Source organism: Patescibacteria group bacterium, from assembly GCA_041664365.1.
GTDB lineage: Bacteria > Patescibacteriota > Patescibacteriia > UM-FILTER-42-10 > UM-FILTER-42-10 > JAHJEX01.
The window spans coordinates 287,125-344,795 of sequence record JBAYKW010000001.1; the positions used below are offsets into that span (position 1 = coordinate 287,125).

The window sequence follows — 57,671 nt, forward strand, 5'->3', positions numbered from 1 at the left end:
CGCCAAACAGTTTTCCTAGGATCGCCATTTCAATATTTTTTTAATAATTATCAAAACCCACCAGTTGTATTTCCTCCTGCAACTGAATTCCGTATTTTACCCTAACTTTTTGTTTAATAACACCAATCAGCATAATAATCTGTTCCGCTGTGGCGTTCCCTTTATTGATGATAAAATTTGCATGAACATTTGATATCATTGCATCACCGATCGTAAATCCTTTCAATCCCAATTGATCAATCAGGTAGCCAGATGAAAGCAGGTCGTTATTCACCGCTGTTTTTTCAATCCCTTTTTTCTCTAATTCTTCAACAGAAAAATCAATCTTTGTATTTTTAAACACACAGCCGGCGCTTGGTGATTCAAATTCCTGCTGACTTTTTTTATTATTTACTATTTCCATAGTTTTTTTCTGTACAGTTTCTTTGTCAGATTGTACTAGATGGAAATATGCCGTTATAATAATTTCTGAATTTGTTTTAAAAACACTTTCTCGATAGCCGAAATTACATTCCAAGTTTGTTTTTTCCTCACTAACACCTTTTTCATTTACGATGAGGACTTTTGTTAGTACATCCTTAATTTCTGTTCCCCATGCTCCGGCATTCCCACGCACCGCACCGCCAACGCTGCCCGGTATGCCGGCCGCGAATTCAACCCCTGACAAACCGTGCTCTTTTGCAACATTGGCAAGCATACTCAGATTAACACCTGCATCAGCAATTATTTCCGTATTAACTACTGAAATATTTCTAGACTTATTATGGATCACCAAACCCCTGAAACCTTTATCCGAGATCAATACATTACTGCCTCGAGCTAATATAAATATCTGCAAGCCTAGTTCATGCGCTACTTTTACCGCATTCATTACATCCTGAGCTGACTCCGCCAAAAAATAAAACTCTGCCGGCCCACCGATTTTGTAGCCGGTAAGCGGAGCAAGGGGAAAATCGCTTTTCACGCGATCGCCCAGTTTAATATTTAACTCATTTACAATTTGCATCAGATTTTTTTTATCAATTCAAGCGCAATTTTATTAAAATCACCAACTGCCATTATTAACACAACATCCCCAGCTTTACAGTTTGAAACAAGGTGTGACAATACGTTTTCCCTGCCCGGAATATATGAGACATTTTGGTGGTTTTTACTGATTTCGTCAACTAATACTCTGCTGTTTATTTTAAAATCCCCCTCTTTTTCCCGCGCAGGATAGATATCAGGGATAATCACTGCATCGGCATCTACAAAGGCATCTGCCAACTCGCCGACAGTTGCCTTGGTTCTGCTGAATGTATGTGGTTCAAATACGGCCCAAATCTTTTGATTTGGATACTTTGACCTCGCAGCCTGCAGCGTAACCTTAACTGCCGTCGGATGATGAGCATAGTCATCAATGACCGTCACACCTCTAGCTACCCCCTTTAGTTCAAAACGCCTACTTGGCCCTTTGAATTCTGAAAGCATTTTTATCGGATTTGAAAGATCACATTTCAAATAATCCATTGCTGCAATGCTGGCAAGTACATTCAATACATTATGATCCCCGGCCAGGGAAGAATTAACATCATATTTTTCCGCGGTTCCGACCTTACGCACAATATAATTTGACATGCCGTTTTTTTGTATAATTTTTTCAGCCTTCCAATCAAGACTGTTTCCTTTAATTCCATACCAGATAATTTTCCGATCAACATCTTTCAGCAGTTTTTTTACATTCAGATTATCATGACAGGCAATGATGATACCTTCGGGTGGGACTGTTTTGATCAATTTTTTAAACTTATCCATCAGATCATTGATATTTTTGTAATAATCAAAATGGTCCATATCAATATTTGTCAGTATCAGTATGTCCGGATGATAATGAAGAAATTTCGGTCGCTTATCAGAAAATGAGGAATAATATTCATCCCCCTCAAATAAAACTGTATCTGAATTATTCAGTTGGAAATTAGTTTTAAAATCCTGCACATAACCGCCAATTATGAAATTAATTGGTTTGGACGCCGCCCTTAAACCATATGCTATTAGTGAACTCGTAGTTGTTTTACCGTGCGTTCCGGAAACAATTATCCTTTGGTGGTTAATAAACAAATTGTAGATTAGTTCCGCAAAGGAGGCATAATTGATTCCTTTTTTCAGAACTTCTGCCACTTCAGGATTTTTTTCCGGAGTCTCCCCCGCACTTATTATTACCAAATCAGGATCTCCGACATTTTTTTTATCATAACCGGAAAAATATTCTATTCTATTTTGCTTCAACACAATTGATGCGGGCGGATAAATATTTTCCGCGTCACTTCCCGTGACAGTAAAACCGCGCTGTTTTACCACTGCAGCCACTGCGCTCATTGCAACACCGCCAATGCCGACAAAATGTATTGTTTTTATTTTATTTAGATCCATGATTGTTGATTACCGAAATAATTTCATCAGCAATTTTCTTATTGCCGTTATGCTCCATAATTTTTTTTATATTTTTACTGAGTTCTGCGCGTTTTGAATTGCTATGAAGCAAGTCTCTAATAAAGTTTGTAAACAGTTCCGTATTTAAAATTCCCTGATTCAGAGAAAGTGCAGCATTTTTTGATGCAAAATAATTAGCGTTTTTTTCCTGATGCGATCCGGATAGGGGGACAATAATCACCGGCTTCCCTAATATTGCCAGCTCTGACAAGGTGGATATTCCTGCGCGTGTAATGACTATATCAGCAACAAATAATGCGTGTCTTAATTCATCCATATTAAGGAACTCGTGCGTATGATACCGGCTGAGATTATTACTGCTGTAATTCACTTTACCCTTTTGGCCGAGCATCTCCTCTACAGACCCGGGGCGGTATTGATCCTTCAAATTTTCATCCTGAAATATATTTTTACCTTTACCGGCAACATGAATTATCTGGCAAAATTCCAGCATTTTTGGCAGAGCATCTGTGACAATTTTATTCAATGTTAATGCGCCTGTCCCGCCACCAAGGATCAGAACAATTGGAACATCATCTGTAAGTGAAAATAAATGCTTTGCTTCATCACGATTCCCATTTAAAATATCCCCCCTTACAGCATTGCCTGTTATTATCGTTTTCTTGCGCGGAAAATGACCGATTGATTCGGGAAATGTAACAGTAATTCTGTCTGCAAATGGTGCCATCAGTTTATTTGCCAGTCCAATCTGAATATCCTGCTGGTGGACGATAATCGGCTTTCGTAATAACCAGGCGGCCCAGACAACAGGCACAGCGACAAAACTACCGGCGGTCACAATGACATCAGGCTTCCACTTCCTCAGAATGTTGAATGCTTGAAAAAACCCTGCGATAACTGCAAACGGTGTTACTAAATTTCTCGGATCAAAATACCTTCTTAGTTTACCCGACCTAATCGCCCTAAATTCAATATTGCCTTCTTCAGCAAAGTCTTTTTCAATTGAATTTTTTCCGCCAATAAATAAAAAATCTGCCTGATGCGATTTTAATATTTCCTCAAATATGGCTAATAACGGCGCAACCGATCCGCCGGTTCCGCCGCCTGATAACACAATTTTCATATCAAAATTATACCCCAAAACGGGGTTTTAGTAAAGAAATATCGCGTTGGTTTTATCTGTGAGACCGCGTTGTTTGTCTGCTAGTTTGTGTAGAATATTTGGATATATTTATTAAAATTCCAATTGCAGCCATCGAAATAACAATGGCGGAACTTCCGTAACTGACAAAAGGCAGTGGAATACCGGTCAGTGGCAACAGTGATACCATCGCGCCGATATTGATCACGGCCTGAATAGTAAACCAGCATGTTATCCCTGCGGCAAGTAGTTTACCAAACTGGTCGGGTGCATTTCTGGCTATCTTAAAACCACGGATCATTAAAATAGCAAATAATGCAATCAGTAAAACTGAAATGATTAAACCCAGTTCTTCCGCAATTATTGCAAAAATTGAATCGGTTGTTGCTTCTGGAAGATAATTATATTTTTGTCTTGACCTACCTAATCCCAGACCCAATAGACCGCCGGAGCCGATCGCGAGTAACGCCTGGTTGATATGATATCCAATCCCCTGCGGATCCAGCTCCGGATTAAGAAATACCGATAATCTGGCCGCTCGATACGGAGCTATTTTTATCAGAATTGCAAAAAGTGAAATACCACCGGTGACAATCAGCAAAATGTTTTTAATGCTACCCCCGGCAATAAAGAATACCGCAACGGATACCAGTGCTATCACAGTCATCGTCCCCAAATCCGGCTGCATCATGATTAATATTGTAATAATTCCTAATAACACAAGAAATGGAACGAATCCATAGGCAAAATCATTCATCAATTTGCCTTTTTTCGAGAACCAGGTAGCCAAATATATTATAAATGTCAGTTTAGCCAATTCTGACGGCTGGAAGGAAAAAAATCCAAGGTTGATCCAACGGGTCGCGCCTCCGCTGGAGATGCCGGCACCTGATGCCAGAACCAGAAACAGCGCCAATATTGTTATTGCTAACATCGGTATAGCAAATTTCTGCCATTTTAAATAATGGATTTTAGATGCTATAAACATAAACAAAAGCCCCAGCAATACACCGTTAAACAGCTGGTGTTTCCATAGATAGTTACTGTCCTGATAGTTCTGATATGCAATAACGGAGCTTGCTGAGGAAAGCATAATCAAACCAAAAAAAATGATAATAAATACAATCGCAATTAATACGTAATCCGTTTGACTATGCTGTTCTAATTTCATTTTAATCCTTTTACAATAATTCTGAATTTTTCACCTCGGTCAAATTCATTCTTAAACATATTAAAACTCGCGGCGCCTGGTGAAAATAAGATTGTTGCATCATTTAAATCATATTTATAAGCGATATCTACAGCCCGTTTTAAGCTTTCTGATTCAATAAATTTAACTTTTTTCTTAATCAATAAAGGCTTCAGCTTTTCGGTTGCGCTACCTGGTAGTAGCGATAAAAACGTTACACGCTTTTTTATTTCAATTGCCATTTGATTATAGTTCAGCTGTTTATCAACACCTCCCGCAATCAGAATCAAATTCCCATTAAATGATTTTATTGCTGCGACAGTTGCATCGGGAATTGTTGCCGCTGAATCATTACAAAATTCTTTTCCTTTTAATTTCCTTAAAAACTCCAATCTGTCCTGAACGCCTTTAAAATTTTCAGCACCCAGTTTAATGAATTTATCCGGGATTCCGATTATTTTTAACGTGGCTACTGCTGCCAATATATTTTCCAGGTTATGGTCACCTTTAACTCTCAATAAATCAAGTGGCATTATTGCTCTTTCAGTTCCCATATTTCTAAAGACAATCTTTCCATTTTTTACAAAAATTCCATTTTCCTCAGTAAAATATTTTTTCGAAAACCAGTACCTTTTTGACACAACTGACTCACCAAATTTTCTGGTATAACTGTTTTCTTTATTCAATATTACGAAATCATTATTTTTTTGATATTTAAATATATTACTTTTTGCTTCTGCATATTCTTTCATGCCGTGATAAGTATTCAAATGATCCTGCTTAACATTTGTTACAACAGCGACATGCGGACTAATCCTATGATCTTTTAATATTTCTAAACGCCAGCTAGATAATTCAAAAATAACAATCGAATCTTTCTTAATCAAACTCAAACGGTCAAGAACGGAAGTCTGATTATGACCAACTATGACAAAATGCCTGCCGGATTTTTTTAGAACACTTTCAACAATAGAAACAGTCGTTGTCTTTCCTTTTGTGCCGGTAACCCCGATGATCGGCACACGGCATAACTGAAAAAACAAAGATGCATCGCTTTCAACCGGAATTTTGTTTTTTCTAGCAATTTTCAGATATTTTGATCCGCTCGGAACCGCCGGATTTTTTATCACAAGATCCACATTTTTGAAATCCTGCTCGCGATGTTTCCCTAACACATAATTAATATTTTTTGATCCCAGTTTCTTTATAACCAGAAATAATTCTTTTTTTGTCCTTAAATCTGTCACGGTCAGTTTTGCACCGGTTTTTAACAAATACTTAACAACCCCGGCACCCCCTCCAAGCGTACCGAGACCCATGATTGTAATTCTTTTACCTTTAAAATCTGTCGGTTTCATATCAATAGCAGTATATCATTTCAGATTAAATCATTCCAATTATTGCCGCCTGGGCGATATATTTTTCTTTGTCTCTTCGATATGAGGAAAAAAACCTGTCATCGCAATAAGTGCAATACGGGGAGATTTCAATATTATTCTCATTTATCCCGGCTTGAATCAGCTGTTTCTTAATTGTGAGCGGTAAATTAACCGCGTTATTTCCGTTTTTAGACTGCAAAACATCAGGTCCGAGCGAATTTAAGAATTGATCCGCTAAATCTTTACTGACATTAAAATGACATTGGTGAATACCAGGTCCGATATAAACAACCATCTTTTCAGTTTCACTTTGTGCCTTATTTTTCATAGTATCAATTGCATTTGTAACTATATTATTGATAACACCCCTCCATCCGGCATGTAGCAGTGCAATACATTTTGACGTCGGATCAAAAATAAATACAGGAAAACAATCTGCGATTGTCACCATCAAAAAAAGTCCCCTTTCAACTGTTGCCAGACCGTCAAAATTCTGAATTAGAGAATTACTTTCAGTGTTATCAATATTTTTATTCGCATTAGTTGTCCATAAAATTTCTCTGCCGTGGACTAATCCTGCGTTTACAACATTTTTTGAATTTATATTTAAACTATCAAAAAAACGCTTCCTATTTAGAAACGTTTCATTTTTTGAGACAATAGGATGTTGCAAGGATTGATTGCCGAAATCTTTTGTTGATACAGCCAGTCTAATTTCTGAAATTTTACTGAATTTCTCTGATGTAATTATTTCCAACATATATTATGAATGATCAACAAGCACCAGTATTAACCCCAGGACAGATGTGACACCGGAAATAATCCAAAATCGCATTACAATTTTTGGCTCCGGCCAACCAATCGCTTCCAGATGATGATGAATTGGGGCAGAAATAAAAACCTTTTTTCCTTTACGTAATTTCTTGGATGTTAACTGGATGATTACTGATACTGATTCCAATACTAACACTGAGCCGATTATTGGCAATACAATGACTGAATTTGTCAGCATAGCAACGATGCCCAACGTTGTCCCCAGTGCCATAGACCCGGTGTCGCCCATAATGAACCGGGCCGGCGGAATATTAAACCACAAAAATGCTAAAAGACATCCGACAATTACAACACAGAACGTAGCAAGGTTGAACCGACCCTGGATAAATGCAATGACCGCAAACGAAGCAAAAGCTGATAACAAAGCCCCGCCGGCCAGTCCGTCCAATCCGTCTGTTTCATTGACCGAAAAGGACGTCGCAACAATCACAAAAATTGCAAACGGTATGTACCAAAGCCCGATTTCAAAATTTCCCATGAAAGGAATATGAATTACATCCCAATCCAGTTTTGCGTAAAACCAATATGATACAAATATTGCGATTGCCGTATACAATAATAACTTATGCTTAACTGTGAATCCTCCGCCATGCGGTCCAATTTTACGAATATTAAAAACATCGTCAAACAAACCAATAATCGCTGATGCAACTAGTGCTCCTAAAGGCAGCAGGGTTTCCGGCCGAGTAAGAAAGTTCAGCTTTTCAATAAACGGCACATTGGTAATTTTTCCCAAGTAAAAGAAAAAAAGTGCCAGTATCAATGTGGTAAACCAGATTAAAATACCACCCATTGTGGGCGTACCCGATTTTTTCGCATGCAGTTTTGAATAGATTGGAGCGCTTTCGCTGGATCTTATCTGTTTCCCCAGTTTATATTTATATAAAAAATGCGTCAAAATTGGTGTTAACGCTATTGTCATAATAAAAGCGATCGTCCCCAGAAGAAGTATCTTGATAATATCGAAATTTGCAGAGAAATCCATATGATTATCTATTAATAAATGCAAGCAGTACTGACGCTAGTGTTAAAAATATATTTACCGGTACAGCAAATAATACCACTAATTTGCTCAAAACCCTATTTGATGGATAAAGTATAACACCTGCCAAATAGTTTACCAAAATGATCAGCAATCCGCTGAGCGGAATAATATATATTTCATACCAGTCTCCAATTAGATCGATACCGAAGTAAATGTTATAATGAAGATATATTGGATCAAGGGAAGGCTTGATGTACAGGTATAAAACTACCCACGCACCAAGATTTATAATCATTGCAACCAACAACCCGATTCCAATAGTCCTATTGTGAAACGGATCTTTAAGTTTTTTTAATAGTCCATCCCGATTATTCATATTAAACCAGTTTTAATTTCATTCAATATATTTGTATTCAACTATGAAGGCGACTTCATTTAATTCAAACAGGGTTTACCTGCCGCTTGTTGTACTATTGCTTGCTGTAATGTTTTTTATGGAATTCACTTCGGCACTTAAGGAGAGTCAGACGATAGATGAAGGTTCGCACTTAGCCAGCGGATATAGCTATATTACGACCGGTAATTTCAAATTAAATCCAGAACATCCTCCGCTGATAAAGGAAATCAGCGCGATTCCTTTATTATTCCTTCCTATTGAGGCACCGCTTAACCATCCATCCTGGGAGGAACAGAACCAATGGGAATTCGGACGGCAATTTCTTTATAATAATACAGCAGATGCGGATTTAATTCTACTCCTGGGCAGAATTCCGACAATGTTGCTTAGTTTACTGCTTGGTGTATTAATCTACAAATGGGCCACACGCATTTGGGGAAGAAATACTGGATTAATCGCATTAATTCTTTATGTTTTTGAACCGAATATTTTAGCCCATTCCAGATATGTAACCACTGACCTTGGAGCAACATTGCTTTTCTTTCTAACAATATACTGCCTCGATAGATATTTCATAAGTTTTTCGCGAAAAAGCTTGTTTTTATTTGTTTTTGTATTTGCCGTAGCCCAATTTGTAAAATTTTCCGCCATTATTCTGTATATATTTTTTATAATATTTACGATCCTGAAAACTATCCATAAAAAAACATCTCAGTTTACATTTTCACATTTTAGTAAAATAATACTCTTATTACTATTAATGACGTTTATTCTAGGTTCTTTTGTATATGGTTTTTCCCGAACAATTCCGTTTACCGATCCGGACGTTCAGTATTTTTATAATAATAAAATATCCGCGGAGGAATTAGCAGAGTTACAGAATAATGATCCATTAATAGCAAAACTTCGATCACTTGCGGATCCTTCCACAAAAACCGGCAGTATGCTATATCGTATTGCAGAAAATACAGCAGTTCCCGGTTATTATTATATTAAAGGGTTATTTACGCTTTTTTCGCACAATTACTGGGGACATATGTCGTATTTGAACGGCAATTTTTCCAATGTCGGATTCTGGAATTATTTTCCTGTCACCTTTTTGATCAAAACACCTCTTGCTATGATTATCATTCTTTCACTCGGAATATATTTATTTTTTTTCCGTCATTACAAAAAAAATACTATTTCTAAAATTAAAAATGACTTAATAAATTTAATTCCTTCAAAGAATATCAAACATAAACTTCATTTCAGGGAACTTCTAGCAAATATTGCAAAATTTTACAGAAACATACCATTTACATACTGGCTATTAATTCTTACACCAATATTGTATTTTCTATGGTCCATGACCAGTAAAATAAATATCGGACATCGCCACGTTTTAATAATTTACCCATTCTTAATTCTGCTATCAGCCAGAGTAATCACATATTTATTTCAAAATAGAAATCGTTACATAAAAATTTTATCATTCATTCTTCTTTCATGGTATATAGTATCAACCATACTGATCTACCCAAATTTTCTTGCCTATTTTAACGAGTCGATCGGAGGACCTAAAAACGGATCAAAATATGTCACCGATTCAAATATTGATTGGGGGCAGGATGTTATCAAGCTTAAGAGGTATCTTGATGCAAATAATATTAATGAATACTATTTTACTTACTTCGGATCGCTGTGGACATCTTACTACGGAATACCTTTCCAGCCAGTTCCTAGACTTACAAATCAGGAAGAACTGGATAAACTCGATCGAATTGTTGCAATTAGCATATCTGCCCTTTATTCAAATGACGGAACATACAAAGCACTTCGGAGTATTGAACCTGATGATAGAATCGGATATTCAATAAATATTTACGATTTCAGAAAAAAGTAATAATCCTGTTTGATTGACTTTACGGCATTTCTGTGATATAATTTTATCGAGTTTTATTCTAAAAGCAGGATATGCTACTGGAAAAACAAATACAAGAATTATTAGTCAACAATAAAGTACTTTCTAGCAAAGAAGTCTTAGCTTCGCTTGATGAGGCAAAAAAGCAAAATCGAGAATGGACAGACCACCTTTATAAGGAGAAAATCGTCAGTGAAGCGTCTTTATATGAGCTTTACGCAAAATCCCTAAAAGTTCCCTTTATTAATCTTGAAACTCTGACAATCCGCAAAGATATTCTCAACCTTTTGCCTGAATCTATTGCCCAGACACACAATATAATAGCATTTGATCAGACAGATGATCAGATTAAAATTGCTTCTCTTGATCCTATGGATTTGGAGATTTTTGATTTTATAAAGAAAAAAACCGGGAAAAATCCGGTCGTATATGTTGCAACACCACAAATGATTTCAGAGGCTTTAAAATCATATCATAAAGGCCTGAAAGCAACTGTTGATGCTATGACGAAAGAAAAAGATGAAACGACTGATGAATCTACCAAAGGTTCACTGAAAGAGTTGGCAAAAGATCTTCCCGTAATTAGAATCGTAGATACTATCCTCGAATATGCAATATTTGAGGACGCATCTGACATCCATATAGAACCGGCGGAAAAAGAAGTAATTGTCAGGTATCGCATTGACGGCGTACTACGGGATGCAATGACACTTCCTAAACAAATCCATTCAGGGATTGTTGCGCGCATTAAGATTTTATCGGACCTCAAACTTGATGAACATCGTATGCCACAAGACGGCCGATTTAAAATTACAGCCAAAGAATATAAAGTGTCTTTCCGTGTTTCAATTATTCCGATATTTGACGGTGAAAAAATAGTACTGCGTCTTTTAGATCAATCTTCACAGATATTAACACTGGAACAGCTTGGTTTTCAGCCAAATCCATTAAAAATTATTAAACGGGCAATTACGAAACCGCACGGGATGATCTTAGTTACCGGGCCGACCGGTTCCGGAAAAACCACAACCCTGTATACAGTCCTGAATATTCTGAATAGTCCAAAAGTTAATATTTCAACCATTGAAGATCCGATAGAATACCGGATGCCGAGAATAAACCAAACACAGGTTAATCCGCGAATTGGATTGACTTTTGCTCAAGGATTAAGAGCACTCCTCAGGCAAGATCCAAACATCATTATGGTAGGAGAAATTCGAGATCAAGAGACTGCTGAAATCGCAGTTAACTCAGCAATGACCGGCCATTTAGTATTATCAACTTTACATACAAATGACGCAGTAGGCGCACTGCCCAGAATCCAGGAAATGGGTATTCCGCCGTTTCTGGTAGCGTCCACAACAAATGTCATTGTCGCACAACGTTTAGTGAGGAAAGTATGTATTCATTGCATTGAAAGTTACGAATTAACCAAAAAAAATATAACGCAGCTCGAATCACAACTCAACTTCAAGGATATTCTGAAAGCCCTGGAGCGGGAGCAGGTCATTGAAAGCGCCGATGCATCATTAGAGTCACTTCTCTTCTATCGGGGTCACGGATGTAAGGAATGTAATCACGAGGGTTATAAGGGAAGAATCGGCATATACGAAATTCTGGAAATAAACAAAAAAATGGCTGATTTGATTGTTAACCAGGCGAGTCCTGAACAATTATATGATGAAGCAAATAAACAGGGGTTTATAAGCTTGGTTCAGGACGGTTTTATCAAAGCAAAAAGCGGAATCACGACAATCGAGGAAGTGCTCCGTGTAACAAAGGACTAAAATGACCACGCCAAAAGAAAAACCAAAGGAAGCAAAGCTCAGTTTTTTCAAGTCCCACAAAAGAATTACTCTAGTTCAAAAACTTTTTTTCGTACAACAGCTAGAGATAATGGTAAGGACCGGTTTTTCGCTTGCAAAAGCGCTGGAAACAATCAGTCTGCAGGTAGAACATGAGGGATTCAAAAAAACTATATTGCAAATGCGCGAAGACGTTGAAAAAGGCACAACCCTTTCCAAAGCCTCGGCAAAATACCCAAAGATATTTTCCGAAACCTTTGTCAGCATGCTGGAAGCCGGGGAAGCAAGCGGAAAGCTGGACGAGGTACTCCGCCGTTTAACGATTCAGCTTAAGAAAAGTCATGAGTTAAGATCAAAGGTAAAAAACGCACTTACCTACCCTATTATTGTCACAATTGCCATGATCGTAATCGGCATTGCCATGATGATTTTCGTGCTGCCAAATATTACTTCATTATATTCTGACGCTGAGGCGAATCTGCCACTCCCGACCAAAGTATTGATCGGTCTTAGTGATTTTATGGCTGCTTATGCGATTTATGTTATATTAGGCACAGCGCTGCTTATATTCCTGATAATGCGCTATATTAAATCACCATCCGGTAAAAAATTGTTCCACACTTTGCTGTTAAAAATTCCGATTGCATCTCCAATCATTAAAAAGATTAACCTGGCAAATTTTACCCGGAGTTTAAGCTCACTACTTAAAACCGATATACCGATTGTTGAAACATTTTTAATAATCGCCCGATCATCAAAAAATGTAATATATAAAGAATACTTGAATCAGGCAGCCGAAGAATTGAAAAAAGGTGTGTCAGTTTGCCAGACACTGGAAAAAAATCCTGACTTGTTCCCTCCTCTTATTACTCAAATCATCAATATTGGTGAAGAGTCAGGCACGCTCGACGCGACAACCGAAGATATGGCAATATTTTATGAGGAAGAAGTTGCCAATACCATGGACAATCTGGCGGCGGTTATCGAACCTGTTTTGATGCTCGTAATCGGAGTTGCTGTCGGTGGCGTCGCTTTAGCGGTTATCATGCCTATTTATTCATTAGTCGGACAAATATAATAAATGTTTGGATTAGATATCAGCGACAGGACATTAAGACTGGTTTCCTTAAAGAAAAAAAGGAAAAAAATTATCATTGAATCAGCAAGTGAGATTTCAGTTACTCCGGGAATCATTAATGAAGGGGAAATTTCTAAACCGGAACTTTTATTCCCGTTAATTTCCTCACTGATTCATAATGCAAAACCAAAACACCCAAACTCAAAAAAAGTTGCTGCCTGTGTTCCGGAAAGAAAAAGTTTTATCAAAGTATTACACCTACCAAATGATACAAAATTAACAGACGAAATTGTACAATCTGAACTGATAAACCATATTCCCGATGATCTTACCAGTATGTATATTGATTGGAAATCAATAAATAATGACACTGATTTTGAATCTGTGCTTGTTGGCGCTGTACCAAAGTCAATTGTCGATTCATATCAAGCAGTGATTGCAAAGGCGAAACTAATTCCCCACGTTCTGGAAATAGAATCTTCCGCAATTGTCCGGGCCATTACACCAGCCAAACCGACTAATCCGAATGAAGGAATATTGATAATCGACATCGGCCTGGACCGGACGAGTTTTATAATATTTGACCATCTGACAATTCAATTTACATCAGCAGATACGGCTATTTCCGGAAATCTTATGACTAGCTTACTGATGAAAAACCTCTCTCTTTCATATGAAAAAGCCGAAAAAGCAAAAAGACTTTGTGGATTAAGTAAAACACTTGGAAAAGGAGCGGTTGCAGCTGTACTCAACGATCAATTTGAAACACTAGTTAGTAAAATAAAACAGATTATTTCATTCTACCAGGACCACTATACGGATAAGAGTCATATCTCAAGCATATTATTAACTGGCGGCGGTGCAAATCTTATTGATCTGGAAAATAAACTTATCACAAAATTAAAAATAAAAATTCAGAAGGGTGATTCTCTACTGAATGTTACCCAAAATAATGTGGATTTTATAAATGCTAAAACGCAGACGTCCTATACAACGGCAATAGGGCTGGCGCTTAGAGGCCTGGAATATGATAAATCTTAACTTCACATCACCCGCTCAAAGAGTGGAAAATCAATTTCAGAAAAACTACAAGCTAGTTCAATTTTTGGTTTTGATCACAATTGTCATATTGCTGATTATTGTTTCGTTTTTATATTTTTCTCAGATGATTCTTCAGAATAAGCTAGATAAACTGACTCTAGAGACCGTTGCCATTAAAGAACAAACAGAGAGCAATGAATCGCTAAATCTCGGTCAGTCCGTAATCAGTTTTAATTCGCTTGTCCAAAATGTATCTAGTATCCAGCTGGAGTATATATTATGGTCGGATATTTTTATCGAAATCGGCAATAGAATCTCTGATGGCGTTGTATTGTCCTCCCTTTCAATACAAAAATCTAACGGAACGTTTCAAATTTCAGGGACGGCCGAAACTAGAGATTCTCTACTGTCATTCAAGAATAATTTAGAGATATCTCCATTTTTTGAGAATATTGATTCTCCAATATCAAATTTATTGTCAAAAGAAAATATATCTTTTACGTTGAGTGGAAGAGTAATACTTAATCCTCAAAACGCCGAATAACAAAATGAAATTAACTCCAAAAATTAAACTTTTGATTATTTCCATATTAGGCATTGCTGCGGTATTTTTAATAATTAATTTTACAGTAATACCACAGCAAAAAAAGATTATCTCTCTTGGTAATGATATCTATGATCAAAGAGTTAATTATGAATTTATCACACAGCAAAGACATGACCTAGTCCGATTAGAAAGACAAATTAAGGAAATCGGTTCAAATAACGACCTGGTATCTTCATCACTTTTTTCTCAACAGGACACATTAGAACTCATTACCATACTTGAAAACGTCGCTAAAAAGTATGAGATTAGTGATCAACTTCTAAATTTATCCAATCCAGTTGTCCAGGAATCTGGATTATATATGAGCACATTAAACATTGCTTTCAATACATCTTATTCTAATATTATCAACTGGACAAAATCAATCGAACAAGAACCCTTCTATTTACTGATTGATTCAGTCTCTCTTTCAAGTCAAAAAACATCACAGGCAACTCAAAGTGAACAAATCAGCATTCAAATATCCGCTAGAGTTTACTGGCAATAATATGAAAATGAAATCAACAATTCCAATCGACAAATACTACGGCTATATAAAAAGAAACAGCAATAAAGCCATCTATATTGCAATTATCGGTTACGCTATGTATATTTTATTTTTTTTATACCAAAACGTCTTTATACCATTTTACGACCGGACACTGATTGATCCCGCCTTAGTGCTTAGAAAAAAAGAGGTAATCAATCAGACTCTCTTTGAACAAGTTATAAATAATTCTAAAGAAAAAACAAAACTAAAAAATCCAGTTGACAGTTCCGAGCTGAATCCTTTTTAGTGAATTACTTTTTTATTATCGCGATACAACTCACATAGGCTTTTATAAATGCAATCATTTCAGCTTTTGTTGTTGTCCTGCCGATTGTTACACGGACTCCTTCTCGGAGTCTAGTTTTATTGATACCCATTTCACGAAGCACCTTTGATGGTTCCGCAGCACCCACTGTACAGGCTGACCCGGTTGAAACAGAAATATTAAACTTATTGTCCATCAGGAACATAATGTCGTTTCCGTCCACTCCATCCACTCGTAAATGAAGATTGTTTGGGATTCTTAAATCCCCCACTTCACCTGATATTTGAGCTTCCGGCAAAAAGTGCATAATTTCCGTAAATGCCCAGTCTCGAAGTTTTGACATTCTTTTTTTATCACCTACTCCCCTTCTTATACATAGTTCACTTGCCTTTCCGAATCCGACAATTGACGGAACATCCAGCGTGCCCGCACGAAGCCCGGACTCCTGATCTCCTCCGGTTTGGATCCCCATAATTGGTGTTCCTGATTTTATATATAAACAACCCACTCCCTTCGGTCCGTATATTTTGTGTCCGGAGGCCGAAAGTAAATCTACATGGAGATGTTTTACATCACAATTCAAAGATCCTACTGCTTGTACTGCATCCGTATGAAATGTAATGGGAGTTTTTCGCTGTAAATTTAATTTTGTCACAAATTTACCTATCTCTCTTACAGGCTGGATTGTACCGATTTCATTATTCACGTACATTACTGATATGAGCGCCGTATTTTCAGATACTAATTCGCTTAATTTACTGACGTCTACAATTCCATTATTTTTAACCGGCAAGTATTTCACAACGACACCTTGCCTTTCAAGATCTCGACAAGTATTCAGAACGGACGGATGTTCAATCTTTGTTGTTATTATTTCAGGTATTTTTAAAACTTTTTGATACTTTTTTATTACTCCACGGATGGCGAGATTGTTGCTTTCCGTGGCACCGGAAGTAAACACAATTTCTTCTGATTCAGAGTTGAATAATTCAGCAGTTTTATCTCGCGCGGAATCTACCGCAAGCAGCGCCTCTCTGCCAGTTTCATGCGGACTATTCGGGTTGCCGAACTTTTCACTAAAATACGGTTGCATCTCCCTCAGAACCAGTGGGTCCATCGGTGTAGTAGCCGCAAAATCAAGATATATTCTATTTTTTTTCGGTAGATTCATATTTTTATTGATACAGATAAAATATCTTTTTATAGCCTATGTGTCAATTTGTACGACTTTTTCAATTTTATGGTATAATATAATTCAATGTATAAAGCGAAAATAAAGAATAAGCACCAAAGGGGTTTCTCGTTAATAGAGCTTTTGGTTGTGATAGGAATATTCGCTACTTCCGGTATTTTTGTTATTTCCGGATTAGACAAAGGGATACAGGCGCTGGCCGTATCTAGATCGAGGGTTACAGCAACTGAAATTGCAAATGAAAAACTGGAAATCATCAGAAACATGCCATATTCAGATGTCGGGACCACCACAGGCTGGCCGGTTGGTGACATACTGTCATATGAACTGCGTAACCAGAATAGTTTTGAGTTTATAGTTGAAACCCGCATTGATTATTTTGATGATCCGTTTGACGGGAATGCTGCCGGTACAATTGTTGGAAAACCACAAGATACGACTCCAAATGATTATAAGAAAGCTGAAGTAAGCGTAAGATGGAACAGACCGGCTGTTGACGCAGTCCTTCTGTCAACTTTTATTTCACCAAAAGGACTAGAGTCTGCGGATAACACAGGATCGCTTTTAATCCAAGTTTTTAATGCGTCCGGTCAGCCGGTCCCGCAAGCAACAGTCCATATTACCAACAATACAATCAATCCTTGGATTGACATAACGAATACAACGGATAATTCCGGTAACTTGCAGGTCCTGAGTTTGCCTCCGAGCATCGAAGGTTATCATGTGGAAGTGACAAAAGATGGTTACAGCCTAGATTCTACCCATGCTGTTGATCTTGTTAGCCTTCCTCATCCAACCAAACCGGACCTTACAATCGTAACAGAGGATGTAACTGAAGTAAGTTTTGCAATTGATCTTGTAAGTTCACTTATGATCAATACTGTAAATGACACCTGTGAACCGATACCGAATATTTCACTTTCAATCTGGGGAGAGAAACTGATCGGAACCGATCCGGATAATTTGAAATATTCTTCAGAACCACCGACTAACGGATCCGGAACCCTGCTTTTATCAAATTTAGAATGGGATAATTACACTCTACTTGAAACATCAACTGCCTATGATATTGCGGGAATAATTCCGCCTGTACTGCTTAATATTCTGCCAAATACATCGCAAACAACTTCATTTGTATTAGCTGATCATACTACAAATTCCCTGAGGGTTTCCGTAAAAGACGCCGGGACTGATGTTGCATTAACTTCCGCGAATGTGCGATTGACCAAAGTTGGTTATGACGAGTCAAAACTTACGGGAATTGGATTCTTTTTGCAAAACGAATGGTCAGGGGGGCCGGGACAAGCAGATTATACCGATATGACAAAATATGACGATGATTCCGGAACGATTGATACAAATTCAACTTCAGGCAGTATTACACTAAAATCCTCTGAATTATCCGGCAATTTCTATGATAGTATTGCAAATAGCAACAACAAAGACGCATTAGCGACCACCGCTGATTGGAATACGAGTATGCAACAGATACAGCTTGCTGATAATTCCGGAGAATACATGCTGACAGGCGTCGGTCAAACGATAAAACTTAATTCTGAACTAGGCAGATTAACCAAAGCAAAAATAACTGTTAACGAATCATTAAACGGGCAATCAATTTCATATTTCTTGTCAGCAAACGGCGGTGTAAATTTTGAGCCGGTCACAGCAGATGTTGATCATGAATTTATAACAGCTGGCGACAGTTTAATATTCAGAGCTGAACTTTCTACAACAGATCCACAGGTTACGCCGGTTATTCAGGATATTTCAGTATCCTACACTTTAGAATCATTCCAACCAGAAGGATACCTTACATCATCATCATTTAATACAGGTACTAGCAGCACCTTTGGCACATTAACCTGGATTCCTTTCTCGCAACAAGCAGAGACGGGCCCGGATAGTGTTGCGATACAAATCGCATCAAATACTGATAATACAACCTGGAATTTTATCGGTCCGGATGGAACAAGCGGGAGTTACTATACCACAAGCGGAACTCAAATTCACGAAAGCCACAACGATGACCAGTATATAAAATATAAAATTTATCTGTCCACAGATGATGTTTCATATTCGCCGGTTATATCCAGTATTCAACTCGGCTATACATCGGCATGTGTACCGCCCGGTCAAGTATTTTTCAGCGATCTAAGCGCCAGTACATATTCGATAGATATTTCTCTGGCCGGCTATGAAACTATGAATACATCCGTCACAGTAAACGGTACAACGCAAGCAGAGTATTTTCTTAACCAATTGTAAATGAAGTATAAAAAAAACATAAAGAATTACGGATTTACCTTAATTGAAATCATCATTGTTCTTGGTATTATGGGTATTCTGACATCGATAATTTATCAATTTGTCGTGCAGGGTAATGATTTGTTTAATCAGTCACGTGACCAAGCATTGGCACAGGATACATCAAGAAAAGTTATGAAATCCATTGCGAAAGAATTGCGGGAAGCACAAAACGCCGACACTGGCGCATACCTCCTGGCCAGCGCTGACGAACGGTCAATTATCTTCTATTCCAATATTGACTCCGATGAAAGCAGAGAACGTTTAAGATATTTCCTTTCCGGTTCAAGCTTTCAAAAAGGCATTATAAATCCGCCGAGCACCAGTGAGACCGTCACCACTATTGTCAACAATATTGTAGATACAGGGCCCATTTTCACTTATTTTGATGAAAATTACACCGGTACAGGAAGTCCACTAACCCATCCGATAAACCTTGCGGATGTACGTTTAGTTCATATGAAATTTAGCGTTGATATTGATCTCAATCAACCACCTCCTCCAATATCAATAGAAACAAGTATTATGATAAGAAATCTTAAAACCAATTTTTAATTCAGTAAAAAGACACATGTACCAATCTGATAGCAAATATAAAAATAGTTCCGGTTTTGCCCTCGTCATGCTTTTAGTCTTTTCGAGCATATTCCTAATTCTTATCGTTGCCGCCTCATCATACGTTGTCAGTCAGGCAAAAATTACAAACTCAAAAATCAGAGAGCAAAAAACATTTGAGATTGCCGAGGCTGGTGTTAATTATTACCGGTGGCATTTGGCACATGTTACGGATGATTTCACGGATGATACAGGACATGCGGGTCCGTATATTCATGATTATCGCGACATTAATGGAAATGTAATTGGCCAGTATTCATTAAATATCATCCCACCCGCCAGCGGTTCAACAATTGTGACAATCGAATCCACGGGGTATTTAACCGAAAGCCCTGATATTAAAAGAACTGTTTCGCTTAAGCTAGGCAATCCGGCATTTTCTAGTTTTGCCGTTGTTGCCAACGACGAAATGCGTTTTGGTGAAGGCACGGAAATATGGGGGCCGGTACACTCCAATGACGGTATTCGATTTGACGGCTTGGCGCACAATGTTATTTCGTCAACAAGGGATCAGTATGACGATCCGGATCATTCGGGTGCGCAAGAGTTCGGCGTACATACCCACAGATCCCCCGTTGACCCCCTACCACCATCTGCTGTTCCGGTCCGTTCGGATATTTTTGGCGCCGGTCGTGTATTCCCGGTCGCACCTGTGAATTTCGACGGAATAACGGTTGATTTAGCAGATTTAAAAGCAAAAGCGATTGCCAACGGCATCTATCTAGGCGCATCCGGAGCACAAGGATATCATATAAAATTTAATGCAAACGACACAGTCGATATTACGCGTGTTACATCACAAAGCCAGTGCAGTTACCGATGGTTTTTCTGGTGGTATAACTATTCGGATATGTGGTCAATCGGCAATCAGAGCCAGTTTACCTATAAAGGTCAAAGTTCAATTGGACTGCCAATGCCGACGAATCAGATTATTTTTATTGAAGATGATGTCTGGATAGACGGACAGATTAATGGCCAGCGTGTTACAGTTGCCGCAGCCAGAGAACCGCTTGCGTCTGCAGATGCGACAATTATAGTAAATAATGATTTAAAGTATACAAACTATGACGGTACGGATGTAATCGGTTTAATAGCACAAACTGACATTTCGGTTGGGTTCTACAGTGAAGATAACCTGCGTATTGATGCGGCCGTTATAGCGCAAAATGGCCGTGTAGGACGATATTACTATGCGGACCGGTCTGGATATACCCAAAATCCCGCTGGATGCGCAAATAACGTATATCGTGATACGCTTACGCTTTTTGGATCACTTGCCACAAATCAACGCTATGGATTTGCCTACACAGACGGCACCGGTTATGAGTTTAGAAATTTAGATTTTGATTCCAATCTTTATTTCGCACCCCCGCCTAATTTCCCGACATTAGGTGAATACTCAATTATTTCCTGGGAAGAAAAATAAATATGAAAATTATAAAAGCAATTACCATTCCTTCAATATTTATTACTCTGTTTACGATAACTGGATTTTTATTTATTAATTTGTTTTTTATCATTCAGGTGAATGGAGAAGAGATTCAAGTAAATCTGCATAATCCGCAAGATGGCGCATTATTAAGTGGTAACATCCTCGCCAGCGCCGAAACTAATTCTCCCGCAGCTAAGGTTGAGTTCTACTTTCTAGACGAAAGTGGGAGATTTACTTTTACATATGAAGGTATAAATGTCGGAAACAATGTGTGGGAATATACCTGGAGCACTGACGAGTCCATTGACGGTGTTTACCGTGTACATGCGGTTGCCGTCGATGCAAACAACTTAACGTATATCAGTGATATTAACAGAATATATGTGGATAATGCCGGAGGCAGTATCCCGGATTTTGATGGAAATTCCAACAGTACTCCGATCGAAAATTATAATGTAAACCAGAATTTTAATTTAAATTCCAATCAGAATAGTAATGCAAATGTAAATCAAAATAGTAATTCGAATTTGAACTTTAACGGCAATGAAAATGTTAATCAAAATACCAATAGTGATAATATAAATGTCAACATACCGATTAATTCAAATTTCAATTTGAATACGAATACATCTGTCCCATTGAATATTAACAGTAATAGTAATATTTCCACCAATTCAAACGAGCCAATTCAGAATTCTCCTGATAAGGATAATGACGGCCTGACTGACACTGAAGAAGGAGAAATAGGAACTGACATTTCAAACCCTGACTCAGACAATGACGGGCTCAAAGACAGTTTTGAGGAAAATCACGGTTTTAGCCCTTTAATCAAAGATAACAATACCCCCTCTCGAACACCCGACCAAAGAATTATCCAGGCAATAATGGAAGCAACTACAGGCGGACAGGAAAAAGCTAAGGATTCCGATCTGGACGGAATTCCCGATGTTGTTGAAACCGCATTTGGATCTAACCCATACAATCCAGATACAAGTGGTGACGGTCTTACCGACGGGTTCAAAGCTTATAACGGCTATCCGTTGCTTGAAGATAACTCCGGACAAATCGCAAAAACAAAGCTTGATTTACCGAATCCGGATATGCCGAATACAGAAAAATCATCTCTAACAACAACCATTGCAATTTTTGGATCTTTGATACTAGTTGTGTTTATTGTATTGATAGTTTTTCGTCCAAAAGCAGTCAAATAACTGGCTCTTGACACAACTGCGTGTTTTATTTAGAATGGTAAAGTTAGTAAAATATTAATGAATTGATTCATGTCACACACAAAATCAGGCGGTTCTACCCAAAATGGCAGAGATTCGCAATCAAAAAGACTCGGCGTTAAAGTTTCCGGCGGACAAAAGACGAATGTTGGTCAAATTATCGTCAGACAGCGTGGTACAAAATTCCATGCAGGAAAAAATGTAAAACGCGGATCCGATGACACATTATACGCGGTTGTCAGCGGAATAGTTAAGTTTAAATCCATAAAACTCAGAAAATACACTGGCAAACTCCAGAATTCCAAAGTTGTTGAAGTAGTAACGCAGTAAAATTATAAATCTAAAAGACCCCCTCTGCCGGTCGGCAAATGGGGTCTTTTTTTATTCTGCTATTTATTTTTCAATTGTCTTTTGATACTCGCCGCAATAAAATCCCTGTAAAGCGGGTGCGGATCTAGGGGTCTCGACTTAAATTCTGGATGGAATTGCACTCCGACAAACCATGGATGATTTTTCAGTTCAATAATTTCTACAAGTTTATTTTCTGGATAAATCCCGGCAAAACGAACTCCGGCTTTTTCTAGCTTTGCTTTATACGCATTATTAAATTCATATCTGTGCCTGTGCCGTTCTGATATATTTTTTGTTTTATACGCCGCGAAACTTAGTGAATCAGTATCGAGCACGCAAGGATATGCACCCAGTCTCATTGTGGCGCCATAACTTTTTTCTTTGATATTCTTCTTTTGAAACGGATTAAGATGAATCACCGGATGCGGTGTATTTTTATCTACTTCCACGGTATTCGCTTTTGAAAGTCCTAGAACATTCCGAGAAATTTCTATTGTCGCCAGCTGCATACCATAACACAATCCCAAATATGGAATATTATTTTCTCTTACATACCTTATCGCTTTAATTATTCCTTCTATCCCCCTTGATCCAAAACCACCCGGTACTATTATTCCGTCATACGCTTTCAGCTCGGATACTTTTTTTGGATTCCGTTCATATTCCTCTGAATCAATCCATGTTAACTGCGGCTTGCGGTTGTGATACCAGGACGCATGTTTTATCGCTTCAATCACGGAAATATAGGAATCCGCCAGGGTAAAATTGCCGGTACCAAAATATTTACCTACGACACCAATCTTAATTTCTTTTTTAGAGTTTTTAATCCTTTGCACCATTTTTTTCCACTCAATCATATCATTCTTCTTTTCTTTCAGATTGAGTTTTTTCAGCATTTTTGCTCCAAGCTGTTCCTTTTCAAATATCATAGGCACTTCGTAGACGCTTTCCAAATCGGGCGCGGAAATAGCGTGGTCTTTGGGAATACTACAAAATGTAGCCAACCGGTCTCTGCGTGGCTTATCTAATACCTTTTCTGACCTGCAAATAATAAAATCAGCCTGTATTCCAGCGGAATTCAGCGTTCTGGCTGCGTATTGAGTCGGTTTTGTCTTCATCTCTCCGATCACACTTGGAATCGGTAAATAGCTGACCAGAACAAACGCCACGTCTTCTGGATATTTTAATTTCAGCATTCTGCCCGCTTCCAGAAACAGCATTATCTGATACTCACCCACGGTTCCGCCGATTTCTACCACCACAATATCCGCCTTGTTTTTTCTTGCCGCAATATTTATTCGTCGGATGATTTCGTTCGGGATATCCGGTACTACTTCGACATCCTCCCCGGCATATTCCAGATTTCTTTCTTTTCTAATTACTTCACGGTATACCTGACCGGTAGTAATGTAATTATCGGCAGTACAATCTACTCCGGTAAATCTTTCATAATTACCAAGATCCTGATCTGCCTCAATCCCGTCTTCACCGACAAAAACCTCTCCGTGTTCTGTTGGACGGATCGTACCTGCGTCAATATTGATATACATATCACATTTGATCGTTGCGATATTGTATCCCCTGCTTTGCAGAATTCTGCCGATTGAAGCAGTGGTGACTCCTTTTCCTACTGACGACATTACACCACCAACGACAAATATATATTTTGTTCTCTTCTTTGATTTCGGCATTTGATTTTAAAATTATTAACACCTTCGGATAAAGGCGAAATTATTCTTTATTAATACTAATAATAAAATTAAACTGTTTATCATTTTCAACCTGCACCCCAACTTCGTGATCCCCGATATTTTTTATCGGTTTTTCAAGAATTATCTGACTCTCTTCCAAAGTAACCTTATACAAAGTCTGTACTTTTTTTATAATCTCCTTTTTCCCGACTCCGGCATAAAGCGTTCCGTCCTCACTTGCATTTGCATTGATGACAATTTTTTTATCCTTCAATATATCATACATCTTTTCAACCTTTTTCACCTTTTTTTTCTCACTCTTCAGCTCATTTTCTTTTTCCAATTTTACCTGCTGGTCTATCAATTTAGTATATGGCACAGCTATTTGCCTTGGGAATAAATAATTTCTAGCATAACCATCCGTCACATTTTTAACCTGCCCTTTTTTCACATTTGGTTTCTCGTCCTTGATGAATAATACTTTCATAATATATATAATTTACTACAATAATTTATTAGAATATTTTGCCTTGATACAATTTTTCCCATCAATTATAGCCGTAATTCCAATTTCCAGCAACATGCGATAATTTTACCGGATAATCATTTTTCAGCTGTGATTATAACAGAGATTGAAAAACTTGTTTACTGCTCAATTAATAGCTTAACAGCTTCGTCCAACTGGGGATCAACATTTGCTTCAATATCTTCCGGAGTCATCTCTACTATAATATCCGGAGTTATCCCCTCCTTATTAATAGAACGTCCGTCAGGTGTCAACCATTCAGCAACTGTTATTTTTATCGATGAGCCATCGGAAAAATCTTTCAACTCCTGTACAGTGCCTTTGCCGAATGTCTGCTCACCAAGAATTGTAGCGACTTTGTGATCCTGGATTGCTCCGGCAACTATTTCAGATGCGGAGGCAGTTCCTCCGTTAACAAGAACTACCATCGGGTATTCAATATAATTATCCCCGTTATCAACCTTATAAGTATTCTCTTTTCCATTGCCAAAATCCTCTATCAGTACAACTTCATTCAGTGGAATAAAGTATCCAGCTACGTTTACCGCAGTTGATAAAAATCCGCCCGGATTGTTTCTCATGTCAAATATTATTCCCTTGGGCTCAGCCAGTGTAATTTCCCGTATTGCTTTTTCAAACCCTTTTTCTGTGTTTTCGTTAAAATCAGAAAGGATTATGTGTGCGATATTACTGTCCAGCATCTCCCAATACACCGACTCAACAACAATTGTTTCTCTGGTAATAGAAAACTGAATATTATCATCATTACCCTCCCTTTTGATAACGAGATCGACATTAGTCCCTTTTTCTCCACGTATCATTGTCACTGCGGTATCAAGGGTCATTGCGGTAGTATCTGTACTATCTATGCTGATTATCTGATCACCGGCAAATAGCCCGGCTTTAGAGGCAGGTGTTTCCGGTAATGGGGCAATAATCACTAACTGCTCATCCTTGATTCCGATTTCAATACCAATCCCTTCAAATGTTCCATTAATCTGGTCGCTGAAATCCTGACTGATCTCCGGATCAAAAAATACCGTATATGGGTCACCAAGGCTTTCCGACATACCGGCGAGCGCTCCGTAAAACAGTTCCTTTTCACTGACCGGCTTGTCATAATACTTATTCTGAATAGTATCCCAGGTCTCCCAAAATATTCCGAAGTCTATTTCCTGCTTTTGCGGGTCATTTGTAAATTTATTGATCACGACATCTCCGACTTGTGATACCGCGACACCGTTAACTTTCCAGGCACCGATAATCAGTCCACCTGAAAATGCAATGATCAGTAATAATACTCCCGCATAAAATTTAAAATATTTCTGAACAATTGATCTTTTTTTTGGATAATTTTCCATTATTCATTCACTCTTTCTATTTTTACTCCGATTTTTTTTAGTCTTTCCTCTATTTTTTCGTAACCCCGGTCAATTTGATAAATATTATCAATCTCTGTTTTACCTTCTGCTATTGCGGCGGCAATCACTATTGCCATGCCGGCCCGCAGGTCAGGGCTTGTCAATTTTCTGCCGTGAAGCTTTGTCGGTCCGCTGATAACTACCCGGTGCGGATCACACATGATAATATCAGCGCCCATTTGTACCAACATGTCAGTAAAAAGCAAACGTCGGTCATATATGACTTCGTGTATTATCGCCCTACCGGTACTTTGCGTCATTAAAACTGTATACGGGGACTGCAGATCGGTTGGAAATCCTGGATATTCATGTGTTTTTATATCATACGATAAAATGTTTTTTGACGGCAAAATTTTCAGCCAGTCTCCGCCTTTTTCGTAACTGACACCAATCTTTGTCAGCACACTTAATAATGATTCAATATTGTCCGGCTGGCATTTTGTAATAGTTAATTCTGATTTTGTAGCTGCCGCCAGAATTGCAAATGTGCCGGTTTCTATTCTGTCCGGAATAATTGTATATTCTCCCGCAGATAATTTACTGACCCCCTCAATTACAATCGTTGGAGATCCGGCACCTCGTATCTTTGCCCCGTTCAAATTTAAATAATCACTTAACGCTACAATCTCCGGTTCCATGGCACAATTTTTTATGGTTGTAACCCCTTCAGCCAGTACAGCGGTTAAAATCATGCTTTCAGTTCCGGTGACACTGACAGTCGTAAAGAAATACTCCCCTCCTTTAAGTTTTTTTGCTTTTACCACATACATGTCCTCCATCTCTTCAATCTCGGCACCGAGAGCTTTAAAACCCTCCAGAAACAGATCTATCGGCCGCTTACCGGCACCGATCACGCATCCGCCGGGGTGCGGGAATCTGACTTCCCCAGTTCTAGCCAAAAGCGGTCCGACAAACATTACGGAAGCTCTGAACTTATTGGCAAATTTCGGCTCTAATATATTTTTCTTTATTTCCGGAATTGAAACTGCACAATTCCTAGCGTCTATTGTCACAGTAGCACCCAAATCAACCAATAAATCAGTCGCTCTATGAATATCTTCAATATTTGGAAAGTTTTTTATCGTGATCGTTTCATCAGAAAGCAGGGCTGCCGGTAATATCTTCAGTACAGCGTTTTTAGCCCCTCCAACTTCAATCTCCCCGTTCAGCGGATTTCCGCCGTTGATAATAAATTTTTCCATAAAAAAATTCCTAAAAATTCAAAATGTGGTAAAATAAGATATCCTACAGATGTATATTACCTACTAATTCCATTCTGGTCAAAATGAAGAAGAAATACCGCAGAATATATGCCCTTACACTGGTTTTTGTGTTCTTTTTGATTGCGCCCGTTTTGGTATTTTATGCCACCGGATTTCGCTATAATTTTACTGATCGGAAGGTCATTAAAACAGGTGTTTTGTCCATAGAGTCTGAACCACGAAATGCACAAGTTACCATAAACGGCAAACTATACGGATCAAAGACTCCAACTGTTGCAAAAAACCTTTTTCCCGGTGATTATACAATCTCAGTTGAAAAACAGGGTTATTATACTTGGGAAAAAACACTTCCGGTTTTTGCTAATCAATCCACCACCACAAACCGTGTTTCGCTATTAAAGTCTGAAGCGGCTCTACTTGCTATGGATGATGAAGTGACGGGGATTGTTTATTCTCCGGCAAATCATTACCTTGCCTATTTGACTTCAAATGAAGTCGGCAGTGCGGATTTGGTTATCAAAGAACATACCACACTTGCTACTGTTATTACAATCAAAAATATCGAATCCGACAGCCAAATAGCATTTACCGACAATGAAAATTTCGTCTTTATTAAAGATAAGAGTAATGACGTGATTGCAAGGATTATTTCTCTACCCGACAAGCTAGATATTTTATCGAAATCTATTTCTGCTTTACCAATTTATAAACTGGCAGAATCCGGTGATCAGCGGGAATTATATGCTATTTCCGACAATGGACTTTTCAAAATAAATATCGTCGACAAAACAATTGAATTAATCATTAAGGGGCAAATCCAGGATGTGATTGAACTGGATCAATCAATTTATTATATCGAGAAGAAAAATGATTTATCAGTTCTGTCCAAAACTGACAAAAATGATCTGAATAACATAAATGAGATACTGACATTTTCCAATAAAGGAATATATTCACTGTCTAAAACCGCCGACAGTTATATTAACATGCATGATACAAAAAACCAGGAACTTTCATTAATCAGAGTTCGTGATCAATTTTCGTTTAATCTGAATAAGTTGAACCCGGATGTTTCAAGCTTTGCGTGGTCTCCGGACAAAAGCTTATTAATGCTCTATAATGATTTTGAAATTTGGTCATTTGATCCGGAATCAGATCAACAGGAATTATTGATCAGATCAGGCAGTGTAATTAAATTTGCTGATTGGTCGCCGGACGGAAAATGGATAATTTACAGTAATGATGGTTATATCAGGGCGATTGAATTAGACGGAAGAGGAAAACGTAATATTGTTAATTTGGTAGAAAGTGACTTTGCACCATTTTCAGTCAATAAAAACACAAAAGTCATGTTTTATCATGACGCGTCGCAACATTTGTATCGAAAATCAATACAATAAACTATTTACCGGAAATATAATCTTTTAATGCAATCTGCCACTTTCTGGAAAGTGGTATTTTAGTATTAATCAATGAGGAATAATTCGGGCGTTTTGCCGGACGCGGAAATTGATCAGACTTAACTGGAATGACAGAAACGCTAAGCTGTGCTAGTTCAAATATCTTTTCTGCAAAACTGAACCAATTTGTCGTACCTTCGTTAGTAATATGATAGATACCGTATCGACTATCTCCCTCTATTAATTTTCTTGTCCGCTTCGCCAGATCCAGCGTATAAGTCGGTTTACCAAACTGGTCTTCAACAACTTTTATCTCTTTATTTTTTGCTCCGATATCAAGCATCGTGTCAACAAAATTCTTTCCGCCACGACCATACAGCCATGACGTCCTGATGATATAGTACCGCTCGCAGTATTTTTTTATTGCCTGCTCACCGATCAGTTTAGACCGCCCGTACGCGTTAACCGGATTTGATCTCGAATTTTCTTTGTAACCGGATTTGTTTTTACCGCTGAAAATATAGTCAGTAGAATAATGAATCAGTTTTGCGCCTATTAGCTCGGCGGTCTTTGCCAGATGACCAACCGCAGTCCCGTTTATCCGATTGGCCGTCTCTTCATTTTCCTCAGCTCCATCAACATTCGTATACGCGGAAGCATTAATAATTATTGAAGGAGACATTTCTCTGATCCTTTTCTGCACTATTTTTTCATTGGTAATATCCAAGTCATCAATATCCCAACAGATCGGTTTTGAATCAGCAAAAACAAGAGAAAGCTCGGATCCGAGCATTCCTTTTGCGCCTAATATCAGAACCAACTTATCGCTTCTCATACTGTTCTTTGTAGTATTTCAAATATTCTCCGGACTTGATACGTTTCCACCATCCTTCATTTTTCTGATACCAATCAATTGTCTGTTCCAGATAGGTGTCCAAATCATACAATGGCTTGTATCCTAATTCATTTTTTGCTTTGTTCCAGTCTACTGCATAGCGCCGGTCATGCCCTGGTCGGTCTTTAACGTACTCCAGCATTTCCTCAGATTTTCCCATGATATTCAAAACCCGCCTGATTAGTTCCAGATTATTTACATCTTCGGTCAGTCCGCCAATCACGTATGTTCCGCCGATCTTCCCCTTTTCCAAAACTAGTTCCACCGCCCGGCAATGGTCATCAACATATAACCAATCTCGGACATATTTACCATCTCCATAAATCGGCACTTTTTTTCCTTCAATCAAATTTGTTATAGCCAATGGTAATAATTTCTCGGGATATTGATACGGGCCGTAATTGTTGGAAGTATTGGTTATCGTCACTGGCAGGCCGTAGGTCGTGTAATATGCGTTCACCAGATGATCTGAAGCGGCTTTAGAGGCTGAATACGGACTCCGAGGATCATATTTCGTGCTTTCAGAAAATTTGGATTTATTCTCAAGAGGTAATGCACCAAAAACTTCATCGGTTGAAATATGATGGAATCTTTTAACATTATTTTTCAAGGCGGAATCCAATAAAACGTGCGTACCAACAATATTTGTTTTTATGAATGCATCCGGTTCCAGAATAGAACGGTCAACATGACTTTCTGCCGCAAAATGAACAACCGTATCAATTTCATTCATTGCCTTGTTCACCAAATCTGAATTGCAAATATCCCCGCGGACAAATTCATAATTCGGATTGCTCTCAATACTTTTCAGATTCTCCAGATTTCCGCAGTACGTTAACTTATCCAGATTCACAATGTGATCTTCCGGATGATTTTTCAGCCAGTAGTTGATGAAGTTAGAGCCGATAAATCCCGCTCCACCAGTAACCAGTATGTTCATGTTTATAGATTGCTCATTTAGATACTATATGATGCCGACCCGCCCGCCACGCGAGCCAGTGAGCCTGTTCTTTAAAAATCTTCTGCCAAAACCTGTTTTGAAGTACTTTTCTCTCCTAATTGCTTCTTTCTTCGATCGGCAAGCTTCGTAGTATATGATTTTTAATGGCCTTCTATGTTTTGTCGATTCAACTTGCCCTTTAGCATGCTCTTTCAATCTTGCGTTTAAGTCAATGGTCCAACCAATGTATAAATTACCATCTTTCGCGCTTTCCAACACATAAGTATAATACCATTTGGCTCGCTGGCGAGGCGGGCGGGTAAATCCCGCTCCACCAGTAATTAGCAAATTCATAATTTAAAATGTAAAATGTATAATTGATCGATTTAAATTATACATTATTAATTATACATTATTCATTATTTATGTTCCCTCAGTCCAGGACTGGAGATACTTCTTCTGTTTTGGTGTCAGCGTATCAATTTTAACTCCCATTGATTTAAGCTTTAGGCGGGCAATTTCCATATCTATTTCCTCAGGCACCGAATATACTTTCGTTTCAAGATTTTTATAGTTTTTCACGATATATTCTGCGGCCAGTGCCTGATTGGCAAAACTCATATCCATTACCGACGCAGGATGCCCCTCTGCTGCAGCTAAATTGACTAACCTGCCCTCTGCCAGGATATTCACAATTTTTCCATTTTTAAGTTTGTAACTTTGGACAAATTCGCGAGTTTCGATTATTTCGGAACTGAGTTTATTCAACTGGTTAATATCAATCTCAACATCAAAATGGCCAGAGTTTGAAACGATCGCTCCGTCTTTCATGTTTGTAAAATGTTCTTTGCGGATGACACTGGTATTTCCGGTTACTGTAATGAAGATATCACCAACCCTGCATGCCTGTGACATTGGCATCACCTGATAACCGTCCATTTGCGCCTGCAATGCGCATAGAGAGTCGATTTCGGTAACTATGACGTGCGCCCCCATTCCTTTTGCCCGTACAGCCAATCCTCTGCCGCAAGAACCATATCCGGCAATAACCACCGTTCTACCGGCATACAGTATGTTTGTCGCTCTTAAAATGCCGTCTAACGTGCTTTGGCCGGTTCCGTAGTAGTTATCAAATAAATGCTTCGTCTTTGCGTCATTAACAGCAATTACCGGGAAACGGAGCACATTCTTTCTCTCCATGCTTCGGAGGCGAATAACACCAGTGGTTGTTTCCTCTGATGATCCTAAAATTTCTTTCGTTTGGCTTTTCCTTTTTGACAGTAATTCGGATACTAAATCAGCACCGTCATCCATTGTTATATGCGGATGATGATCCAATGCGGATTTTAGATGCTGGAAATATACTTTTCGGTCCTCTCCGCAGATCGCATATGTCGGAATACCAAAATCCCTTACGATCGAGGCCGCTGTTTCATCTTGTGTGGACAGCGGATTGGAAGCACACAATACGACGTCTGCTCCGCCGGCTTTCAATGTATTCATCAGGTTGGCCGTTTCAGTAGTAACATGCAAACAGGCGGAAATCCTGATTCCGGCCAGTGGTTTTTCTTTTTCAAAACGGGTTTTTATCAGACGCAAAACATCCATCTGTTTTTCCGCCCAATCAATTCTCTTTTTACCTACTGCAGCCAGACGGATATTCTTGATATCATAGCCAGCCTTTTTTTTGCTTTTCTTCATACAAAATGATTATTAATGATTTTAAGACACAAAAGCAGAGGAGCAAACCCCTACTTTTTGCAAATATTTACCCTACCTATTGGCCGAGTTTAACTGCTATAACTCCAAAAACCACAAATGCCAAAACTGCAAGACTAAGTACTATAACCAGTACTTTCATTGTCGGGCTTTGTTTGGAAAAAGATAGATTCATAAAGCTCATTTTGATTAATTAATTAATTTTGCTTTTAAAATTACCCATAAAACGCGCTGAAATCTCTTTTTTTGTAAACCGGTGCTCCTGCGTACCATGATGCTCAATCGGGTAAGTTGCAACCAATGTGGCCAACTGAACAGATTTTTTTAACGGGTACTTTTTTATTATACCATGAATCAGCCCAGAACGAAATGCATCCCCCGCTCCGGTCGGATCTACAATTTTTCTGGGCTTAACCGCCTTTACAGAAAAAGTGCCGTTTTCCGAAGTTACTTGCGATCCTTTATCACCTTTAGTAACAATTACCGTGTTAGTCATCTTCATTAATTTTGTCTGGCTAAGCTTCAGTCTTTTCGTAACTAAGGCATATTCATAGTCATTGACGATGAACAAATCGGAACCGTCCAAAAGATACCTTAAATCCTTTGTAGCAAGCGCTGGAATCTGCTGACCCGGATCAAAGATATAGGGAATATTTTTACTTTTGCATGTTCTGACCGTTTTTATCATATCCGAAGCATTGCCCGGTGAAATGATGACCAGACTGTTTTTCCCTGGCATTCCGGGTTTTCCGACTGAATGGGACATAGCACCGAAATGGAACGCTGTAATCTGGTTATTCGACCTGTCTGTAATAATATAGGCTCCGGCCGTTAATTCCGACGGTATAATTTTAATACCCGACGTGCTGATTTTATTTTTCTTAAGCCACACGGCATACGGTCTAAAATCCCTGCCGGCTGTGCCAACAATTGTCGGGTCATCCCCAAGCAGACTTAATGAATAAGCAATATTACCGGCTGTTCCGCCAAAGTTTTCTTTCAATACGTTTATTCCGAAGCTGACGTTGATCATGTGGACCTTTTCGGGCAAAATATGCTCTTTAAAACGACCCGGAAAATCCATGATGCGGTCATATGCCAGCGATCCTGAGATATGTATCTTCATAATTTATTTTGTTTTAAATATTTTTCCGCCAAATGCTTTAGAATAAATTTAATGCGGCAGGTAACGAATAAATAATGCATAATTTATAATGTATCATATAAAATTATACATTCTACATTTTACATAACCAATTAAGAATGCCGGCTCCAATCAAATCCCACTTTCGGATCATTATACGGCATGCGCTTTTCATCCGGCTCTTTGGCGTTATAACTCTCTGTGGTGTGATAAAAAAGCAGTACCGGCTCATCCGACAGCACTTTATAGCCGTGCGCAACGCCAATCGGGATAACCACTAATTTATAATCATCAGTCCCCGCATTGATCACTTGCGTCTCCCCTTTCGTAGGAGAATCCTCCCGCATATCATATAGCACAATCATTGCTTTCCCGGTTGCGACGAACCAAAGATCGTCCTGTTTCTCATGATAATGGAAAGCCTTAATCGTGCCCTTATATGCCACAGTGAACGTTGTTTGTCCGTATTTTGCCAATAAGTCCTCGTCATTACGTAAAACCTCCATCAGGAAACCAGGTTTCTCCGTGGCTTCCTCCGTATCAGGAATATCCTGCCTAACAATTAGTTCTTTGATAATTACTCCGTCAATCATATGATTATTTTTTATTTCTTTCCGCCACTATTTTATTAGCCCGATAAAGAGAATCAAACGTACCCGCGTCAGTCCATAATCCGTCCAGTACTTCATACGTCATTGTTCCCTGGTTGATATAATAGTTATTTACATCCGTTATTTCCAGTTCCCCCCTGCCCGAAGGTTTCAGATTTTCAATAACATCCCAGACTTGATTATCATACATATATAAACCGACAACGGCCATTTTGCTTTTTGGATTTTTGGGCTTCTCTTCAATGCCTAAAATTTTGTCTCCACTGATCTCCGCAACACCAAACCGCTCCGGATCCGGTACTTCTTTGATAAATATTTTGGCTCCCTTTTCCTGTTTTTCAAAATCCGCAGCGGCTTTTTTTGCCACATTGTCTTCAAAAATATTATCGCCTAGGATTACCGCAATTTTATCTTCATCGGAAAAATCCTTGCATAATGCTAATGCCTGCGCGATTCCACCCGCTTCCTCCTGTACTCCGTAGGACAAGCGGACACCGAATTCTTCACCGGAGCGCAGTAGTTCCAGAAAATGCCCGGCGTGCCCTTTACCGGAAATAATCATTATGTCTTTTATCCCGGCATTGGCTAAAGTAAGTAAGGGATAATAAATCATCGGTTTGTCATAGACCGGGAGCAAATGCTTATTTGTTACCAAAGTCAGTGGCCTCAGCCTGGTGGCCTGTCCGCCGGCTAAAATTATTCCTTTCATAAATTTTCTTCGTTATTTTCGTTAAGTAGCAAGATGGAAAGCAAGATAATTATTACAGCGCTGATTATTGAAATTGCCAAGCGAAGCCAAAAATCTAGATCTAATTTATAGTAAATTACGCCAAATGAAACAATCCCCAATCCCATAATGAATAAGTAATCAGTCAGACCGGTTTTCTTCCGTTTTACCTCTTTTTTTTCTGAAGCAAAGACCGGAAAACTCATTACTATCCCACTAATAATAACAATTATCAAAATGATATTCAAATTGAAATAATCAGAGATAATATTGGCTAAAATCTGATCAAGTAAGTAAAACAACAGGAAACTCACCAGCATAACCTCAAATATCTGCTGGTTAATATCTCTGGCTAGAGACTTTACGAGATTTTTTTTCTTATTCAAAATAAACATTATTTTCTCAGGGTTACTTTTATCTGGTTTATCCTAACGTCCTTGAAATTCCCGATACAGGGAATTGAAAACTTAAACTTGACGCGGTCATTTTCTACATACAAATCGCTGATCCTAAATGTTTTTGCATAAATTCCGGAATCACTGTAAGTTGCCTCCGGCTTATAATAACTTGAAAGCAAATAATCAAAATCGGGGTCTTTTTTGCAAACCGGGTCCTCCAAATCAATTACTTTGAATCTACTGGTTAGATTTTCTATATTCTCGATACTAGTACTGGCTATACCATCAAACTCCATTACCAGATCACTTTTTGGAATCTCAACATTTCTTACTCCGGTTTTTGTTTTCGACGCGTAATATTTATTCAGTTTTTCTATCTCAACTTCCTTATCATCGACGAAAACCGTTTGTAGTCCCGTATCATGAGCCGTTTTAAAAACTATATTATTATTTACAAAGAAAGAAGATGAAATATTATCATCATCCAGCGACAATCGCCCCTTAAATGCCATGTATTTCTGTTTGGTAGTAATTTTGGCAATATTGGTGTTATTTCCCGTCTCGATTTTTATTGTATATACCCCGGCCGGCAGATTTTCGCGTGTGATATGAATCATTTTGGAATAATCCGCGCCAAATACATTTACGAGCTTTGAATCCGGAAATTCTTCTACCAATTCCGAATCACGCAAAAGTTTTACATTTACCGGGTTTATGGATTTTGCCGTACTTCTTTGTTTAAAATAGAATTCATAGTCAAGTTTTTCATTTTCAATATAGGTGATTATCTCGTGCGATCCACGCAGGATTGTATCAGTTGTATGTTCAATATTTTCCGGATGATAATCAACCAATCGGGTCAGATTATTGGAATTCACTTGATAAAGTGCTACCGTGCTTTCTTTTGGTATCCTGTTCAAAACATCTGATAATATTTCCTTTCCTTGATTGATCGAAATACTATTTCTTTTATTCACTGCCTTTGGGTTTCTGAACAAAGACATATTATCCTCCGTTACTATCAGATTTTCCGATCCTAAATCTGACACATATCTATTCTCAAGTGTTTCAAACCGGTATTGTGCTGTATCTTCAAAATTATAGGGTGTTCCGAATTGGACAATCTGGGCATTACCGCTTTCGTAATTCAGTTCCAGATCAATATATTTTGCTTTGAACGGCAAGTTTACATAAAAAGACACAGGGGCTTCTTTAATTTCCTGGTAATATTCACCGGTATTTTCATCTTCTTTTATCACTCCTGTATTTCCGGCAGCTGTAACTTCAGAAATGATAACTCCGGGCTTTTTAAATGCATATGTTTCACTCAGTTCTCCAAACAATATAAATCGCTTATTGAATGCAAACACCAAAATAATGACCGGAACCAAAACCAAAAGTATTCTTACAACCCTTAAAATTACTTTGTATTTATTTTTATTTATCATCCGATATTAGAGTATTTTTGACTGAGCCCCTATTATTTGTATATGTTACTGTAAAAACCAACCCGCTGATCAAGGCTACAATCAGAGGTATTTTGATATTGATTATCATTTCCAGAAATTCACCGGTAAACGTGTTAATAAGCAATAACATAATGTATGCAGAAACAGAAAATAAAAATACAAACATACTTGCCTTCATCAATAAATCATACAAATCGGCATTTTTATTAATAATCATTTTTTACCTTTTCAATTATTTTGTCTATAAAATATTCCGCTGTTCTTGGAAGATCACTGATCGTAATCATAGGATTGCTATAGGTTATCCGGATCTCCCTGACTTCTATCGAACCTTCACTTTTTCGAAGCCCTGGTGCGCTTATTCTGAATCTAATGACTCCCCTTTCATTTTGATACAATTCGCCTGCATTAAACGTAATTTTCTTAACCAACCAACCATTTTCACCCACAGGTGATGAATAATCCGTAATAATGTATTTTAAAGAATCTAAAGATGATGAAGTGCCCAATTTTACTGAATTTTTACCCAAATCATAATCGAATTGTCCCACAACTTCGCTTTCCAGACTGTTATTATCAAAATCTTTTTTAAAATCGGCAATACTCTGATAAACATCTTCTTTCTGATATAGAATAACGTTTCCGTGCTGAATTTTTTTCCATTCTAAATTATCAATGAGTTTATTCTGAAGCGATTGATCGCGGTAGCCATCGGCATCATTTATATTCGCACCGATATTTAAATCAATCTGATTTTCATTCTTATATACGATTTCCACAGTCACGTCTTCATACCATAGCGGACCATTCGCGTTGAAATATACCGAATCATCTTTTATTTTTTGAGACCAGACCCCGCCGTTTTCCTCAGGCGGAAGCAACCTTTGCCATGGCTCTAAATGAGAAATATATTCAGAATCCTCGCCAAAACTGTAGGCCACTTCAAATTTACCGGATGCCGTAAAAAAATGAATAAAAATAGTGTAAAACAATAAGAAAGTTAATACAACAGTCACTCCCTTAACAATCCATAATAGAATTACGAATAAGTTTTTATTGCTCATAACAGCTGTTATTTTACTAATTTTGATGCTCTAAGTCAACTTATATGTTTTCCAAACATTGATGATTATTTACATTGTGATTTTCAATTCACTTGGTATATGTTAATATGTAACTTGAATTTGTTAATATTTTTTGGTATTTTTCATTCTACTTCCAAGATTGTAGCTTTATTTCATTTATACATAAGTTAATATTTTATTAAAAAACAATTATATGGACAACAATACAAAAAATAGTTTTTTAGAAGAAATCCAGACAATCAAAAGTAATAATCTTTATAAAAACGAGCGGGTTTTGGAGACACCTCAAGGCGCACAGATTGAAGTTAAGGGTAAAAAACTTTTAAATTTTTGCGCAAACAACTACCTGGGTCTTTCCAATAATCCGGATGTGATTTCGGCAGCGAAAGATGCCCTGGATCAATGGGGCTACGGATTATCATCCGTACGGTTTATTTGCGGCACGCAAACGATCCATAAAACACTGGAAAATAAATTGTCGGAGTTTCTCGGTACAGAAGATACGATACTGTATTCCTCCTGTTTTGATGCCAATACCGGTCTATTTGAAACGATTACTTCAAATGAAGATGTGATTATTTCTGATGAACTTAACCATGCCAGTATTATTGACGGCGTACGTCTCTCTAAAGCAGAAAGAAAAATATTCCGGCACATGGATATGGCGGATTTAGAGGAAAAACTAAGTGAAAGCAAGGATTTCCGTAGAAAAGTGATAGCTACGGACGGCGTATTCAGCATGGACGGACATATTGCGGATATTAAATCCATCTGTGATCTGGCGGAAAAATACGGGGCGCTAGTTGTCGTTGATGATTCTCATGCATCAGGATTTATAGGTAAAACCGGCAAAGGAACTCCGGAACACTATAATGTTTCCGAAAAAGTTGATTTAGTTACCGGGACACTTGGCAAAGCCCTGGGGGGTTCGTCCGGCGGATTTGTGTCGGGTCGCAAGGAAATCATTGAACTCCTGCGCCAGCGTTCCAGAACGTATCTTTTTTCCAATTCTCTCTCCCCGCTTGTAACGGCGACATCTATTGCAATCTTGGATATTATCGAAAAAAATCCCTCATTCCGTGAAAATGTTATGGATAATGCAAAATATTTCCGAACCGAAATGACCAGAATTGGGTTTGATATTAAGGAAGGTATTCATCCGATCGTTCCGATCATGCTGAATGAATCAGAATTGGCCCAAAAAATGGCGGAAGATCTGCTTCAGGAAGGAATTTACGTAATCGGGTTCTACTATCCTGTCGTGCCACAAGGTAAAGCCAGAATCAGAGTACAAATATCTGCAGCACACAGTAAGGCGGACTTGGATAAGGCCATTTCAGCTTTTGAGAAGATTGGGAAGAAATACGAGATTATATAAAGTATCAAATTGCCGGTCATTTCAACTTCTTCACTGATAAATCAATTTGCATCTAAATTTAAGCACCAATATGATTCCACTTGAAAAAGCGGTCAATTTATATTATGATATAGAAGATATTTTGGGCAATAATAGGCATTTTAACTTATTATCGAATACCTTTTAGATTAACCATTGAATAAATAAAAGTAACTTATGAAAAAAGCACTAATTACTGGCATAACAGGACAAGACGGCTCATATTTAGCAGAATTTCTGCTTGATAAGGGATATGAAGTACACGGCATTATCCGACGTGCATCAACTTTTAATACTAAACGAATTGATCATATTTTTCAGGATCCACACGCAAAGAATCAAAAGCTATTTCTTCATTACGGCGATTTAACAGATTCCTCCAATTTAGCTAGGCTTATCGAAAAAATTGTGCCGGATGAACTGTATAATTTGGGAGCACAAAGCCATGTTAAAGCCAGCTTTGAAATCCCGGAATATACTGGTGATGCAGATGCACTTGGTGTTACGCGTTTATTCGAGGCAATCCGCGAAACAAGAGTAAATACAAAATTCTATCAGGCTTCTTCAAGCGAAATGTTCGGTAAAGTGTTAGAGATACCACAAAAAGAAACAACTCCCTTTTACCCACGCAGTCCATACGGAGTAGCTAAGGTGTATGCATATTGGATGACGGTCAATTATCGTGAGAGTTACGGATTATTCGCCTGTAACGGTATTTTATTCAACCACGAATCCCCCCGCCGAGGAGAAACATTCGTCACCAGAAAAATCACCCGTGCACTGGCAAGAATCAAGTTGGGTATGGATAAAAAATTATATCTCGGCAATTTAGATGCTAAAAGAGATTGGGGATACGCCAAGGATTATGTCGAAGCCATGTGGATGATGCTTCAACAAGAAAAACCCGATGACTATGTGATTGCAACCGGAGAAAATCATTCTGTAAGGGAATTTGTGGAAATCGCAGGAAAATTACTTGGGTTTGATATTCAATGGACAGGTAAAGGATTAGAGGAAAAAGGAATTGATGCAAAAACCGGCGAAACCATAATTGAGATAGATCCCCACTATTTTCGACCAGCAGAAGTTGATCTTTTGATCGGCGACCCCAGTAAAGCAGAAAAGATTCTCGGTTGGAAGCCAAAAGTTAAATTCCAAGACCTTATTAAACTAATGACAGAAGCTGATTTTGAGAATGAGAAAAAAAGATAATAGTAATAGTTGGATAGCGGACAACAAATATAAAGAATTCATGGAAGAACTTCCTATTTGCACTGTTGATATACTTTTTTTTAATCATAATAAACAAAGTGTTCTACTCTTAAAAAGAGTAAATAAACCGCTTAAAAACGCGTACTTTTCTCCCGGTGGTCGGATGATAAAAAATGAAACATTTGAAGATTGTGCGGTCCGACAGGCAAAAACTGAATTAGGCTTAAAGATAGATAAGAAAAAACTGGTTTTTGGCGGAGTAATTAATGAGATCCACAAGGAATCCATTTATCCGAAAACCAATTATCATTGCGTTAATGTTTATTTCGGCTATGTCCTAACTAAAACAAAAATCAAACTTGATTCACAGCATAGCTCCGCAGAATGGTTTTTAGTCGGGAACAAAAAACTGCATCCATTAATTAAAGCAAAAATTAAATCTTTTATAAAAATATGATTAAACTTATCAAATCAAGTTTCTATAATGAGGCTAAAACCAAAAATGCACTCGTTAAGTTCATAAAAAAGGCGCCGATTTTCAGCATGAACAAAGAATGCAAAAAGTTTGAAATACAATTTGCCAAAAAGCAGAAAAGAAAACATGCACTTTTTGTCAGTAGTGGAAGCATGGCAAACCTTGTTTTAATACAAGCACTCATAAATTTAGGTAAACTGAAAAAAAACGACGTAGTAGGCGTTTCCGCATTGACCTGGCCGACAAATATTATGCCGCTCATACAACTGGGCCTTGGAACGAAACTGATTGATTGTGAACTGGAAACATTGAACATCTCCCCTACCCAGCTTAAACAGCATATCGGCAGCATTAAAGCATTATTCATTACCAATGTACTTGGTCTTAGTGACAGACTGGATAAAATACGGCAGATTTGCAAGCAGAATAATATTCTACTGATTGAAGACAACTGTGAATCACTTGGCTCTGTGACTGCCGGAAGGCTTCTGGGTAACTTTGGGCTGGCTTCGACATTTTCTTTCTTTGTCGGACACCACATGTCGACAATCGAAGGTGGTATGATCTGCACTGATGATGACGAATTATTCGACATGTTAACCATGGTTCGGGCGCACGGCTGGGATAGGAATTTGCCGGAAAAATCCAAGCAGAAATTACGTAAACTACACAAAGTTAACGACTTTTTTGCCTTATATACATTTTATACACTTGCCTACAATGCAAGACCGACTGAAATAAATGGCTTTATCGGAAATAAGCAACTGCCATATCTGGATAAAATAGTTTCCACAAGAGCGCGTAACTTCAAATCATTCCATCAAATAGCTTCCCAGAACTCCGATATTATTCCGCTCAAACTTGATCACATGGATGTGATATCAAATTTTGCTATGCCTATTATCTTTCGAGATGAAAAAACTTTTCAAATGTACCGGGAAAGATTTATTAAGCATAAAGTAGAAGTCCGCCCGATCATTGCCGGTGACATGGCTATCCAGCCTTTTTACCGAAAGTATGCAAAAAAACAGGCTTCCTGCCCGAACTCACTGATTGTCCACCACTATGGTTTTTATTTTGGTAATAATCCGGAACTGACAAAAAAAGAAATCGCTCTTATCTGCAAATTATTAAAGAAATAATAATGGGCATTGAATCAAAGAATCCGGAAGATATCGATGCAAAAATTCCGGAAGTGGAAGTTCAGCAGGAAAGACGCGAACAAGAACAGTTTTCCGATTTGTCCATTTTTACCACTACCATGTACGGAACTGATGAGATTTCCCGTGTCAGGCAAGAATTAGCCGTAAACTTTCTAAAAAATGCACAGGCGCTTGGAATAAAATGTGTAGTAGTGGACGGCGGTTCCAATCAGGAATTTTTAGATGAGATCAGTCAATTTGATAATATAGAAATTGTCGTCGACCCAACACTTAAAATGGGTGAAAGCCGGAGAACAGCATTACAGATTGCAATAGAAAAATATGCCACACCGTATTTTTTGTGGTCTGAACCGGAAAAGGACGGATTGATTCAAATGGAAACACTTAAAGCCATGATCGATGGATTAAGAACCGGTCAGTCGGACATTATTGTTCCGAGGAGAGCATCAACAGAATCCATGCCAAAATTCCAAGCCTGGATAGAGGCACGGGCCAATAAAAGAGCAAGCGGGCTAAAAGGACCAAAGCCAGATGAAGCGGAAGAGATATTGGATCTATGGTTTGGCCCGAAAATGTTTAATCGAGATGGCGCGGAGTCATTTATTAACTATCAGGGAGAACTAGATAAATGGGATTCCATAATTAAGCCGGTACTCGATGCGGCGCAGGCAGGGAAAAGAATCTCTTCAGTGGATGTGGATTATCAATACGACCCCTCACAGACTAAATCAGAAGAGCAAAACAGAGAAATCAAAAGAAAAAGAATGGAACAATACGCTACAATTTTGAAAGAGCTGGGAGACAAATATTGGATTGAAAAACTAGCTCCAAAAGAAGAATAATATAATTAGCCCTATAAATATGACATCATCATTTTGGCAGGACAAGAAAGTATTCGTAACAGGCGGAGCCGGATTTATTGGCAGTCATCTGGTTGAAATGCTGGTTGCTCAAGGAAGTGTAGTAACTGTCCCGATCCGTTCAGAGGATTCCAATATCGACTTTCTAGCTGGAATTAAAGATAAAATTCATATTGTTATTGTTGATCTGATGAACTTCGATAATGTTGTTTCTGCTACAAAAAACCAGGATATCGTGATGAATCTGGCGGCTAAGGTCGGCGGAATTGAATATAATATAAAAAATCCCGCTTCTATCTTCAGAGATAACGTACAAATATTTTTAAACGTAATTGAAGCATGCCGTCTGAATAATGTAGAACGTTTATTGGTAACAAGCTCTGCCTGTGTCTATCCGAGGTTTTGTACTATCCCTACTCCGGAAGAAGAAGGGTTTAAAGATATGCCCGAACCGACAAATGACGGCTATGGATTCGCCAAGCGTGTTGAGGAATTTTTAGGCCAAAAATATGCAAAGCAGTATGGAATGAAGATTGCCATTGCCCGTCCGTACAATGCATTTGGTCCCCGTGACAATTTCAACCCGGAATCTTCCCATGTTATACCAGCACTCATTAAAAAAGTACTGGATGCGCCTGACGGCAGTACTGTTGAAGTTTGGGGTAACGGGAAGCAAAGTCGTGCCTTTCTCTATGTTGAAGACTTCGCCCGAGGATTGATGGAAATAACAGAAAAATATGCTGTGGCAGACGTGTTGAATATAGGAACAAACAAAGAAACCACAATTGAAGATTTGGTTAATTTGATTGTTAAGCTGTCAAACAAACAAGTTAAAATCCATTTCGATGCCACCAAACCGACCGGACAGCCAAGACGCAACTGTGATAACCGTAAAGCAAAAGAAAAGATTGCTTTCGAGGCGAATATTTCTTTGTCAGATGGTTTGAAACGGACTATTGATTGGTATATTCAGAACAAGTAATCAATTAGTATTATGTAATGGGGATGTGTTGGATTTTTTTTATTTTGGATATTGCATAATAATTGCAAAGATAAGCAATTGATACGCATCACTATCCTTCTAATTATGAAAACTCATACTTGCAAGATTTAAAATCACAACTTATGGATGGCACTAAAATAATTTCAATTATTCTACCAAATTTTAATGGTGGAAATAATTTAAGAGAATCAATTGAAAGTTTTACAAACCAAAAATCAGATTCTTGCGAACTTATAATTGTTGACAGCAAATCAAGCGATAATTCACACCAGATAATTGAAGAGTTTACTAAAAAATACCCAAGCATCAGATGGATCAAAGAAACTGATAGCGGTATTTCTGATGCCATAAACATTGGGCTTCGACACGCAAAAGGATCATATATTGGATATTTGGGGAGCGATGACAGACTTGTTGCCGACATATTGGGAGTAGTTATTAGCTATACAAAATTGGTTGATGCAGATAGTTTTTATTTCGATTCATACTTTTATAACCCATTTGAGAAATTGTGTCAGTATAGACGTTGTCCGGCACTGGAGTTCACTCGTGAAAATTTATATAAATACGGTACAATCGTCGGTTTGCAAAACATATTTCTACATAAAAGAATTTTTGCTAATTATAAATTCAATTCAAATAATAAATATTCCATGGATTATGAATTATTTTTAGAAATGACGACTCATGCAGGAGTTCATATGTACATACCGCAACCGTCGAGTATTAATCTTTTTGGTGGTAATATTTCTCAGCATTTAAAAGAACAACAGTTTTATGAATCAATCCAAGTTTCGTTACGTAATGCAAAAACAAAAAAAGAAAAATATTATACTTTTCTGCGTTTTATTAAAGTTCATCCGAGAATAAAATTTTTTTGGCCCATCCGACGCTTCTGTGTAAGAATATTTAACAAGACATCGTACCAACAGAGTTTGAAAAATAAGTTATAAATAGCAAACAGTATATGATATTCACACACATTATCGGCAACTCAGCAATCAAATTTTTCAATTGATTCTAACAAAATATTTTATCAAACAATTCCTAAAAACGATCATACAGTATTAGAAAGATAAATTTAACGACTTAATATGTCACAGAAGCCCATTTATTCAAACATCTATAAAATCAAATACATTTTTAAATCTCTGATTACAGGTAAAAAGACTGAGGATGATTTCGATTGGAATTTATATCCGAAACACTACAGCGGTGAGCTTAAGGAAGTTGAAAAAGATCATACAACAATCATTAAAGCGAATGATTACGCCTTAGATAATGGCCGACTTTCTCTCAAAAGTAACATTCTACCCTTACACCCAAATCATTTATTACTGTACGAAACAATACTTCAACTTTCCCCCTCAACTGCCCTTGAAGTTGGTTGTGGCGGTGGTGACCATTTACATAATTTAAAAATTCTACAACCGAGTCTAACACTTTTTGGTGAAGATTTATCAGAAAAACAGATTAAATTACTACACAAACGGCATCCGGATTTAGACGCAGCTATAAAACAACATGACATTCTATCATCTTCGTTGCTAGATTGGCCCCCTATTGATATTGTTTTTACACAGGCAGTAATTATGCATATCAGAACTGAAGATAATCATTTGATTGCACTGTCTAATTTATTTAAAATGGCCACCAAACAGGTTGTTTTAATGGAGAATTGGACCAAACATAATTTTGTTGAAGACATTCTCTTACTGAAACAAGAAGGTAAAATACCATGGCCTGAACTTTATCTTTATTCCCGACCGCATCCTATTACAGAAAGACCGCATATTCTAATTGCATCTGCTTTACCGCTGGAAGGTTATACAAAAGTACTGCATGATGAACATTTCCGCCAAAATTCCTGATGATATGCTTACTTAATATATAGAAAAATCCGTACTCATCGTAATAAAACAAATTAGATTCCAGCGCTGTTTAAGTAATAAGAATAATCATGATAAATATAAAAGTTACCAATCCATATAGCCCCAATAATCTCAATAGGCAAATGCCTAAACAAGGAACTGATTGGGGTAAATGCAGGTTTTTTGTCAATCAAGATATCAAGGAATGTGATTATTGGATTGTTTTAAATAATGTAAATAAAGAAGAAAGGGTCAATTGTCCATCCGAGAATACTATCCTTTTCGCTCTGGAACCGTCATCAATACAAAAGTACAAACCTGCTTTTTTAAATCAGTTTTCGAAAGTTGTCACAGCACAAAAAAATATTAAACACAAAGATGTTGTTAACACTCTCACAACTCTTTTTTGGCACTTTAATAAAACTTACGATGATTTAGCTGAAACGCATCTTGTAAAAAAAACAAAGCTCATCTCCATTATTACTTCCAATAAAGCTTTGTCAAAGGGCCATAGAAAACGTCTCCAATTTGCTTATCGGCTAAAAGAATATTTTGGCGATTCAATAGATCTGTTCGGTCGTGGTATCCGCCCCTTTGATGATAAGTGGGAGGTTTTGGCGCCTTATAAATTTACAGTATCTATTGAAAATGAGTGGGAATCCGATTGGATAACGGAAAAATTAACCGATTGCTTCTTAACCTATACATTCCCCCTTTATTACGGCTGTCCAAATGCTGAAGAATATTTTCACCCTGATTCATTCGTAAGGATTGATATAGACAATTTTGACCAATCAATAAAAGTTATTGAAAATATTTTATCAAATGCACAATATTATCAAGATCATTTGAATGCATTAAAAATATCCAGAGATCAAGTATTAAATAAATATAATTTTTTTCCACTTGTAGCCAATAATGTAATTTCTTTAAATTCAAAGGAACAAACAAAGAAAGAAATTACTATTCTCCCGGAAAAACTATTTACCAATAATCTGGACCATTTGAAAAAAATCATTGGCTCAGTAAATAAATTCAAAAATAGAATATAAATAATTCTTTTTCTTCTCAAATAGTCTGAAACTAATTAGCACAAAATTGGATAAAAACTACACTCACGACATAGCAAAATCAACATTCTGGACCACCGGCAGTTTTATTATTACCTCTATTATTGGATTTGTCTCTTCTATCATTTTGGTCCGTTATTTGGGTATCGACCAATTTGGCGTATTCAATTACTTCATTTGGGTGATTGCCACCTTCTCGCTTCTGGCTAATCCGGGCCTTGGACAGGCAATATTAAAATATATTCCACAATACTATTTCAGCCTGAATCCCAACCAAAAAGTCCTTTGGAAAAAAATGTTTAATTATTTCCTGGTGGTGCAGATTATCATTTTGATTGTCATCCTTGCCTTACTATTTATCAACTCCGGACTTGCCACTAAATATTTAATCAAGTTCCAATCTCAAGAACAGGATAAATTATTTTTATATGCGCTGATTGCCTTGATTCCGATAATTTTAAATAATTTTCTATTAAGCGTACTACGGGCCATCCAAAAATTCAAGATTTTAGCAATTTTCAAAATTATTACACAGATCATCTGGTTGGGTGGTATTTTCTATATTTTTAAAACCCACGCCTCGTTATTTACTTTAATAATATTTTACATATTTTTTAATCTTTTTTCTCTTATTACGTCGGTTTGGTGCCTGCGATCCATTTATCGCCTCAATATTCCTCCTCCACAAAACATTGAAACCTTGCCTTGGAAAAATATTATTCGCTATTCTGCTTGGGGATTTATAAACTTGTTTTTTGTATCGATAGTCTGGGATAAATCAGAACTATTTTTCTTAGGGATTTACAGCAATAATCAACAAATCGCAATTTATTCACTGGCATATTCCCTGGCTTTATATATTACATTGATTTTCAGCCCTCTGATAACGGTAATCAATAATACAACTGCCGAGTTGATTGGAACGAAGCAACAGGATAAGCTACATTTTTTATCCCAACATTTAACAAAATATTTGGGTATTATTGTTATTCCGATTTCAATACTATTTATTATGTACATCAATAAAATTATTCTTCTCTTTTACGGCCAAGACTTTATATCCGCCGGAATAATTTTCCCCCTCGTTATCTTTTCTCAAATTGTTCCACTTATTTTTAATCCTGTTTCAACCATCCCTTCATTAAGCAACGATATCCGGAAAATTGTTTACATTGGTTTTGCAGCCGCTTTGCTAAACATCACGCTTGATCTGTTACTTATCCCCCCTTTTCAGGCTCTTGGCGCCACTATCGCGAATAGTTTTGCTCAATTACTGGGTATGATATTGGCCTTTGTTCTGATCAGAAAGTATAAGTTAAAATTTTTCACAAAATATTTTATCCATGTCTTAGTAATAAATCTTCTTTTCTTTTTAACACTAGTAATTATCAGGTTGCTGTTTCATCAGCTGATCCTTCAAATTGTATTTGATTTATCCACAGTTTGTTTATATGTCATATTTATTCTGCGTTATGCTCTAAATCGACGTGATTACGATATTTTTCTTAATCTGCAACAAATTACGCCAAAATATCTAAAACCAATAATACAGACATTCCTTAATAAAATGAACTATTAATACATATATCTCTAATAAATTATTATGAACAAACCAATAATTACTGTTCTACTGCCCGTATACAATGGGGAGAAATATATCAAGGAAGCAATAGAAAGCATTCTGAATCAGAAATTTACTAATTTTGAATTACTGATAATCGATGATTGCTCAACTGATCGAAGTGGCAGAATAATCCAAGATTTCAAAGATCCTCGGATTCGTTTTTTTTCCAACAAGAATAATCTTGGTCTAATTAAAACGCTTAATACTGGCATATCACTAGCACAAGGCGAATACATTGCCAGAATGGATCAAGATGACGTATCACTCCCCCACCGCCTGGAAAAACAGATTGCTTTTCTGGATGCTCATTCTGAAATAGGAGTTTGCGGTACTGGCTTTAGAATAATTGACCAAGAAGGTACACTAAAAAATGAAATTCATTTTCCTAACCGACCATTATTATTCAGCTGGAAACTGCATTTTTTCTCCCCACTTGCCCATCCCACAGTCATGATGAGAACATCACTAGTAAAAGAGATGGGCGGTTACAATACAAAGGCAACATATTACGAAGATTATGATTTGTGGATAAGGCTGAATTCAATAACAAAGTTAACTAATTTGGATGATATATTATTTCACCTGCGTAAACATGATGAAAATACCAGCCAAATCCATCTTGATCAACAAGTAAATAGTTCTATTAAACTTTGCCGGGAATTGATATCAAAAACATTAAATAATTATGTATCTATCGATATTGTTCGACAACTTTATTTGAAAAATGCGTCTGATGTAAATAGTGTAATTCAAATCAATAAAATAATTTGCAAATTATATAAGGCATTTATTCAAACAAATAAGGTTGGAAAGAATGATCTTAAACTAATCAAAAGTGACGTCGCGCTTCGATTATTCATACTCTCTGTCCGCTTTTGGTATAATACCCGAATCTGGAAGATTTTTTATACAATTATAATTTTTGATCCTTGGTTTGTTTTAAAAGGGACTAAATATTTGTTTATGAAATTATCAAACAATAGATATTAAGCCAGTATTGACAAAAATTCTTTAAATTACTATGGTATTTTCAAAAAAGCATATTTGTGTTACAGTATAACCTGAATTTCAAGTAATTTCTTTAATTATTTACTCGCGTTATCAACTATTACGATGCTAAGAGTAAGTTGGATTTAGATATAGAACATTTTATGAATATTAAGAAATATTATAATAATAACTGGCTAAAATATTCAATTCTTGCTTTATTTTTGTTGCTCGCATTTACTTTCCTATTAAGTATTCGATATAGCGTTTCGCGGTCATTTCAGGTGGTTTTCGGATCGATTTATTTATTATTTCTACCCGGATTCGTCTGGAGTTGGGTTTTTTGGAAAAAACAGGATGAAATTGACTTTATTGAAAGAATAATCATATCTTTGGTATTATCAATTACTATTGTTCCTCTTGCAGTTTTTATCCTTAATAAATTCGGGATAAGAATCAATACATTTAATTCAGGTATAGAAATTTTAGGCATAATATTATTTGGAATTATTGTAAAATATTCTTCAACAAAATTACAACAAAAAAAACGTTTTGCTAAATTATAATCATGTCAGAAAAATCATACAAATCAATTAAATTTTTTTGTTAATAGAAATAATCTCATGAAACAATTGGAATCTAAAAACATGATCATAATCAAACCCCAAAAAGGCTGGGTGGGTATTAATTTGAAGGAACTGTTCTCATACAGAGAACTATTTTATATTTTTGCCTGGAGGGATATTAAAGTTCGTTATAAGCAGACCATAATCGGTATTACTTGGGCGATATTACAACCATTTTTATTAATGGTCGTGTTTTCTGTCTTTTTTGGAAATCTAGCAAAAATGCCCTCAGACGGAGTGCCTTATCCTATATTTGTCTTTTCAGGATTGCTTTTTTGGAATTATTTCTCAGTTTCGTTAACAGGTGCAAGTGATGCACTAGTTGCCAATGAAAATGTAGTAAAAAAAATATATTTCCCTCGGCTACTTCTCCCTCTTTCATCAACTATTACACCATTGATTGATTTTGCCCTTGCACTAGTTATATTAATTGGTCTAATGATCTATTTTCATTTTACACCCACAATTACCGGTATTATATTATTTCCATTTTTAATTTTGCTTTCCTTTCTTTCCGCTGCCGGTCTGGGATCTTTACTAGCTGCAATTAATGTTAGATACCGAGATATCCGCTACGCGCTCCCATTTTTTATTCAGACCTTATTTTTTCTGACTCCCGTTATTTATCCGACTACTCTTATAGGGGAAAAATATCAGTGGCTCTTAGCTCTGAATCCGATGACCGGAATTATTGAAACTGCCAGAACAGGAATTATTGGTGATAAAGAAATTGATTTTGTTCTATTGGGGATTTCTGCAGTGATTGCCGTATCATTATTTGTATTTGGTATATTTTATTTTAGGAAAACAGAGCGAGTATTCGCTGACTTAGCATAAATTTATGAATGACCCAATAATTGAAGTAAATAATCTATCAAAGAAATATATCATATCTCGTAATCTCCCTTACGAAACTTTACGCGATACTGTTACGGATTTAGCTAAAAAGCCATTTCGATTATTGCGAGGACAAAAGAAAACTAAAAAAGAAGAATTTTGGGCACTCAAGGATGTAAATTTTTCCATAAATCAAGGAGAGCGAATTGGTATTATTGGCAGAAATGGTGCAGGTAAAAGCACCTTATTAAAAATTCTTTCACAGATTACTCATCCTACAAGCGGTGAAATAAAGTTGCGTGGTAAAGTAGCAAGTTTATTAGAGGTTGGCACAGGTTTTCATCCGGAACTCACCGGGAGAGAAAATATTTTTTTGAACGGGGCAATCTTAGGTATGAAGCAATCGGAAATAAGGAAAAAATTTGATGAAATTGTAGCATTTGCAGAAATTGAAAAATTTATAGATACCCCTGTAAAACGCTATTCGAGCGGGATGTATGTCCGTTTAGCATTTGCAGTTGCGGCTCATCTTGAACCCGATATTTTAATTGTTGATGAAGTTTTAGCAGTCGGAGATTCCCAGTTTCAAAAAAAATGTATCGGTAAAATGGAAGAAGTAGGTCGAGGAGGACGAACAGTAATTTTTGTAAGTCATAACATGGATGCTATTACACGTTTATGTAATACTGTTATTTATTTAGTCGATGGCAAAATCAAATATTTTGGCCCGACTGAACAAGCAATTGCCACATATTTCAAATCAGATTCGGGAAATACTTCAAGACGCACGTGGTCTGATATAAACAAGGCACCTAGTGACAATTTTGTACGTCTTTTAAGTGTAAGTGTGCATACCGAAAACAACAAAATTTCCGAAAGTTTTGATATTAGAAATAAAATTGGGATTTCAATGGATTATGAAGTTTTAGAAGAAGGTTGTATTTTTACGGAAGGTTGTAATTTATTTAATGCGCAGGGGGTTAATATATTTGATTCTCACGACGTAACATCTGATTTGAGGATATTGCCACGCCACAGGGGTTACTATTCTTCAACCATGTGGATACCTGGCAACTTTCTTTCTGAGGGAATGCACACGGTTGGTGTTGCAATATTAAAACACGATCCCTTCACCGTACACATACAAGAAACAAACGCAGTCGCTTTTAATGTTATTGACGATATCGAAGGTGGTTCGGCAAGAGGAAATTATGGTGGCAGTTTTCCGGGGGCAGTTAGACCACTTCTGCAATGGAACACTGTCAGAATTAAGTAGGTTAATTAGATGCGAATAAAATCTGGGAGACTGATAGTAATAAATATTATTTAGTTGACATTCACCGATCTGAATATCTTAGGGTTCTGTATATTTATGGATGCTGGCTTGAGTAATTAGTTTCAATCGTAAAATTATATTAACATTATTTATCTTTCATATGAAGTTTGTAAATAAAAATAGCGAGGAAGTAAAATTCGATACCAATTCAATTTGTGCAGGTCATCATAATATTACTTATCGAGGTGTTAAAGCAATTCGTTGCCCTTTTGACTATGTTTTATATCAGATGATTTTACATGAAATAAAACCTGATCTTGTTATTGAAATAGGAACCAATATTGGTGGTGGTGCTTTATATATTGCCGATATCTTAGATGTCATCGGAAAAGGAATAGTTCATACAATTGACATACAAAAACAATCAGATGATTTATTGCAGGACCACAAAAGAATTCGTCTATTCACCGAAGGATGGGAAAAATATGATCTAAAAGAAGCTGAAGGGTTTAATACTGTTTTAGTAATTGAAGATGCTTCGCACATTTACGAAGATACTCTGAATTCAATCAAAAAGTTTGCGCCACTTGTATCCCAAAATTCATATCTGATTGTTGAAGATGGGATTGTTAATGAGTTGGGAATGTCAAAAGAATATCATGGCGGTCCATTGAAAGCTATAAATGAATTTATGAAAAGTAACGATAATTTTGTTATTGATCGTAAATGGTGTGATTTCTTCGGAAAAAATGCCACCTTTAATGTTAACGGCTATTTAAAAAAGATAAAATAATCTATTATGCTTATTAAAAACATTCTTAGAAAAATATATTTCAAATTTTTCAATAAACCTGCCGCAAGCGGAGAACTTGAAGGAAATGGTGAAAGAGTTGATATTAAATACCAAAAAGATGCTCAATTTGATAAATTTGATTTATATCAAAAATCTCATTATCGTCGTTATGAATTTGCCAGAGATTACATAACTACGGGTTCTGTCTGTGGTGATTTTGCATGCGGGACGGGCTATGGTTCGATGATGCTTGCTGAAAAATCCCAAAAAGTAATTGGAGTTGATTTGAATTCAGAGGTAATTGAAAAAATAAAAGAAAGATATGCAAACGTAAAAAATGTTGAATTTATCAATTCGAATCTTTTAGACCTTAAATACTCACTTGAATTTGACTCGATTATTTCATTTGAGACTATTGAACATTTGATGGAAGATGATATTGTCAAACTTCTAAATATTTACCATAAGGCATTGAAACTTGGCGGTAAATTAATTTTCTCAACACCTTACATGCAAGAAAGAAGCGAAAACGCAATAAAACTTGGCTTCCATCAAACCTTCTATATTAATGAAGAAAAAATTATGCAATGGCTGAAAGCAACCGGTTTTACTATAGAATGTTTCAAGTATCAAAATTATCAAACACACTTAATTCAAGAAACTCTTGGCCATAAAGATTTTATCATTAGTGTCGCCAAGAAAAATTAATATGTCATTACCAAAAGTCTCAATTTGCATTCCTGCTTACAAACAGATAAAGTTTTTACGAAAAAATCTTGAGTCAATAAAATCGCAAACCTATCAGGATTATGAAATTATATTAACGGATGATTCACCGAATAATGACGTTAAGAATTTAGTGGAATTATTTGATTTTCAAGGTAAGTTGAGATATTATAAAAATTTAAAAACTTTAGGATCACCGGAAAATTGGAATGAAGCAATCCGGTATGCCACCGGAGAATACATTAAAATACTGCACCATGATGATTGGTTTAAAAATAAAAACAGTTTATCAGAATTTGTAAAGATGCTGGATGAAAATCCAAATGCTGATTTTGCATTTTGCCCTTCCTTTGTTCAATATGCTAAAGACGGCCGAACTAGGATACATGATATTTCATTTGAACAGCGTATCTCATTAAAAACAGAGCCAACTTCCCTTTTTTATGGAAATATCATCGGCTCACCAAGTGCTACGATACATCGCCGTAAAGTAAATATACTATTCGATAAGAATTTAAAATGGACTGTTGATTTTGATTTCTATATCAGCATTCTTAATAAGAACAGTCATTTTGCTTTCAATCCACAACCGTTAATTGTAAACATTACCGAAGCAGAGCACAATGTCACTAATGATTGTATATATAATAAGCAAGCTGATATTTTTGAATACTTTTATGTTTATAACAAAATCCGAAATGTCATCCCTACAACACGGAAGAAAAAGTATGTAGCAATGTTGAGTGACATAGTAGCTCACTACCGAGTAAAATCCATAAAAGAGATTCGGGATTGTGGCTATCAGAATGACGTGCCAAGATTTGTTAGCTTTCTAATTTTTTTAAACAACTTTCTACCGACTACTGTTATTAAATATTGCATTGCAAAATACGATCGTAGTCACAAGGCAGTTATGTAAGTAAATTAATTTATTATCTGAGTAACATATTATTAGCACAAATATGTTTCTAATAAATTGCATATGAACAAATGATCATCCATAATTCTGTTCAAAATAAATCATTTATCGACGTTATTATACCTGTATACAACGGGCAGGATTTTATCATTCAGGCAATTCAATCAGTTGAAAAGCAAACTTACCCGCCTAATAAAATTATTATTATTGATGACGGTTCAACAGACGACACGGCCAATTTCATTAATAGTCATCGAGGAATAATTCCTATTCAATATATTAAAAAAGAACATGGCGGTCTTAGTTCGGCTCGAAACAAAGGAATCCAGAATTCCACGAACGAGTATATTGCTTTTTTAGATGCAGACGATGAGTGGTATCCCAACAAGCTTGAAGAGCAAATAAAACTATTTCATAACAAAACAAACGAAAATCTTGGGGTTGTGTACTGCCAATACGATATTATAAATGAGGCTGGACATTTAACAGATAAGTACTATATACAGCAAGCTGATCCTCTCCTCCGGGGGGGTATATTTAAAAAACTTCTTCCATTAAATAAAATAACCGGCAGTGCAAGTGGTGTTTTAGTTAAAAGAGAATGCTTTGATAAGACTAGTTTATTTGATGAAAAAATGACCGCATATGAAGATTGGGATATGTGGCTTCGTTTGGCAGAATACTACGAATTTGATTTTGTCAATATTAATTTAGTAAAAATTCGTCGGTACAGCAAAAATATGCAAAATGATAAATTGCATATGTTTTCTAATGCGCTTACTTTTTACAATAAATGGATATTAATTTTACCAGAAAAAATAAACATTCCACGTATTTGGGCAGAAATAATTATCGAAAAAGTATTAACAAGATTACCAAGAGTAGATTTTATTAAATTATTAAACAAACATTTATCGAAATCATCCCGAAAAAAATTAATAAAGCTTGCAATTTGTGATCTTAAAGTGTATCTTTTAAAACAATTTATTTCAATCCCCTATTATATGCTTATAAATATTGCCGGACCAATAAAAAATATTACCGTTCGCTTTATATCATCATTATTTAATCGATGCGGTCGATTACCTATATATATTTTCGATAGATTACAAAAATTTGTCTGGCGGTATTTTCCACCCCACGTATTAAAAAGCAATCCAGGGAAGGAATCATTTATCTTCACTGAAATATATGGATGCGCCAAAATTGGAAAAATCGCTTTGGATTCTTTTTCTGTTCATCATCCTAATACTACCGTTCACATATTTGGAACACCAAATGATTTCAATCAAATAGAAAAACGTACCAATTTTATTTTTCATGATATTAGTGCTGAAAAATTAATAATCCATAATTTTAATTATGGTCATTTGGGAACAGCAAGTTTATGGGCAAAAGTTATTTTGGATCGAAAAGAAAAATATATCATTCATTTTGACAGTGACGTAATTTTCCGAGACAGGGTTTTTGATGATATAATCAAAAAATTAATAGAGGGTTACAGTATTGTCGGCCCAATAAGAAATTATAAACATAACCCAAATAATCGTGATGATATACGACATTTACCAGATCTCACTCAAACCCTTTGCTTTGGCTTTGATCGCGAAAAAATTACGGGATATAACTATAAAACGTTAACAAAAATGTGCCAAGGAGGTTACAACCCGCTTGGCCACCCAGTCATAGATTTTTTTGATCCTGTTATGTTTGATATATTGCATAATAGAGGAACTGTCTATCATCTAAATCAAGATGAATTTGGGGGATGTGATTTCTATGGAAAACGAGTAAATAAATATCCTGCAATTAACGCTTTAATAGATTTTGGCAATCGGTTAGCACATTTTGCTGCAGTAGGATCAGGGATGTATTATTTTAACAATAAAGATAAAATATTAGACAATATACCAAAATCATATGTTAATTTCGCGATTGAGAAATACGCAATATTTTGTAAAATATTCTATAATGAAGATCTAAATATTACTTACGATAAAGACAAATATCAACCGCTATTATCGATTAAGGACTGGTATAATAAATAAGCAAACAATGATAAACCAGTATAAATGAAAAAATACCTCCTATGCCCCTTTGGTGATTATGACTTAAACAATAAGGTTTTTGAAAGTCCTTATGGAATTTTGCGTGATTTGCTTTTACAAAAAGATATTTCTCTAGATACTTATGATTTGGGAAATATTGAGACTGCCGATGCAATTCTCTTTTTCAATCATCATGAAGAATTACTGAGAAAGTGTGAAGCGAGTGGCGTGAAGAAAGAACGACTGATACTCTTTCTCTTTGAGCCTGAAGTTGTTATACCAAAACAATATAGTAAAATAATATTGAATCGTTATGGAAAGATATTTACTTATCGAGATGATTTAATAGATAATCATTTGTTTTTTAAACTGCGATACCCTCAAGGCCAACAATTGCTACCAACTCTTACGACTTTTGCTGAACGTAAATTTCTCACATTCATGAACGCAAACAAATATAGCTATGTAGATAATGAGATTTATTCCTTTCGAAGGCAAGCTATCCGCTACTTTGATAACATTAACTTTCAGTTTGATATTTACGGACCGGGATGGAATGACAATAGTATATTCAACTGGCGTTATCTGGTGACAGCAATAAAAGCAGCCAAGGTAGGACAATACTTAAAAGATGCGTATGACGGATTGCATCACTACCAGAGTTACCGAGGTACAGTAGATGATAAATATTCTACTTTAGCACAATATAAATTTGTCTTATGTTTTGAAAATGAAAAAAATGTTGAGGGCTGGATTTCTGAAAAAATATTTGATTGTTTATTTACTGGTGCTATCCCCATTTATTTAGGTGCCAGCAATATAGA

At 36.8% G+C, this 57,671-nt stretch carries 57 protein-coding genes (2 of these 57 only partly in view); 32 read left to right on the top strand and 25 right to left on the bottom strand.

Annotated features, from left to right (window positions below):
* The 9 genes in view from secA to WCW66_01575 are tightly spaced (at most 52 nt apart) and all read right to left on the bottom strand, a layout consistent with a single transcriptional unit that may run on beyond the window.
* Positions 1–28 carry the 5' end (the start) of a preprotein translocase subunit SecA gene (gene secA / locus WCW66_01535; protein MFA6391423.1) on the bottom strand. It extends 2,732 nt beyond the left edge of the window, so the window shows 28 of its 2,760 coding nt (coding positions 1–28); it begins with the start codon at positions 26–28; its stop codon lies beyond the left edge, outside the window.
* A gap of 12 nt (positions 29–40) precedes the next feature.
* Positions 41–1,006 carry a UDP-N-acetylmuramate dehydrogenase gene (murB, locus tag WCW66_01540; protein MFA6391424.1) on the bottom strand — a complete coding sequence of 322 codons (966 nt, stop codon included), beginning with the start codon at positions 1,004–1,006 and terminating at the stop codon, positions 41–43.
* Positions 1,006–2,412: a UDP-N-acetylmuramate--L-alanine ligase gene (murC, locus tag WCW66_01545; GenBank protein MFA6391425.1), complete on the bottom strand. Its 1,407-nt coding sequence runs from the start codon at positions 2,410–2,412 to the stop codon at positions 1,006–1,008. The genes murB and murC overlap by 1 nt, the downstream gene beginning before the upstream one ends.
* Positions 2,399–3,556, bottom strand: coding sequence for an undecaprenyldiphospho-muramoylpentapeptide beta-N-acetylglucosaminyltransferase (murG, locus tag WCW66_01550; GenBank protein MFA6391426.1), 1,158 nt, complete (start codon positions 3,554–3,556; stop codon positions 2,399–2,401). Before murG ends, murC begins: the two co-directional genes overlap by 14 nt.
* A gap of 52 nt (positions 3,557–3,608) precedes the next feature.
* Positions 3,609–4,745, bottom strand: a complete 1,137-nt coding sequence (gene ftsW / locus WCW66_01555; protein ID MFA6391427.1) for a putative lipid II flippase FtsW — start codon at positions 4,743–4,745, stop codon at positions 3,609–3,611.
* Complete coding sequence (murD, locus tag WCW66_01560) at positions 4,742–6,121, bottom strand: UDP-N-acetylmuramoyl-L-alanine--D-glutamate ligase (protein ID MFA6391428.1); 1,380 nt, start codon at positions 6,119–6,121, stop codon at positions 4,742–4,744. Before murD ends, ftsW begins: the two co-directional genes overlap by 4 nt.
* A 25-nt stretch (positions 6,122–6,146) precedes the next feature.
* On the bottom strand, positions 6,147–6,902 hold the full coding sequence (gene pgeF, locus WCW66_01565) for a peptidoglycan editing factor PgeF (protein ID MFA6391429.1): 756 nt from the start codon (positions 6,900–6,902) through the stop codon (positions 6,147–6,149).
* Between the two features lie 3 nt (positions 6,903–6,905).
* Positions 6,906–7,961, bottom strand: coding sequence for a phospho-N-acetylmuramoyl-pentapeptide-transferase (mraY, locus tag WCW66_01570; protein ID MFA6391430.1), 1,056 nt, complete (start codon positions 7,959–7,961; stop codon positions 6,906–6,908).
* 4 nt (positions 7,962–7,965) lie between these two features.
* Positions 7,966–8,337 (bottom strand): hypothetical protein, encoded by a 372-nt coding sequence (locus WCW66_01575; GenBank protein MFA6391431.1) that lies wholly within the window; start codon positions 8,335–8,337, stop codon positions 7,966–7,968.
* A 43-nt stretch (positions 8,338–8,380) separates the two neighbouring features.
* Between WCW66_01575 and WCW66_01580 the strand changes: the two genes are divergently transcribed.
* The 7 genes from WCW66_01580 (at position 8,381) to WCW66_01610 (ending at position 15,568) form a co-directional block, all read left to right on the top strand.
* Positions 8,381–10,243: a glycosyltransferase family 39 protein gene (locus WCW66_01580; GenBank protein MFA6391432.1), complete on the top strand. Its 1,863-nt coding sequence runs from the start codon at positions 8,381–8,383 to the stop codon at positions 10,241–10,243.
* Positions 10,244–10,314: 71 nt separating this feature from the next.
* Positions 10,315–12,048, top strand: coding sequence for a GspE/PulE family protein (locus WCW66_01585; protein ID MFA6391433.1), 1,734 nt, complete (start codon positions 10,315–10,317; stop codon positions 12,046–12,048).
* A gap of 1 nt (position 12,049) precedes the next feature.
* Positions 12,050–13,144, top strand: a complete 1,095-nt coding sequence (locus tag WCW66_01590) for a type II secretion system F family protein (protein ID MFA6391434.1) — start codon at positions 12,050–12,052, stop codon at positions 13,142–13,144.
* A 3-nt stretch (positions 13,145–13,147) separates the two neighbouring features.
* On the top strand, positions 13,148–14,185 hold the full coding sequence (gene pilM / locus WCW66_01595) for a type IV pilus assembly protein PilM (protein ID MFA6391435.1): 1,038 nt from the start codon (positions 13,148–13,150) through the stop codon (positions 14,183–14,185).
* A complete protein-coding gene (locus WCW66_01600) occupies positions 14,172–14,729 on the top strand; it encodes a PilN domain-containing protein (GenBank protein ID MFA6391436.1) in 558 nt (185 codons plus the stop codon). The genes pilM and WCW66_01600 overlap by 14 nt, the downstream gene beginning before the upstream one ends.
* A 4-nt stretch (positions 14,730–14,733) precedes the next feature.
* Positions 14,734–15,279, top strand: a complete 546-nt coding sequence (locus tag WCW66_01605; GenBank protein ID MFA6391437.1) for a hypothetical protein — start codon at positions 14,734–14,736, stop codon at positions 15,277–15,279.
* A 1-nt stretch (position 15,280) separates the two neighbouring features.
* The gene (locus tag WCW66_01610; GenBank protein MFA6391438.1) at positions 15,281–15,568 is read left to right on the top strand and encodes a hypothetical protein; all 288 of its coding nucleotides are present in this window, start codon (positions 15,281–15,283) and stop codon (positions 15,566–15,568) included.
* Positions 15,569–15,572: 4 nt separating this feature from the next.
* Here WCW66_01610 and WCW66_01615 read toward each other — a convergent pair whose 3' ends face one another.
* Positions 15,573–16,757 (bottom strand): cysteine desulfurase family protein, encoded by a 1,185-nt coding sequence (locus tag WCW66_01615; GenBank protein MFA6391439.1) that lies wholly within the window; start codon positions 16,755–16,757, stop codon positions 15,573–15,575.
* An 87-nt stretch (positions 16,758–16,844) separates the two neighbouring features.
* Here WCW66_01615 and WCW66_01620 point away from each other — a divergent pair, with 87 nt between their 5' ends.
* From WCW66_01620 to rpmA, 5 genes are all read left to right on the top strand, one after another.
* On the top strand, positions 16,845–19,046 hold the full coding sequence (locus WCW66_01620) for a prepilin-type N-terminal cleavage/methylation domain-containing protein (protein ID MFA6391440.1): 2,202 nt from the start codon (positions 16,845–16,847) through the stop codon (positions 19,044–19,046).
* The gene (locus WCW66_01625; protein ID MFA6391441.1) at positions 19,047–19,640 is read left to right on the top strand and encodes a type II secretion system protein; all 594 of its coding nucleotides are present in this window, start codon (positions 19,047–19,049) and stop codon (positions 19,638–19,640) included.
* A gap of 16 nt (positions 19,641–19,656) precedes the next feature.
* Positions 19,657–21,126 (top strand): pilus assembly PilX N-terminal domain-containing protein, encoded by a 1,470-nt coding sequence (locus WCW66_01630; protein ID MFA6391442.1) that lies wholly within the window; start codon positions 19,657–19,659, stop codon positions 21,124–21,126.
* A gap of 2 nt (positions 21,127–21,128) precedes the next feature.
* Positions 21,129–22,343 carry a hypothetical protein gene (locus WCW66_01635; GenBank protein MFA6391443.1) on the top strand — a complete coding sequence of 405 codons (1,215 nt, stop codon included), beginning with the start codon at positions 21,129–21,131 and terminating at the stop codon, positions 22,341–22,343.
* 69 nt (positions 22,344–22,412) lie between these two features.
* Positions 22,413–22,691 (top strand): 50S ribosomal protein L27, encoded by a 279-nt coding sequence (gene rpmA, locus WCW66_01640; protein ID MFA6391444.1) that lies wholly within the window; start codon positions 22,413–22,415, stop codon positions 22,689–22,691.
* A gap of 59 nt (positions 22,692–22,750) precedes the next feature.
* On the opposite strand, the gene WCW66_01645 is transcribed toward rpmA, so the two are convergent.
* The 4 genes from WCW66_01645 to murA form a co-directional block, all read right to left on the bottom strand.
* A complete protein-coding gene (locus tag WCW66_01645) occupies positions 22,751–24,403 on the bottom strand; it encodes a CTP synthase (GenBank protein ID MFA6391445.1) in 1,653 nt (550 codons plus the stop codon).
* Between the two features lie 40 nt (positions 24,404–24,443).
* Positions 24,444–24,890 carry a 50S ribosomal protein L9 gene (gene rplI, locus WCW66_01650; protein ID MFA6391446.1) on the bottom strand — a complete coding sequence of 149 codons (447 nt, stop codon included), beginning with the start codon at positions 24,888–24,890 and terminating at the stop codon, positions 24,444–24,446.
* Positions 24,891–25,048: 158 nt separating this feature from the next.
* Positions 25,049–26,290, bottom strand: coding sequence for a S41 family peptidase (locus WCW66_01655; GenBank protein ID MFA6391447.1), 1,242 nt, complete (start codon positions 26,288–26,290; stop codon positions 25,049–25,051).
* The gene (murA, locus tag WCW66_01660) at positions 26,290–27,552 is read right to left on the bottom strand and encodes a UDP-N-acetylglucosamine 1-carboxyvinyltransferase (protein ID MFA6391448.1); all 1,263 of its coding nucleotides are present in this window, start codon (positions 27,550–27,552) and stop codon (positions 26,290–26,292) included. The genes WCW66_01655 and murA overlap by 1 nt, the downstream gene beginning before the upstream one ends.
* An 83-nt stretch (positions 27,553–27,635) precedes the next feature.
* Here murA and WCW66_01665 point away from each other — a divergent pair, with 83 nt between their 5' ends.
* Positions 27,636–28,973: a PEGA domain-containing protein gene (locus WCW66_01665; protein MFA6391449.1), complete on the top strand. Its 1,338-nt coding sequence runs from the start codon at positions 27,636–27,638 to the stop codon at positions 28,971–28,973.
* Between the two features lies 1 nt (position 28,974).
* Here the strand turns inward: WCW66_01665 and rfbD are convergent, their stop codons facing one another.
* From rfbD to WCW66_01720, 11 genes are all read right to left on the bottom strand, one after another.
* Positions 28,975–29,808, bottom strand: a complete 834-nt coding sequence (gene rfbD / locus WCW66_01670; protein MFA6391450.1) for a dTDP-4-dehydrorhamnose reductase — start codon at positions 29,806–29,808, stop codon at positions 28,975–28,977.
* Complete coding sequence (rfbB, locus tag WCW66_01675; GenBank protein ID MFA6391451.1) at positions 29,795–30,808, bottom strand: dTDP-glucose 4,6-dehydratase; 1,014 nt, start codon at positions 30,806–30,808, stop codon at positions 29,795–29,797. The genes rfbD and rfbB overlap by 14 nt, the downstream gene beginning before the upstream one ends.
* Before the next feature lie 24 nt (positions 30,809–30,832).
* Positions 30,833–31,162, bottom strand: coding sequence for a GIY-YIG nuclease family protein (locus WCW66_01680; GenBank protein ID MFA6391452.1), 330 nt, complete (start codon positions 31,160–31,162; stop codon positions 30,833–30,835).
* A gap of 69 nt (positions 31,163–31,231) precedes the next feature.
* Complete coding sequence (gene ahcY, locus WCW66_01685; protein MFA6391453.1) at positions 31,232–32,509, bottom strand: adenosylhomocysteinase; 1,278 nt, start codon at positions 32,507–32,509, stop codon at positions 31,232–31,234.
* Between the two features lie 211 nt (positions 32,510–32,720).
* Complete coding sequence (locus WCW66_01690) at positions 32,721–33,653, bottom strand: carbohydrate kinase family protein (protein ID MFA6391454.1); 933 nt, start codon at positions 33,651–33,653, stop codon at positions 32,721–32,723.
* Positions 33,654–33,784: 131 nt separating this feature from the next.
* Positions 33,785–34,264 (bottom strand): dTDP-4-dehydrorhamnose 3,5-epimerase family protein, encoded by a 480-nt coding sequence (locus tag WCW66_01695; protein ID MFA6391455.1) that lies wholly within the window; start codon positions 34,262–34,264, stop codon positions 33,785–33,787.
* Between the two features lie 4 nt (positions 34,265–34,268).
* A complete protein-coding gene (locus tag WCW66_01700; protein ID MFA6391456.1) occupies positions 34,269–34,991 on the bottom strand; it encodes a sugar phosphate nucleotidyltransferase in 723 nt (240 codons plus the stop codon).
* Positions 34,988–35,395 carry a hypothetical protein gene (locus WCW66_01705; GenBank protein MFA6391457.1) on the bottom strand — a complete coding sequence of 136 codons (408 nt, stop codon included), beginning with the start codon at positions 35,393–35,395 and terminating at the stop codon, positions 34,988–34,990. The genes WCW66_01700 and WCW66_01705 overlap by 4 nt, the downstream gene beginning before the upstream one ends.
* Positions 35,396–35,403: 8 nt before the next feature.
* Positions 35,404–36,855, bottom strand: coding sequence for a hypothetical protein (locus tag WCW66_01710; GenBank protein MFA6391458.1), 1,452 nt, complete (start codon positions 36,853–36,855; stop codon positions 35,404–35,406).
* On the bottom strand, positions 36,845–37,093 hold the full coding sequence (locus WCW66_01715; protein ID MFA6391459.1) for a hypothetical protein: 249 nt from the start codon (positions 37,091–37,093) through the stop codon (positions 36,845–36,847). The genes WCW66_01710 and WCW66_01715 overlap by 11 nt, the downstream gene beginning before the upstream one ends.
* Positions 37,083–37,940: a hypothetical protein gene (locus WCW66_01720; protein MFA6391460.1), complete on the bottom strand. Its 858-nt coding sequence runs from the start codon at positions 37,938–37,940 to the stop codon at positions 37,083–37,085. Before WCW66_01720 ends, WCW66_01715 begins: the two co-directional genes overlap by 11 nt.
* A 214-nt stretch (positions 37,941–38,154) precedes the next feature.
* Here WCW66_01720 and WCW66_01725 point away from each other — a divergent pair, with 214 nt between their 5' ends.
* The 19 genes from WCW66_01725 to WCW66_01815 all read left to right on the top strand — a co-directional run.
* Complete coding sequence (locus tag WCW66_01725; GenBank protein ID MFA6391461.1) at positions 38,155–39,339, top strand: glycine C-acetyltransferase; 1,185 nt, start codon at positions 38,155–38,157, stop codon at positions 39,337–39,339.
* Positions 39,340–39,534: 195 nt separating this feature from the next.
* The gene (gmd, locus tag WCW66_01730) at positions 39,535–40,569 is read left to right on the top strand and encodes a GDP-mannose 4,6-dehydratase (protein MFA6391462.1); all 1,035 of its coding nucleotides are present in this window, start codon (positions 39,535–39,537) and stop codon (positions 40,567–40,569) included.
* A complete protein-coding gene (locus tag WCW66_01735; GenBank protein MFA6391463.1) occupies positions 40,553–41,026 on the top strand; it encodes an NUDIX domain-containing protein in 474 nt (157 codons plus the stop codon). Before gmd ends, WCW66_01735 begins: the two co-directional genes overlap by 17 nt.
* Positions 41,023–42,186, top strand: coding sequence for an aminotransferase class V-fold PLP-dependent enzyme (locus WCW66_01740; protein ID MFA6391464.1), 1,164 nt, complete (start codon positions 41,023–41,025; stop codon positions 42,184–42,186). The genes WCW66_01735 and WCW66_01740 overlap by 4 nt, the downstream gene beginning before the upstream one ends.
* 2 nt (positions 42,187–42,188) lie before the next feature.
* Positions 42,189–43,049, top strand: coding sequence for a hypothetical protein (locus WCW66_01745; protein MFA6391465.1), 861 nt, complete (start codon positions 42,189–42,191; stop codon positions 43,047–43,049).
* A gap of 19 nt (positions 43,050–43,068) precedes the next feature.
* Complete coding sequence (locus WCW66_01750; GenBank protein ID MFA6391466.1) at positions 43,069–44,049, top strand: NAD-dependent epimerase/dehydratase family protein; 981 nt, start codon at positions 43,069–43,071, stop codon at positions 44,047–44,049.
* 119 nt (positions 44,050–44,168) lie between these two features.
* A complete protein-coding gene (locus WCW66_01755) occupies positions 44,169–45,023 on the top strand; it encodes a glycosyltransferase (GenBank protein MFA6391467.1) in 855 nt (284 codons plus the stop codon).
* Between the two features lie 141 nt (positions 45,024–45,164).
* A complete protein-coding gene (locus tag WCW66_01760; GenBank protein ID MFA6391468.1) occupies positions 45,165–45,941 on the top strand; it encodes a class I SAM-dependent methyltransferase in 777 nt (258 codons plus the stop codon).
* A 143-nt stretch (positions 45,942–46,084) separates the two neighbouring features.
* Entirely contained in the window at positions 46,085–46,993 is a 909-nt protein-coding gene (locus WCW66_01765; protein MFA6391469.1) for a glycosyltransferase family 10, read from the top strand.
* A gap of 46 nt (positions 46,994–47,039) precedes the next feature.
* A complete protein-coding gene (locus tag WCW66_01770; protein ID MFA6391470.1) occupies positions 47,040–48,590 on the top strand; it encodes an oligosaccharide flippase family protein in 1,551 nt (516 codons plus the stop codon).
* A gap of 24 nt (positions 48,591–48,614) precedes the next feature.
* Positions 48,615–49,625, top strand: a complete 1,011-nt coding sequence (locus WCW66_01775; GenBank protein ID MFA6391471.1) for a glycosyltransferase — start codon at positions 48,615–48,617, stop codon at positions 49,623–49,625.
* 161 nt (positions 49,626–49,786) lie between these two features.
* Entirely contained in the window at positions 49,787–50,188 is a 402-nt protein-coding gene (locus tag WCW66_01780; protein MFA6391472.1) for a DUF1616 domain-containing protein, read from the top strand.
* Between the two features lie 57 nt (positions 50,189–50,245).
* Positions 50,246–51,085 carry an ABC transporter permease gene (locus WCW66_01785; GenBank protein MFA6391473.1) on the top strand — a complete coding sequence of 280 codons (840 nt, stop codon included), beginning with the start codon at positions 50,246–50,248 and terminating at the stop codon, positions 51,083–51,085.
* A 4-nt stretch (positions 51,086–51,089) separates the two neighbouring features.
* Positions 51,090–52,361: an ABC transporter ATP-binding protein gene (locus WCW66_01790; protein MFA6391474.1), complete on the top strand. Its 1,272-nt coding sequence runs from the start codon at positions 51,090–51,092 to the stop codon at positions 52,359–52,361.
* Positions 52,362–52,521: 160 nt separating this feature from the next.
* The gene (locus WCW66_01795) at positions 52,522–53,154 is read left to right on the top strand and encodes a CmcI family methyltransferase (protein MFA6391475.1); all 633 of its coding nucleotides are present in this window, start codon (positions 52,522–52,524) and stop codon (positions 53,152–53,154) included.
* A 6-nt stretch (positions 53,155–53,160) separates the two neighbouring features.
* Complete coding sequence (locus WCW66_01800) at positions 53,161–53,862, top strand: class I SAM-dependent methyltransferase (protein MFA6391476.1); 702 nt, start codon at positions 53,161–53,163, stop codon at positions 53,860–53,862.
* 1 nt (position 53,863) lies between these two features.
* The gene (locus WCW66_01805) at positions 53,864–54,799 is read left to right on the top strand and encodes a glycosyltransferase family 2 protein (GenBank protein ID MFA6391477.1); all 936 of its coding nucleotides are present in this window, start codon (positions 53,864–53,866) and stop codon (positions 54,797–54,799) included.
* 71 nt (positions 54,800–54,870) lie between these two features.
* Positions 54,871–56,847, top strand: coding sequence for a glycosyltransferase family A protein (locus tag WCW66_01810; protein MFA6391478.1), 1,977 nt, complete (start codon positions 54,871–54,873; stop codon positions 56,845–56,847).
* A 24-nt stretch (positions 56,848–56,871) separates the two neighbouring features.
* Positions 56,872–57,671: the 5' portion of a glycosyltransferase family 10 gene (locus tag WCW66_01815; protein ID MFA6391479.1), read on the top strand. It continues 196 nt past the right edge of the window; 800 of the gene's 996 nt are visible here — the first part of the coding sequence; its start codon is at positions 56,872–56,874; its stop codon lies off the right edge, out of view.

Bases quoted from the DNA above. Each gene is read 5' to 3' on its own strand.
- WCW66_01715 (MFA6391459.1), bottom strand. From the start codon at position 37,093: ATGATTATTAATAAAAATGCCGATTTGTATGATTTATTGATGAAGGCA.
- WCW66_01610 (MFA6391438.1), top strand. From the start codon at position 15,281: ATGAAAATGAAATCAACAATTCCAATCGACAAATACTACGGCTATATA.
- pgeF (MFA6391429.1), bottom strand. From the start codon at position 6,902: ATGTTGGAAATAATTACATCAGAGAAATTCAGTAAAATTTCAGAAATT.
- WCW66_01575 (MFA6391431.1), bottom strand. From the start codon at position 8,337: ATGAATAATCGGGATGGACTATTAAAAAAACTTAAAGATCCGTTTCAC.
- WCW66_01795 (MFA6391475.1), top strand. From the start codon at position 52,522: ATGAAGTTTGTAAATAAAAATAGCGAGGAAGTAAAATTCGATACCAAT.
- rfbD (MFA6391450.1), bottom strand. From the start codon at position 29,808: ATGAGAAGCGATAAGTTGGTTCTGATATTAGGCGCAAAAGGAATGCTC.
- WCW66_01695 (MFA6391455.1), bottom strand. From the start codon at position 34,264: ATGATTGACGGAGTAATTATCAAAGAACTAATTGTTAGGCAGGATATT.
- WCW66_01630 (MFA6391442.1), top strand. From the start codon at position 19,657: ATGTACCAATCTGATAGCAAATATAAAAATAGTTCCGGTTTTGCCCTC.
- WCW66_01780 (MFA6391472.1), top strand. From the start codon at position 49,787: ATGAATATTAAGAAATATTATAATAATAACTGGCTAAAATATTCAATT.
- WCW66_01665 (MFA6391449.1), top strand. From the start codon at position 27,636: ATGAAGAAGAAATACCGCAGAATATATGCCCTTACACTGGTTTTTGTG.
- WCW66_01725 (MFA6391461.1), top strand. From the start codon at position 38,155: ATGGACAACAATACAAAAAATAGTTTTTTAGAAGAAATCCAGACAATC.
- WCW66_01635 (MFA6391443.1), top strand. From the start codon at position 21,129: ATGAAAATTATAAAAGCAATTACCATTCCTTCAATATTTATTACTCTG.
- WCW66_01645 (MFA6391445.1), bottom strand. From the start codon at position 24,403: ATGCCGAAATCAAAGAAGAGAACAAAATATATATTTGTCGTTGGTGGT.
- rplI (MFA6391446.1), bottom strand. From the start codon at position 24,890: ATGAAAGTATTATTCATCAAGGACGAGAAACCAAATGTGAAAAAAGGG.
- murB (MFA6391424.1), bottom strand. From the start codon at position 1,006: ATGCAAATTGTAAATGAGTTAAATATTAAACTGGGCGATCGCGTGAAA.
- mraY (MFA6391430.1), bottom strand. From the start codon at position 7,961: ATGGATTTCTCTGCAAATTTCGATATTATCAAGATACTTCTTCTGGGG.
- WCW66_01760 (MFA6391468.1), top strand. From the start codon at position 45,165: ATGTCACAGAAGCCCATTTATTCAAACATCTATAAAATCAAATACATT.
- WCW66_01785 (MFA6391473.1), top strand. From the start codon at position 50,246: ATGAAACAATTGGAATCTAAAAACATGATCATAATCAAACCCCAAAAA.
- WCW66_01690 (MFA6391454.1), bottom strand. From the start codon at position 33,653: ATGAAGATACATATCTCAGGATCGCTGGCATATGACCGCATCATGGAT.
- ahcY (MFA6391453.1), bottom strand. From the start codon at position 32,509: ATGAAGAAAAGCAAAAAAAAGGCTGGCTATGATATCAAGAATATCCGT.
- murC (MFA6391425.1), bottom strand. From the start codon at position 2,412: ATGGATCTAAATAAAATAAAAACAATACATTTTGTCGGCATTGGCGGT.
- murG (MFA6391426.1), bottom strand. From the start codon at position 3,556: ATGAAAATTGTGTTATCAGGCGGCGGAACCGGCGGATCGGTTGCGCCG.
- WCW66_01590 (MFA6391434.1), top strand. From the start codon at position 12,050: ATGACCACGCCAAAAGAAAAACCAAAGGAAGCAAAGCTCAGTTTTTTC.
- rpmA (MFA6391444.1), top strand. From the start codon at position 22,413: ATGTCACACACAAAATCAGGCGGTTCTACCCAAAATGGCAGAGATTCG.
- WCW66_01710 (MFA6391458.1), bottom strand. From the start codon at position 36,855: ATGATAAATAAAAATAAATACAAAGTAATTTTAAGGGTTGTAAGAATA.
- WCW66_01605 (MFA6391437.1), top strand. From the start codon at position 14,734: ATGAAATTAACTCCAAAAATTAAACTTTTGATTATTTCCATATTAGGC.
- WCW66_01735 (MFA6391463.1), top strand. From the start codon at position 40,553: ATGAGAAAAAAAGATAATAGTAATAGTTGGATAGCGGACAACAAATAT.
- WCW66_01585 (MFA6391433.1), top strand. From the start codon at position 10,315: ATGCTACTGGAAAAACAAATACAAGAATTATTAGTCAACAATAAAGTA.
- WCW66_01615 (MFA6391439.1), bottom strand. From the start codon at position 16,757: ATGAATCTACCGAAAAAAAATAGAATATATCTTGATTTTGCGGCTACT.
- WCW66_01775 (MFA6391471.1), top strand. From the start codon at position 48,615: ATGAACAAACCAATAATTACTGTTCTACTGCCCGTATACAATGGGGAG.
- pilM (MFA6391435.1), top strand. From the start codon at position 13,148: ATGTTTGGATTAGATATCAGCGACAGGACATTAAGACTGGTTTCCTTA.
- WCW66_01765 (MFA6391469.1), top strand. From the start codon at position 46,085: ATGCCTAAACAAGGAACTGATTGGGGTAAATGCAGGTTTTTTGTCAAT.
- WCW66_01580 (MFA6391432.1), top strand. From the start codon at position 8,381: ATGAAGGCGACTTCATTTAATTCAAACAGGGTTTACCTGCCGCTTGTT.
- WCW66_01600 (MFA6391436.1), top strand. From the start codon at position 14,172: ATGATAAATCTTAACTTCACATCACCCGCTCAAAGAGTGGAAAATCAA.
- WCW66_01750 (MFA6391466.1), top strand. From the start codon at position 43,069: ATGACATCATCATTTTGGCAGGACAAGAAAGTATTCGTAACAGGCGGA.
- WCW66_01700 (MFA6391456.1), bottom strand. From the start codon at position 34,991: ATGAAAGGAATAATTTTAGCCGGCGGACAGGCCACCAGGCTGAGGCCA.
- WCW66_01625 (MFA6391441.1), top strand. From the start codon at position 19,047: ATGAAGTATAAAAAAAACATAAAGAATTACGGATTTACCTTAATTGAA.
- WCW66_01680 (MFA6391452.1), bottom strand. From the start codon at position 31,162: ATGAATTTGCTAATTACTGGTGGAGCGGGATTTACCCGCCCGCCTCGC.
- ftsW (MFA6391427.1), bottom strand. From the start codon at position 4,745: ATGAAATTAGAACAGCATAGTCAAACGGATTACGTATTAATTGCGATT.
- WCW66_01720 (MFA6391460.1), bottom strand. From the start codon at position 37,940: ATGAGCAATAAAAACTTATTCGTAATTCTATTATGGATTGTTAAGGGA.
- WCW66_01620 (MFA6391440.1), top strand. From the start codon at position 16,845: ATGTATAAAGCGAAAATAAAGAATAAGCACCAAAGGGGTTTCTCGTTA.
- WCW66_01790 (MFA6391474.1), top strand. From the start codon at position 51,090: ATGAATGACCCAATAATTGAAGTAAATAATCTATCAAAGAAATATATC.
- WCW66_01745 (MFA6391465.1), top strand. From the start codon at position 42,189: ATGGGCATTGAATCAAAGAATCCGGAAGATATCGATGCAAAAATTCCG.
- WCW66_01740 (MFA6391464.1), top strand. From the start codon at position 41,023: ATGATTAAACTTATCAAATCAAGTTTCTATAATGAGGCTAAAACCAAA.
- WCW66_01805 (MFA6391477.1), top strand. From the start codon at position 53,864: ATGTCATTACCAAAAGTCTCAATTTGCATTCCTGCTTACAAACAGATA.
- gmd (MFA6391462.1), top strand. From the start codon at position 39,535: ATGAAAAAAGCACTAATTACTGGCATAACAGGACAAGACGGCTCATAT.
- WCW66_01800 (MFA6391476.1), top strand. From the start codon at position 53,161: ATGCTTATTAAAAACATTCTTAGAAAAATATATTTCAAATTTTTCAAT.
- rfbB (MFA6391451.1), bottom strand. From the start codon at position 30,808: ATGAACATACTGGTTACTGGTGGAGCGGGATTTATCGGCTCTAACTTC.
- murD (MFA6391428.1), bottom strand. From the start codon at position 6,121: ATGAAACCGACAGATTTTAAAGGTAAAAGAATTACAATCATGGGTCTC.
- WCW66_01810 (MFA6391478.1), top strand. From the start codon at position 54,871: ATGATCATCCATAATTCTGTTCAAAATAAATCATTTATCGACGTTATT.
- murA (MFA6391448.1), bottom strand. From the start codon at position 27,552: ATGGAAAAATTTATTATCAACGGCGGAAATCCGCTGAACGGGGAGATT.
- WCW66_01655 (MFA6391447.1), bottom strand. From the start codon at position 26,290: ATGGAAAATTATCCAAAAAAAAGATCAATTGTTCAGAAATATTTTAAA.